Origin of the sequence: Isoptericola sp. S6320L (genome assembly GCF_023015685.1) — a bacterium.
In the GTDB taxonomy this organism is placed as follows: Bacteria; Actinomycetota; Actinomycetes; order Actinomycetales; family Cellulomonadaceae; genus Isoptericola; species Isoptericola halotolerans_A.
Genome location: NZ_JALKAT010000007.1, coordinates 1 through 55,870 on the forward strand (window position 1 = coordinate 1; position 55,870 = coordinate 55,870).

At 73.3% G+C, this 55,870-nt stretch carries 56 protein-coding genes (1 of these 56 cut by a window edge); 13 read left to right on the forward strand and 43 right to left on the reverse strand.

Going from position 1 to position 55,870, the window contains the following annotated elements; all coding sequences use genetic code 11:
- Positions 1 to 408: 408 nt before the first annotated feature.
- From tyrS to MWU57_RS05920, 12 genes are all read right to left on the reverse strand, one after another.
- On the reverse strand, positions 409 to 1,668 hold the full coding sequence (gene tyrS, locus MWU57_RS05865) for a tyrosine--tRNA ligase (protein WP_246907976.1): 1,260 nt from the start codon (positions 1,666 to 1,668) through the stop codon (positions 409 to 411).
- A gap of 85 nt (positions 1,669 to 1,753) precedes the next feature.
- A complete protein-coding gene (locus MWU57_RS05870) occupies positions 1,754 to 2,431 on the reverse strand; it encodes a DNA-3-methyladenine glycosylase (protein ID WP_246907978.1) in 678 nt (225 codons plus the stop codon).
- Entirely contained in the window at positions 2,428 to 3,051 is a 624-nt protein-coding gene (locus MWU57_RS05875; RefSeq protein WP_106267875.1) for a uridine kinase, read from the reverse strand. Before MWU57_RS05875 ends, MWU57_RS05870 begins: the two co-directional genes overlap by 4 nt.
- Positions 3,052 to 4,521 (reverse strand): argininosuccinate lyase, encoded by a 1,470-nt coding sequence (argH, locus tag MWU57_RS05880; RefSeq protein WP_246907979.1) that lies wholly within the window; start codon positions 4,519 to 4,521, stop codon positions 3,052 to 3,054. It lies immediately after the preceding gene.
- Between the two features lie 2 nt (positions 4,522 to 4,523).
- Positions 4,524 to 5,753, reverse strand: coding sequence for an argininosuccinate synthase (locus MWU57_RS05885; protein ID WP_106267879.1), 1,230 nt, complete (start codon positions 5,751 to 5,753; stop codon positions 4,524 to 4,526).
- A gap of 45 nt (positions 5,754 to 5,798) precedes the next feature.
- The gene (locus MWU57_RS05890; protein WP_106267881.1) at positions 5,799 to 6,335 is read right to left on the reverse strand and encodes an arginine repressor; all 537 of its coding nucleotides are present in this window, start codon (positions 6,333 to 6,335) and stop codon (positions 5,799 to 5,801) included.
- Positions 6,332 to 7,264, reverse strand: coding sequence for an ornithine carbamoyltransferase (gene argF, locus MWU57_RS05895; RefSeq protein WP_246907981.1), 933 nt, complete (start codon positions 7,262 to 7,264; stop codon positions 6,332 to 6,334). The genes MWU57_RS05890 and argF overlap by 4 nt, the downstream gene beginning before the upstream one ends.
- A complete protein-coding gene (locus MWU57_RS05900; protein WP_246907983.1) occupies positions 7,264 to 8,520 on the reverse strand; it encodes an acetylornithine transaminase in 1,257 nt (418 codons plus the stop codon). Before MWU57_RS05900 ends, argF begins: the two co-directional genes overlap by 1 nt.
- A complete protein-coding gene (gene argB, locus MWU57_RS05905; protein WP_246907985.1) occupies positions 8,517 to 9,479 on the reverse strand; it encodes an acetylglutamate kinase in 963 nt (320 codons plus the stop codon). The genes MWU57_RS05900 and argB overlap by 4 nt, the downstream gene beginning before the upstream one ends.
- Entirely contained in the window at positions 9,476 to 10,666 is a 1,191-nt protein-coding gene (gene argJ / locus MWU57_RS05910) for a bifunctional glutamate N-acetyltransferase/amino-acid acetyltransferase ArgJ (protein WP_246907988.1), read from the reverse strand. The genes argB and argJ overlap by 4 nt, the downstream gene beginning before the upstream one ends.
- Entirely contained in the window at positions 10,663 to 11,742 is a 1,080-nt protein-coding gene (argC, locus tag MWU57_RS05915; protein WP_246907991.1) for an N-acetyl-gamma-glutamyl-phosphate reductase, read from the reverse strand. Before argC ends, argJ begins: the two co-directional genes overlap by 4 nt.
- A 68-nt stretch (positions 11,743 to 11,810) precedes the next feature.
- On the reverse strand, positions 11,811 to 12,305 hold the full coding sequence (locus MWU57_RS05920; RefSeq protein ID WP_308221143.1) for a GNAT family N-acetyltransferase: 495 nt from the start codon (positions 12,303 to 12,305) through the stop codon (positions 11,811 to 11,813).
- Between the two features lie 34 nt (positions 12,306 to 12,339).
- Between MWU57_RS05920 and MWU57_RS05925 the strand changes: the two genes are divergently transcribed.
- The 3 genes from MWU57_RS05925 (at position 12,340) to MWU57_RS05935 (ending at position 15,056) form a co-directional block, all read left to right on the forward strand.
- Complete coding sequence (locus MWU57_RS05925) at positions 12,340 to 13,323, forward strand: quinone oxidoreductase (RefSeq protein ID WP_106267892.1); 984 nt, start codon at positions 12,340 to 12,342, stop codon at positions 13,321 to 13,323.
- A gap of 45 nt (positions 13,324 to 13,368) precedes the next feature.
- The gene (locus MWU57_RS05930) at positions 13,369 to 14,166 is read left to right on the forward strand and encodes a methyltransferase domain-containing protein (protein WP_246907994.1); all 798 of its coding nucleotides are present in this window, start codon (positions 13,369 to 13,371) and stop codon (positions 14,164 to 14,166) included.
- Between the two features lie 104 nt (positions 14,167 to 14,270).
- On the forward strand, positions 14,271 to 15,056 hold the full coding sequence (locus MWU57_RS05935; RefSeq protein ID WP_246907996.1) for an LLM class F420-dependent oxidoreductase: 786 nt from the start codon (positions 14,271 to 14,273) through the stop codon (positions 15,054 to 15,056).
- Positions 15,057 to 15,116: 60 nt separating this feature from the next.
- Here the strand turns inward: MWU57_RS05935 and MWU57_RS05940 are convergent, their stop codons facing one another.
- From MWU57_RS05940 to thpR, 4 genes are read right to left on the reverse strand one after another with little or no spacing between them, the layout of a single operon-like run.
- Positions 15,117 to 15,968 (reverse strand): SDR family NAD(P)-dependent oxidoreductase, encoded by an 852-nt coding sequence (locus MWU57_RS05940; RefSeq protein ID WP_246907998.1) that lies wholly within the window; start codon positions 15,966 to 15,968, stop codon positions 15,117 to 15,119.
- Complete coding sequence (gene pheT / locus MWU57_RS05945) at positions 15,961 to 18,525, reverse strand: phenylalanine--tRNA ligase subunit beta (protein ID WP_246908001.1); 2,565 nt, start codon at positions 18,523 to 18,525, stop codon at positions 15,961 to 15,963. The genes MWU57_RS05940 and pheT overlap by 8 nt, the downstream gene beginning before the upstream one ends.
- Complete coding sequence (gene pheS, locus MWU57_RS05950) at positions 18,525 to 19,598, reverse strand: phenylalanine--tRNA ligase subunit alpha (RefSeq protein WP_106267905.1); 1,074 nt, start codon at positions 19,596 to 19,598, stop codon at positions 18,525 to 18,527. The genes pheT and pheS overlap by 1 nt, the downstream gene beginning before the upstream one ends.
- Before the next feature lie 35 nt (positions 19,599 to 19,633).
- Positions 19,634 to 20,281, reverse strand: coding sequence for an RNA 2',3'-cyclic phosphodiesterase (gene thpR, locus MWU57_RS05955; protein WP_106267907.1), 648 nt, complete (start codon positions 20,279 to 20,281; stop codon positions 19,634 to 19,636).
- Between the two features lie 113 nt (positions 20,282 to 20,394).
- On the opposite strand from thpR, the gene MWU57_RS05960 reads away from it, so the two are divergent.
- Positions 20,395 to 20,754: a hypothetical protein gene (locus MWU57_RS05960; RefSeq protein ID WP_106267908.1), complete on the forward strand. Its 360-nt coding sequence runs from the start codon at positions 20,395 to 20,397 to the stop codon at positions 20,752 to 20,754.
- Positions 20,755 to 20,812: 58 nt separating this feature from the next.
- Here the strand turns inward: MWU57_RS05960 and MWU57_RS05965 are convergent, their stop codons facing one another.
- The 4 genes from MWU57_RS05965 to infC form a co-directional block, all read right to left on the reverse strand.
- Positions 20,813 to 21,676: an RNA methyltransferase gene (locus MWU57_RS05965; RefSeq protein ID WP_246908002.1), complete on the reverse strand. Its 864-nt coding sequence runs from the start codon at positions 21,674 to 21,676 to the stop codon at positions 20,813 to 20,815.
- A 44-nt stretch (positions 21,677 to 21,720) separates the two neighbouring features.
- Entirely contained in the window at positions 21,721 to 22,104 is a 384-nt protein-coding gene (gene rplT, locus MWU57_RS05970; RefSeq protein ID WP_106267912.1) for a 50S ribosomal protein L20, read from the reverse strand.
- Between the two features lie 61 nt (positions 22,105 to 22,165).
- Positions 22,166 to 22,360, reverse strand: a complete 195-nt coding sequence (gene rpmI, locus MWU57_RS05975; RefSeq protein WP_106267914.1) for a 50S ribosomal protein L35 — start codon at positions 22,358 to 22,360, stop codon at positions 22,166 to 22,168.
- 102 nt (positions 22,361 to 22,462) lie between these two features.
- On the reverse strand, positions 22,463 to 23,194 hold the full coding sequence (gene infC / locus MWU57_RS05980; RefSeq protein WP_243401025.1) for a translation initiation factor IF-3: 732 nt from the start codon (positions 23,192 to 23,194) through the stop codon (positions 22,463 to 22,465).
- A 356-nt stretch (positions 23,195 to 23,550) separates the two neighbouring features.
- Between infC and MWU57_RS05985 the strand changes: the two genes are divergently transcribed.
- The 5 genes from MWU57_RS05985 (at position 23,551) to MWU57_RS06005 (ending at position 27,424) form a co-directional block, all read left to right on the forward strand.
- Complete coding sequence (locus tag MWU57_RS05985) at positions 23,551 to 23,994, forward strand: Fur family transcriptional regulator (RefSeq protein ID WP_106267918.1); 444 nt, start codon at positions 23,551 to 23,553, stop codon at positions 23,992 to 23,994.
- Between the two features lie 80 nt (positions 23,995 to 24,074).
- The gene (locus tag MWU57_RS05990) at positions 24,075 to 25,526 is read left to right on the forward strand and encodes a catalase (RefSeq protein WP_246908004.1); all 1,452 of its coding nucleotides are present in this window, start codon (positions 24,075 to 24,077) and stop codon (positions 25,524 to 25,526) included.
- 179 nt (positions 25,527 to 25,705) lie between these two features.
- Positions 25,706 to 26,068: a DUF1844 domain-containing protein gene (locus MWU57_RS05995; protein ID WP_106268277.1), complete on the forward strand. Its 363-nt coding sequence runs from the start codon at positions 25,706 to 25,708 to the stop codon at positions 26,066 to 26,068.
- A 1-nt stretch (position 26,069) separates the two neighbouring features.
- Positions 26,070 to 26,678 carry a hypothetical protein gene (locus MWU57_RS06000; protein WP_106267922.1) on the forward strand — a complete coding sequence of 203 codons (609 nt, stop codon included), beginning with the start codon at positions 26,070 to 26,072 and terminating at the stop codon, positions 26,676 to 26,678.
- A complete protein-coding gene (locus MWU57_RS06005; RefSeq protein WP_374108527.1) occupies positions 26,675 to 27,424 on the forward strand; it encodes a S1C family serine protease in 750 nt (249 codons plus the stop codon). The genes MWU57_RS06000 and MWU57_RS06005 overlap by 4 nt, the downstream gene beginning before the upstream one ends.
- A 9-nt stretch (positions 27,425 to 27,433) precedes the next feature.
- Here the strand turns inward: MWU57_RS06005 and MWU57_RS06010 are convergent, their stop codons facing one another.
- The 7 genes from MWU57_RS06010 to MWU57_RS06040 are packed head-to-tail and all read right to left on the reverse strand — an operon-like array spanning position 27,434 to position 32,468.
- Positions 27,434 to 28,171, reverse strand: a complete 738-nt coding sequence (locus MWU57_RS06010; RefSeq protein WP_246908006.1) for an SseB family protein — start codon at positions 28,169 to 28,171, stop codon at positions 27,434 to 27,436.
- Positions 28,168 to 28,899, reverse strand: a complete 732-nt coding sequence (priA, locus tag MWU57_RS06015) for a bifunctional 1-(5-phosphoribosyl)-5-((5-phosphoribosylamino)methylideneamino)imidazole-4-carboxamide isomerase/phosphoribosylanthranilate isomerase PriA (RefSeq protein ID WP_246908009.1) — start codon at positions 28,897 to 28,899, stop codon at positions 28,168 to 28,170. Before priA ends, MWU57_RS06010 begins: the two co-directional genes overlap by 4 nt.
- Positions 28,900 to 28,942: 43 nt before the next feature.
- Complete coding sequence (hisH, locus tag MWU57_RS06020) at positions 28,943 to 29,683, reverse strand: imidazole glycerol phosphate synthase subunit HisH (RefSeq protein ID WP_106267927.1); 741 nt, start codon at positions 29,681 to 29,683, stop codon at positions 28,943 to 28,945.
- Complete coding sequence (locus tag MWU57_RS06025; RefSeq protein WP_246908011.1) at positions 29,680 to 30,225, reverse strand: hypothetical protein; 546 nt, start codon at positions 30,223 to 30,225, stop codon at positions 29,680 to 29,682. Before MWU57_RS06025 ends, hisH begins: the two co-directional genes overlap by 4 nt.
- Before the next feature lies 1 nt (position 30,226).
- Entirely contained in the window at positions 30,227 to 30,829 is a 603-nt protein-coding gene (hisB, locus tag MWU57_RS06030; protein WP_106267931.1) for an imidazoleglycerol-phosphate dehydratase HisB, read from the reverse strand.
- The gene (locus MWU57_RS06035; RefSeq protein ID WP_246908013.1) at positions 30,829 to 31,959 is read right to left on the reverse strand and encodes a histidinol-phosphate transaminase; all 1,131 of its coding nucleotides are present in this window, start codon (positions 31,957 to 31,959) and stop codon (positions 30,829 to 30,831) included. Before MWU57_RS06035 ends, hisB begins: the two co-directional genes overlap by 1 nt.
- 41 nt (positions 31,960 to 32,000) lie before the next feature.
- Complete coding sequence (locus MWU57_RS06040) at positions 32,001 to 32,468, reverse strand: ubiquinol-cytochrome c reductase iron-sulfur subunit (protein WP_106267935.1); 468 nt, start codon at positions 32,466 to 32,468, stop codon at positions 32,001 to 32,003.
- Between the two features lie 62 nt (positions 32,469 to 32,530).
- On the opposite strand from MWU57_RS06040, the gene MWU57_RS06045 reads away from it, so the two are divergent.
- Both MWU57_RS06045 and MWU57_RS06050 read left to right on the forward strand, forming a co-directional pair.
- Positions 32,531 to 32,944 carry a hypothetical protein gene (locus tag MWU57_RS06045; RefSeq protein WP_246908015.1) on the forward strand — a complete coding sequence of 138 codons (414 nt, stop codon included), beginning with the start codon at positions 32,531 to 32,533 and terminating at the stop codon, positions 32,942 to 32,944.
- 225 nt (positions 32,945 to 33,169) lie between these two features.
- The gene (locus MWU57_RS06050) at positions 33,170 to 35,437 is read left to right on the forward strand and encodes a RecQ family ATP-dependent DNA helicase (RefSeq protein WP_246908143.1); all 2,268 of its coding nucleotides are present in this window, start codon (positions 33,170 to 33,172) and stop codon (positions 35,435 to 35,437) included.
- On the opposite strand, the gene MWU57_RS06055 is transcribed toward MWU57_RS06050, so the two are convergent.
- Positions 35,434 to 38,730 (reverse strand): DEAD/DEAH box helicase, encoded by a 3,297-nt coding sequence (locus MWU57_RS06055; protein WP_246908017.1) that lies wholly within the window; start codon positions 38,728 to 38,730, stop codon positions 35,434 to 35,436. The genes MWU57_RS06050 and MWU57_RS06055 overlap by 4 nt on opposite strands.
- A gap of 36 nt (positions 38,731 to 38,766) precedes the next feature.
- Positions 38,767 to 40,089, reverse strand: coding sequence for a histidinol dehydrogenase (hisD, locus tag MWU57_RS06060; RefSeq protein WP_106268281.1), 1,323 nt, complete (start codon positions 40,087 to 40,089; stop codon positions 38,767 to 38,769).
- A gap of 74 nt (positions 40,090 to 40,163) precedes the next feature.
- Here hisD and MWU57_RS06065 point away from each other — a divergent pair, with 74 nt between their 5' ends.
- Entirely contained in the window at positions 40,164 to 40,403 is a 240-nt protein-coding gene (locus MWU57_RS06065) for an RNA-binding S4 domain-containing protein (RefSeq protein WP_246908019.1), read from the forward strand.
- On the opposite strand, the gene MWU57_RS06070 is transcribed toward MWU57_RS06065, so the two are convergent.
- The 3 genes from MWU57_RS06070 to dnaE are packed head-to-tail and all read right to left on the reverse strand — an operon-like array spanning position 40,388 to position 44,869.
- Positions 40,388 to 40,795, reverse strand: coding sequence for a pyridoxamine 5'-phosphate oxidase family protein (locus MWU57_RS06070; protein ID WP_246908022.1), 408 nt, complete (start codon positions 40,793 to 40,795; stop codon positions 40,388 to 40,390). The two genes, MWU57_RS06065 and MWU57_RS06070, sit on opposite strands and share 16 nt — an antisense overlap.
- A 16-nt stretch (positions 40,796 to 40,811) precedes the next feature.
- A complete protein-coding gene (locus MWU57_RS06075) occupies positions 40,812 to 41,315 on the reverse strand; it encodes an NUDIX domain-containing protein (protein ID WP_246908025.1) in 504 nt (167 codons plus the stop codon).
- Complete coding sequence (gene dnaE, locus MWU57_RS06080) at positions 41,312 to 44,869, reverse strand: DNA polymerase III subunit alpha (protein WP_106267947.1); 3,558 nt, start codon at positions 44,867 to 44,869, stop codon at positions 41,312 to 41,314. The genes MWU57_RS06075 and dnaE overlap by 4 nt, the downstream gene beginning before the upstream one ends.
- A gap of 115 nt (positions 44,870 to 44,984) precedes the next feature.
- On the opposite strand from dnaE, the gene MWU57_RS06085 reads away from it, so the two are divergent.
- Complete coding sequence (locus tag MWU57_RS06085) at positions 44,985 to 45,953, forward strand: LacI family DNA-binding transcriptional regulator (RefSeq protein ID WP_246908028.1); 969 nt, start codon at positions 44,985 to 44,987, stop codon at positions 45,951 to 45,953.
- A 42-nt stretch (positions 45,954 to 45,995) separates the two neighbouring features.
- Here MWU57_RS06085 and MWU57_RS06090 read toward each other — a convergent pair whose 3' ends face one another.
- The 11 genes from MWU57_RS06090 to murC all read right to left on the reverse strand — a co-directional run.
- The gene (locus tag MWU57_RS06090; RefSeq protein WP_246908031.1) at positions 45,996 to 47,921 is read right to left on the reverse strand and encodes a glycoside hydrolase family 55 protein; all 1,926 of its coding nucleotides are present in this window, start codon (positions 47,919 to 47,921) and stop codon (positions 45,996 to 45,998) included.
- Positions 47,922 to 48,007: 86 nt separating this feature from the next.
- Positions 48,008 to 48,937, reverse strand: coding sequence for an RluA family pseudouridine synthase (locus tag MWU57_RS06095; protein WP_246908033.1), 930 nt, complete (start codon positions 48,935 to 48,937; stop codon positions 48,008 to 48,010).
- Positions 48,937 to 49,530, reverse strand: coding sequence for a signal peptidase II (gene lspA, locus MWU57_RS06100; protein WP_246908036.1), 594 nt, complete (start codon positions 49,528 to 49,530; stop codon positions 48,937 to 48,939). Before lspA ends, MWU57_RS06095 begins: the two co-directional genes overlap by 1 nt.
- 17 nt (positions 49,531 to 49,547) lie before the next feature.
- Positions 49,548 to 50,009 (reverse strand): TraR/DksA C4-type zinc finger protein, encoded by a 462-nt coding sequence (locus tag MWU57_RS06105; protein WP_106267955.1) that lies wholly within the window; start codon positions 50,007 to 50,009, stop codon positions 49,548 to 49,550.
- A gap of 127 nt (positions 50,010 to 50,136) precedes the next feature.
- Positions 50,137 to 50,784 carry a DivIVA domain-containing protein gene (locus tag MWU57_RS06110; protein ID WP_106267957.1) on the reverse strand — a complete coding sequence of 216 codons (648 nt, stop codon included), beginning with the start codon at positions 50,782 to 50,784 and terminating at the stop codon, positions 50,137 to 50,139.
- A 210-nt stretch (positions 50,785 to 50,994) separates the two neighbouring features.
- Complete coding sequence (locus MWU57_RS06115) at positions 50,995 to 51,291, reverse strand: YggT family protein (RefSeq protein WP_106267959.1); 297 nt, start codon at positions 51,289 to 51,291, stop codon at positions 50,995 to 50,997.
- A gap of 69 nt (positions 51,292 to 51,360) precedes the next feature.
- Entirely contained in the window at positions 51,361 to 51,834 is a 474-nt protein-coding gene (locus tag MWU57_RS06120; RefSeq protein ID WP_106267961.1) for a cell division protein SepF, read from the reverse strand.
- A 92-nt stretch (positions 51,835 to 51,926) separates the two neighbouring features.
- On the reverse strand, positions 51,927 to 52,736 hold the full coding sequence (locus tag MWU57_RS06125; RefSeq protein ID WP_246908039.1) for a polyphenol oxidase family protein: 810 nt from the start codon (positions 52,734 to 52,736) through the stop codon (positions 51,927 to 51,929).
- Positions 52,733 to 54,034, reverse strand: a complete 1,302-nt coding sequence (gene ftsZ / locus MWU57_RS06130) for a cell division protein FtsZ (RefSeq protein ID WP_106267965.1) — start codon at positions 54,032 to 54,034, stop codon at positions 52,733 to 52,735. The genes MWU57_RS06125 and ftsZ overlap by 4 nt, the downstream gene beginning before the upstream one ends.
- Positions 54,035 to 54,198: 164 nt before the next feature.
- The gene (locus tag MWU57_RS06135; protein ID WP_246908042.1) at positions 54,199 to 55,158 is read right to left on the reverse strand and encodes a cell division protein FtsQ/DivIB; all 960 of its coding nucleotides are present in this window, start codon (positions 55,156 to 55,158) and stop codon (positions 54,199 to 54,201) included.
- On the reverse strand, positions 55,158 to 55,870 hold the 3' portion of the coding sequence (gene murC / locus MWU57_RS06140; protein ID WP_246908045.1) for a UDP-N-acetylmuramate--L-alanine ligase. Its footprint extends 805 nt past the window's final position; only the last 713 of its 1,518 coding nucleotides appear in the window; its start codon lies beyond the right edge, outside the window; its stop codon occupies positions 55,158 to 55,160. The genes MWU57_RS06135 and murC overlap by 1 nt, the downstream gene beginning before the upstream one ends.

Here is a 55,870-nt window from a genome sequence, read left to right on the forward strand (position 1 = left end):
TGGCATTGACTATCAAGCACACTGTTGAGTTCTCAAACAACCGACGCACACCATCCACGACCGGAACACCGTCCCGACCCCGTCCGGGGCAACCCTTCAACCTTACCCGATCCGATCTTCGTGGTCAACCTGCGCTCTGTCAGCGCCAGCCGGCCGAACATCGGTGGGTCCTCGATCGTCGGGCACATTACTGTACCCGATCTGAAGGTCGAGGTGAACACCCACGAGACCGGCCACCGGTACCCAGCCCGTGGGCTGTCTCCTCGGTGTCCGTGCCTCCCTCTCGGGCGAACGACCAGAACATTACACACGCTCTGGCGCGACGACCAAATCCGCAGGTCAGCGCACATCTTGAGCCTTCTCGAGCACGTTCGACGCGTGCTCGAGAAGGCCCCGCAGGCGCGGACGTCAGTCCGCGACGGCGACGGCGAGCGTCTTCTTGCCCCGCCGCAGCACGGCGTACCGGCCGTGCAGCAGGTCCTCCGCCCGCAGGACGGCGTCCTCCGACTCCACCTTGGTGTTGTTGACGTAGGCACCGCCGTCCGCCATGGCTCGCCGGCCCGCGGCGCGGGAGGCGACCAGCCCGCTGCCGACCAGGGCGTCCAGCACCGGTGTTCCGACGGCGACCTCGGCCCGCGGCAGCTCCGCCGTCGCCGCACCGAGCGTCTCGGCGTCGAGCGTGGCGAGCTCGCCCCGACCGAACAGCGCCTGGCTCGCCGCGACGACCGCCTCGGTCGCTGCGGCGCCGTGCACCAGCGTCGTGACGTCTGCGGCGAGGGTCTTCTGGGCCACGCGTGCGAAGGGGCGCTCCGCCACCTCGCGCTCCAGCTCGGCGATCTCCTCGCGCGAGCGGAAGGTGAAGATCTTCAGCCACGGCACGACGTCGGAGTCGGACGCGTTCAGCCAGTACTGGTAGAAGGCGTACGGGCTCATCAGGTCGGGCGCCAGCCAGACGGCACCGCCCTCGGTCTTGCCGAACTTGGTGCCGTCGGCCTTGGTGATCAGCGGGGTCGTCATGACGTGGACGGCCTCACCCTCGGTCCGCCGCACGAGCTCGACGCCGGAGAGCAGGTTGCCCCACTGGTCGTTGCCCCCGGTCTGCAGGGTCACCCCGTGGCGCCGGTAGAGCTCCAGGAAGTCGATGCCCTGCAGGATCTGGTAGCTGAACTCCGTGAAGCTGATGCCCTCGTCCGAGCTCAGCCGGCGCGCCACCGTGTCCTTCGCCAGCATGGTGCCGAGCCGGTAGTGCTTGCCGACGTCGCGCAGGAAGTCGATCGCCGACATCCCGGCGATCCAGTCGAGGTTGTTGACCAGGACGGCGGGGTTGTCCCCCTCGAAGTCGAGGAAGCGCGAGATCTGCGCCTTGAGCCGCTCGGACCAGTCGGCGACCGTCTCCTTCGTGTTGAGCACCCGCTCGCCGGACTGCCGAGGGTCGCCGATCATCCCTGTCGCGCCGCCCACCAGCGCGACGGCGCGATGGCCGGCACGCTGCAGGTGCCGCAGCAGGATGAGCTGGACGAGATGGCCGTGGTGCAGGCTCGGCGCCGTCGGGTCGAAGCCGCAGTAGTACGCGATCGGACCCTCCGAGAGCGCGTCGCGCAGCGCAGCCTCGTCGGTGGTCTGCGCCACCAGGCCCCGCCAGTGCAGCTCGTCGAGAACGTCGGTCACCGTGTGCTCCTTGAGGTGGTTCGTCGCGGCCCGGACGAGCCGCCCACCTAGTGTGCCCGATGCGGCCACCGCGTCACCGCACGTCTCAGCGCACGCGTCGTGCCACCGGCCGGTACGCCGACACGCTCGGCTCGTCGACGAGCCACGACCGCCAGCCGAACCGCGACGGGTCGGCGCCCTCGCCACCGACGCCGACGCGGGGCCCGGTCGCGATGGTGCGCGGCAGCGGGTCCACGGGCAGGTGCACGACGACGGCGCCGTCGGCGTCCGTGACGCCCACGCCGTCGTCCTCGCGATCGAGCGCGAGAGCCACCGTGAGCCGCGCGGGCCCGCGGGCGATCTGACGGTCCGAGTCGCAGCGCCCCGCGGCCGTGCGACGTGAGCGCGCGAGGTCGGTCCCGGCGACGACCTCTCCGGCGCGCAGCAGGACGGCCGAGGCGGTCCCGGCCGGCCCGCACACCACGTTCACGCAGTGGTGCAGGCCGAGGTGACGGTAGACGTAGAGACGACCGGGTGCGCCGAACATGGACCGGTTGCGCTCCGTGCGGCCCCGGTAGGCGTGCGACGCGGGGTCGACGGCCCCCGCGTACGCCTCGACCTCGGTCAGGCGGAGCGTGACGTCGCCCTCCGGCGTCCGCCGCGTGACGTAGGCACCGAGCAGGTCGCGGGCCACGGTGTGCACGTCCCGGTCGTACCAGGACGGCCCGGGAACCTGCCACGGCGCGGTGGGCACCTGCGCCGGACCCGCCGTCGTGCCTGTCATCCCGCCTCCCGAGGACCCGGTGCCGTGGCGCGCGGCCGGCCGAGGCCGTCGAGGTGGACGTCGGCCCTCGCGCACGTCTGCTCCGCAGCGTAGTGGGCCGCCTCGTCGGCCATCCACCGCTGCCAGTGCGCTCGTGCCGCCTCCCCGTCACGCACGAGACCGCGGTGCAGGCGCTCGGCGTCGTCGGCCTCGACCCAGATGCGCAGCGCGGCCCACGGGTCCACCTGCCGTGCGGCCGCACCGCACCCCTCGACGACGAGGAACGGCGCCGGCTCCACGGTGTGCGCCTCGGCGTAGGAACCGGTGACCCAGTCGAACCGTCGGTACTCCCCCGCCCTGCCGGCCACCAGCGGCTCCAGGACCCACGAACGCAGCCGCGCCGCCCCACCGCCGGGCCCCGCCTCCCAACCCTCGTAGAGGTCGTCCATGTGCACCACCTGGCACGCCAGCTCGACGGCGAGCTGCGTGGCGAGCGTCGTCTTGCCCGACCCGGCCGGGCCGTCGACGCAGACCAGCCGGGTGCGTCGCCAGGGAGCCGGCGCACCCGGTCCCGGCAGGCGCGGCGCGCCGTCGTGCACCCGCTGCACGACGGCGGCCAGCACCTCCGCGCCGACGCTCACTCAGCCCTCGGCCCAGAACCTGAACTCGGTGGCGCGCTCCTTGGCCGCCTCCAGCTGTTCCGCCACGCGCCGCGGCGACGTCCCGCCCACGCCGTCCCGGGAAGCGACGGAGCCCTCGACGGTCAGGACCTCGCGCACCGCCGGCGTGAGGTGCGCCGAGATGGCCGCGAGGTCCTCGTCCGAGAGGTCCCACAGCTCGATGTCGCGCTCCTCGCACACCCGGACGCAGGCGCCGGCGACCTCGTGCGCCACCCGGAACGGCACCCCGGAGCGCACCAGCCACTCCGCCACGTCGGTGGCCAAGGAGAACCCCTGCGGCGCGAGCTCCGCCATCCGGTCCGTGTCGAACGTCAGCGTGCGCACCATGCCGGCGAAGGCCGGCAGCAGCACGGTCAGCGTGTCGACCTGGTCGAAGACCGGCTCCTTGTCCTCCTGCAGGTCCCGGTTGTACGCGAGCGGGAGTCCCTTCAGTGTCGCCAGGAGGCCCGTGAGGTCACCGATCAGGCGCCCGGACTTGCCGCGTGCCAGCTCGGCGATGTCCGGGTTCTTCTTCTGCGGCATGATGCTCGACCCGGTCGACCAGGCGTCGTCGAGGCGGACGAACCCGAACTCCTTGGTGTTCCACGTGATGACCTCCTCGGAGAACCTGGAGAGGTCCACGCCGATCATCGCGGCGACGAACGCGAACTCCGCGACCACGTCCCGTGCGGCGGTGCCGTCGATGGAGTTCTCGACCGGGCCGTCGAAACCCAGCTCGGCGGCCACCGCGGCCGGGTCCAACCCCAACGACGAACCGGCGAGGGCCCCGGACCCGTACGGCGACCGGGCGGCCCGCACGTCCCAGTCGATGAGCCGGTCCACGTCGCGCAGCAGCGGCCACGCGTGGGCCAGCAGGTGGTGGGCCAGCAGCACCGGCTGGGCGTGCTGCAGGTGCGTGCGGCCCGGCATGACGGCGTCGCCGGCGGCCTCCGCCTGGGAGATGAGCTCGTCGACCACCGTGACGACCTGCTGGGCGATCAGGCGGGCGTTCTGGCGCAGGTACATCCGCACCTGCGTGGCGATCTGGTCGTTGCGCGACCGCCCGGCGCGGAGCTTGCCGCCCAGCTCGTCCCCTGCCCGCTCCAGGAGCCCTCGCTCGAGGGCCGTGTGCACGTCCTCGTCCCCGAGCCGGGGCAGGAAGGTGCCGTCCTCGACGTCGGCCCGCAGCCGGTCGAGCGCCTCGAGCATGGCCGTCAGCTCGTCGTCGGTGAGCAGGCCTGCCCGGTGCAGCACCCTGGCGTGGGCCCGCGACCCGGCGACGTCGTACGCGGCGAGCCGCCAGTCGAAGTGGGTCGACTGCGACAGCGCCTGGAGCTCCGGCGACGGGCCGCCGGCGAACCGGCCGCCCCAGAGGCTCACCGACGCGGGGCTGTCGAGGGTGCCGTACGTCGCGTGCGCGCCGTCGTCCGACCGCTTGTCGATCTCGCCCATGATCAGAGGTCCCCGGTGCCGAAGTCGACGCCGTTGCCGAAGCGCTCGTCGCGGGCGGCGGCCTGCTTGGCGGCGAGACCGTAGATCTCGATGAAGCCCTTGGCGTGCGACTGGTCGAACGAGTCACCCTCGTCGTAGGTCGCGAGGTTGAAGTCGTACAGCGCGGCGTCGGACCGCCGCCCGGTCACGGTGGCGCGGCCGCCGTGGAGCACCATGCGGATGTCGCCGGAGACGTACTTCTGGGTCTCGTCGACGAACACGTCGAGGTTCTTCTTCAGGGGGCTGAACCACATGCCGTCGTAGACCAGCTCCGACCAGCGCTGCTCGACGCCCTTCTTGAAGCGTGCCTGCTCGCGCTCCAGGGTCACGTTCTCGAGCTCCTGGTGCGCCGCGATGAGCGCCATGGCACCCGGCGCCTCGTACACCTCGCGGGACTTGATGCCCACGAGGCGGTCCTCGACGATGTCGATCCGGCCCACGCCCTGGGCGCCGGCCCGGCGGTTCATCTCCATGATCGCCTGGAGCGGCGAGACCGCGACGCCGTCGAGCGCGACGGGCACACCCCCGTCGAACGTGACGACGACCTCGTCGGCGACCGGCGGGAACGTCGGGTCGTCGGTGTAGGAGTAGACGTCCTTGGTGGGCTCGTTCCAGATGTCCTCGAGGAAGCCCGTCTCGACGGCGCGGCCCCACACGTTCTGGTCGATCGAGAACGGGTTCTTCTTCGTCGTCGCGATCGGCAGGTCGTGCTTCTCCGCGTAGTCGATCGCCTTCTCCCGCGTCAGGGCGAGGTCGCGCACCGGGGCGATGGTCTTGAGGTCCGGCGCCAGCGAGGTGGTGGCCACCTCGAACCGGACCTGGTCGTTGCCCTTGCCGGTGCAGCCGTGCGCCACGGTCTGCGCGCCGAACTGCCGGGCGGCGCGCACCATGTGCTTGACGATGACCGGCCGCGAGATCGCCGAGACGAGGGGGTAGCGGTCGAGGTAGAGACCGTTGGCCTTGAGCGCCGGCATGCAGTACTCGTCGGCGAACTCGTCGCGCGCGTCGGCCACGTAGGCCTCCACGGCGCCGCAGTCGAGGGCGCGCTGGCGGATCATCTCCATGTCCTCGCCGCCCTGGCCGACGTCGACGGCGACGGCGACGACCTCAGCACCGGTGGCCTCGGCGATCCAGCCGATCGCCACCGAGGTGTCCAGGCCGCCGGAGTAGGCGAGCACCACGCGTTCAGTCATGAAAGGTCATCCTTGCTGTGCGGTTGAGGGTCGAGTCTGACAGGCTCACGCGTCCGGTGACGCCGTGAGCTCGAGGAACCGGGCGGCGAGCTCGTCGCCGCCGGCCGGGTCCCGGGCGATCACGAGGATCGTGTCGTCCCCGGCGATGCAGCCGAGGACCCCGGGGAAGACGGAGTGGTCGATGGCGGAGGCCAGGTAGTTGGCCGCCCCCGGTGGTGTGCGCAGGACGACCTGGTTGCCGGACGCCTCGGCCGAGACCAGGAGGTCGGCGCAGAGCCGGGCCAGACGGGCCGCCAGGTAGCCGGTGTCGTGGCCGCCGACCCCGGCCGCCTGCACGCTGCGGTCGCCGCCCTCGCCGGGCACGGCGTAGACGAGCGAACCGCCGGCGCTGCGGACCTTCTCGGCCCGCAGCTCGATGAGGTCGCGGGAGAGCGTGCCCTGGGTGACGGACAGGCCTTCGTCGGCGAGCTCGCGGGCGAGCTCGGCCTGCGAGTGGATCGCGGTGCGGCGCACGATCTCCACGATGCGGGCGTGCCGTGCCGCCTTCGTGGTGAGCGGGCCGTGGGCAGGTGCGGTGCTCATCGCTGCTCCAGCAGGAACGTCAGGACGGCCTTCTGGGCGTGCAGGCGGTTCTCCGCCTCGTCCCAGACGACGGACCGGGGACCGTCGATCACCTCGGCGGCGACCTCCTTGCCGCGGTAGGCGGGCAGGCAGTGCAGGAAGATCGCGTCCTGCTTGGCCCGTGCCAGGAGGTCGGGCGTGACCTGGTACGGCAGCAGGTCGGCGACGCGCTCGGCGGCCTCGTCCTCGTCGCCCATCGACACCCAGGTGTCGGTCACCACGACGTCGGCGCCGACGACGGCGGCCTCGGCGTCCGTGGTGACCTCGACGGAGCCGCCGGTCGTCCCGGCGATCCCGGCCGCTCGGGCCACGACGTCGTCGTCCGGGAGGTACCCCGCGGGACCGCAGACGACGACGTGCAGGCCGGCGGTCGCCCCGGCGAGCAGGTACGACACCGCCATGTTGTTCGCCGCGTCCCCGACGTAGACGAGCCGCTGGCCCGGCAGGGCGGCGAGGCCACCGCGGTGCTGCGCGACGGTGAGCAGGTCGGCCAGGAGCTGGCACGGGTGGAAGTCGTCCGTGAGGGCGTTCACCACGGGTACCCGCGAGACGGCGGCCATCTCCTCGATCCGGTCCTGGCCGAACGTCCGCCAGACGATCGCGGACACCTGCCGGTCCAGCACCCGGGTGACGTCGGCCACGGACTCGCGCACCCCGACCTGGGCGAGCCGCCCGTCCACCATGACCGGGAAGCCGCCCATCTCGGCGATCCCCGTCGAGAAGGAGACCTGCGTGCGCAGGGTCGGCTTGTCGAACAGGAGGGCCACGCCCTGGGGCCCGGCCAGCGGCGTCCGGACGGTGCGGTCCTCGCGGAACGCCATGGCGAGCTCGAGCACCTCGCGCTGCTCGGCCGGCGTGAGGTCGTCGTCACGCAGGAAGTGGCGGGGCATCATGCCTCCTCCGGGTTCTCGGGGACGGTGACGCCGGCGAAGAAGCGCGCGGCGTCCAGGGCCTGGTCGGCGGTCAGGACGAGGGGCGGCGCCAGCCGGACGGCGTCCGGCGCGACGGCGTTGACGATGATCCCGGCGTCGAGGGCGGCGGCGGCGACCTGCGGTGCCACGGGACGCGAGAGCTCGACGGCGAGCAGCAGGCCGTGCCCGCGGACGCCCCGGACCAGCGGGTTGCCGCCGGCCATGATCGCCTGGCGCAGGACCTTGCCGACCTCCGGGGCGCGGGCCAGCAGGCGGTCGCGCTCGATCACGCCGATCGTGGCCAGGCCGGCCGCCGCGGCGACGGGGTTCCCACCGAACGTCGTGCCGTGCTGCCCGCGGCCCAGCAGCGTCGCCGCCCGCTCCCCCAGCGCCACGACCGCCCCCACGGGGAAGCCGCCCCCGAGCCCCTTGGCCAGCGTCACGACGTCGGGCACGACGCCCCCGCCGATCTCCGGCTGCTGGAAGGCGAACCAGGCGCCCGTGCGCCCCATGCCCGTCTGGACCTCGTCGAGCACGAGGAGCGCGCCGGCGGCGCTCGTGAGGCGCCGGCCCAGCGCCAGGTATCCCGCCGGCAGCGCCCGGACACCGGCCTCGCCCTGCACGGGCTCGACGACGAGTGCCGCGACCTCGCCCCGCTCGGCGACGGCGTCCGGGGAGAACGCGGCCTCCAGCGCGTCGGTGTCACCGAAGGGCAGGTGCTCGACGCCGCCGGGCAGCGGTTCGAAGGGTTCGCGGTAGGCCGGCTTGTGCGTGAGGGCCAGCGCACCCATCGTCCGCCCGTGGAACCCGCCCTCGAGAGCCAGCACCCGGGTCCGGCCCGTGCGTCGGGTCATCTTGAAGGCCGCCTCGTTGGCCTCCGTGCCGGAGTTCGTGAAGAAGACCTTCGAGCCCTCCGGGGCCCCGGCGAGTTGCAGCAGCCGCTCGGCCAGCGTGATCTGCGTGGGCGTGCCGAAGAAGTTCGACACGTGGCCGAGCGTGCCGAGCTGCGCGCTCACGGCGGCGGTGAGCGTGGGGTGGGCGTGGCCGAGGACGTTGACCGCGATGCCGGCGAGCAGGTCCAGGTACCGCTTGCCCTCCGCGTCCCACACGTACGCACCCTCGCCGCGCACCAGGATCCGCTGGGGCGGGCCGAAGGTGTCCATCACCGAGCGGGTGTACGCCTCGGTCCACCCGGCGGCGCTCAGGTCCCGGGCGGTGCTGATGAGCTCGCTCATGCGTCCACGCTCGCAGTCTCGGGGTCGGGGTCGGGGACGACCATCGTGCCGTTGCCGCGGGAGGTGAAGACCTCCAACAGCACGGAGTGGGGCTGGCGGCCGTCGATCACGGAGGCCCGCGGCACGCCGCCCTGGACGGCTCGCAGGCACGCCTCCATCTTCGGGACCATGCCGGAGGTCAGGCTGGGCAGCAGCGTCGCCAGCTCGCCGGCCGTGATCTGCTCCACCAAGGAGGTCGGGTCGGGCCAGCTCGTGTACAGGCCCTCGACGTCGGTGAGCACGATGAGCTTCTTCGCGCCGAGCGCCACCGCGAGCGCCGCCGCGGCGGTGTCCGCGTTGACGTTCAGCACCTGGGTGGGATCGTCGACGTCAGGGGCGACCGTGGAGACCACCGGGATGCGGCCCGCCTCGAGCAGGTCCTCCACCGCGGAGGGGTTCACCTGGACCACGTCGCCCACCAGACCGACGTCCACGGGCTCGCCGTCGACCGTGGCGTGGCGGCGCACCGCACCGAACAGTCCGCCGTCCTCCCCCGACAGCCCGACGGCGCGGGGCGCGTGGGCGTTGACCAGGCCGACGAGCTCCCGCGAGACCTGGCCGGTGAGGACCATCCGCACGACCTCCATCGCCTCCGGGGTGGTGACCCGCAGGCCACCTCGGAACTCGGAGGCGATGCCGACCCGGTCCAGCATCTTCGAGATCTGCGGACCGCCGCCGTGCACGACCACGGGGCGCAGGCCGACCTGGCGCAGGAAGACCATGTCCTGGGCGAACGCGGCCTTGAGGTCGTCGTCGATCATGGCGTTGCCGCCGTACTTGACCACGACGAGCGCTCCGGCGAACTCCTGCAGCCACGGCAGGGCCTCGATGAGGACCTCCGCCTTCTGGTCAGGACGCAGGCCCGTCCGGGTGTCGAACCCCGGCCCGGCGGCAGCACCGATCGTCTCGTGGTCGCTCATGAGGAGTACGCGCTGTTCTCGTGGACGTAGTCGTGCGTGAGGTCGTTGGTCCAGACGGTGACCTCGGCGTCGCCGGCGTGCAGGTCGACCTCCACGTGGACCTCGCGGTCGGCGGCCAGGTCGACGAGCTCCCGCGGCTCGCCGACACCTCCTGCCCGGCAGACCTGCACGCCGTTGACGGAGACGTCGAGCGTCAGCGGGTCGAAGGGCGCGACCTCGGGCGGCACCGTGCCGACGGCGGCGAGCACGCGGCCCCAGTTCGGGTCGTTGCCGAACACGGCGGCCTTGAAGAGGTTGGACCGGGTCACGGCGCGGGCGCACGCGAGCGCGGCGTCCTCGGTGGTCGCGTTCCGCACGGTGACCGCGATGTCGTGGCTCGCGCCCTCCGCGTCCGCGACGAGCTGGCGCGCCAGCGACGCGGTGACCTCGGTGATCGCTGCCGTCAGTTCCTCGAGACCGGTCTCGACGCCCGACGCCCCGCTCGCGAGCAGGATCACGGTGTCGTTGGTGGACATGCAGCCGTCGGAGTCGACGCGGTCGAACGTCGTGCGGGTGGCGGCGCGGAGCGCGGCGTCGGCGACGGCGGGGTCCACCACGGCGTCGGTGGTGATCACGGAGAGCATCGTGGCGAGCCCGGGCGCGAGCATGCCTGCGCCCTTCGCCATGCCGCCGACGGTCCAGCCGTCACGTTCGGCGACCGCGGTCTTGGCGACCGTGTCGGTGGTCATGATCGCGTGCGCGGCGTCCGTGCCGCCGTCGGCAGCCAAGGAACCCGCTGCGGCGTCCACGCCACCGAGCAGGGCTTCCAGGTCGAGACGGATGCCGATGAGGCCCGTGCTGCACACGAGGACGTCGCCCGCACCGACCTCGTCGTCGGGAGTCGAGGCGCCGGCCGACAGGACGGCCGCGACGTGCTCGGCCGTGCGGTGCGTGTCCGCGAACCCCTCGGGGCCGGTGCAGGCGTTGGCACCGCCGGAGTTGAGCACGACGGCGCGCGCGGCGCCGTCCGAGACCGCCTGCCGCGTCCAGACCACCGGCGCGGCCTGCACGCGGTTGGTCGTGAGCACCGCGGCGGCCGTGCGCCGGGGCCCGTCGTTGACGACGAGCGCGACGTCACGCCCGCCCGAGGCCTTGAGGCCGGCGGCGACGCCGGCGGCCCGGAAACCTGCCGGTGCGGTGATGCTCACGGTGCGACTCCTTCGGTGCCGAGGCCGGCCGTCTCCGGCAGGCCGAGGGCGAGGTTCATGGCCTGGACCGCCTGGCCGGCGGTGCCCTTGACCAGGTTGTCGAGGGCGGTCACCGTCACGACGCGGCCGGCGGCCTCGTCGAGAGCGACCTGGACGAGCGCCGTGTTGGCCCCGAGGGTCGCTGCCGTCGACGGCCACTGACCTTCGGGGAGCAGCTCGACGAACGGCTCGTCCGCGTAGGCGCCCGCCCAGGCCTCGCGCACCTGCGCGGACGTCGCGTCCTCGTGCCCCGGCGCCAGACGCGCCGTGACGGTGGCGAGGATCCCGCGCGACATCGGCACGAGCGTCGGGGTGAAGCTGATCGTCACCTCGGCCGCACCCGCGGTCCGCAGGTTCTGGGTGATCTCCGGGATGTGCCGGTGCGTGCCGCCGACGGCATAGGGTGCGGCAGCGCCGAGCCCCTCGGCGGCGAGCAGGTGCGGCTTGAGCGCCTTGCCCGCGCCGGAGTAGCCGTTGGCGAGCACCGCGACGAGGTCGGTCGGGTCGAGCAGTCCGGCGGCGATGCCCGGCTGCAGGCCGAGCGTCACGGCGGTCACGTTGCACCCGGGTACCGCGATCCGTCGGGCACCGGCCAGGTGGTCGCGCTGGCGGGTGCCGTCGGCGTGGGCCAGCTCGGGCAGCCCGTAGGGCCAGGTGCCGGCGTGGGACGAGCCGTAGAAGGCCTCCCAGTCCGCCGCCGACGCCAGCCGGTGGTCGGCGCCGAGATCGAGCACGAGGACGTCGTCGGGCAGCTGCGCCGCGATCTCTCCCGACGCGCCGTGCGGCAGCCCGAGCACGACGACGTCGTGCCCCGCGAGCACCTCGGCCGTGGTCGGCTCGAGCACCCGGTCGGCCAGCGAGCGCAGGTGCGGCTGCAGCTCACCCAGACGGCTGCCCGCGGTGGAGTGCGCGGTGAGGGCACCGATCTCCAGGTGCGGGTGCGCCACGGCGAGGCGCAGGAACTCTCCGCCGGCGTATCCCGACGCACCGGCGACGGCGACGCGCAGCGGGGTGGGGGTGTCCGGTGTGCTGACCATGCATCGCACTATACATACATATGCGCCACTCAGTGAAGATATTCCACGACGTGGTCAGAGCGAGGCGGTCATACCAGGCTGCGGTACATCACGTGCAGCCCGACCTCGCCGTGCGCGGGGCTGCGGAACGCCCCGGGCACCGTGCCGACGATCTCGAAGCCCAAAGACCGCCACAGCCGCACCGCGGCCGTGTTGGACTCGACCACCGCGTTGAACTGGATGCCGCGGTACCCCTCCGCGCGGAGCCGGTCGACGACGTGCACGGCCAGCGCCCGGCCGACGCCACGGCCGCGCGCGGCCTCGGCGACCATGAACGACGCCGTGCCGACGTGGTCGCCGTGGCCCAGGCGGTTGGGCCCCATCTTCGCAGTGCCGAGCACGACCCCGGCCTCCACGGCGACGACGGTGCGGCCGGGTGGCCGCTCCATCCAGAGCTCGCACGCCTGCCCGGACGTCAGGTCGAGAGGATAGGCGTAGGTCTCGCCGGCACGGACGACCGCCTCGACGACGGGCCACAGGAGCGGCCAGTCGGCGTCGGTCGCGGTGCGGATCTCCAGGCTCACGGCCACAGGCTACGGCGGGTCGTAGGCTCGGACCATGCGTGCAGTCGTGGCCCGTGCGGCGGGCGGTCCCGAGGTCCTGGAGCACATCGAGCGTCCCGACCCGGAGCCCGGGCCGGGCGAGCTGCTCGTGCGCGTGGCTGCGGCGGGGGTGAACTTCATCGACACCTACCGGCGCGCGGGCGTCTACCCGATGGACTACCCGCACGTGGTCGGCGTCGAGGGCTCCGGCACGGTCGAGGCGTGCGGTCCGCAGGTCCACGGGTTCGCCGTCGGCGACCGCGTCGCCTGGCACCAGGCACCCGGGTCGTACGCCGAGCTCGCCGTGGTCGGCGCCGACGTCGCGGTGCACGTGCCCGCCGGCCTCGACCTGAGAACGGCGGCGGCCCTCCCCCTGCAGGGCATGACGGCGCACTACCTGGTCGCCTCGACGTTCGAGGTCGGTCTGGGTCACGACGTCCTGCTCACCGCCGGCGCCGGCGGCGTCGGCCTCCTCGCGACACAGCTCGCCGCGGCGCGGGGCGGACGGGTGCTGACCACCGTCTCGACGCCGGAGAAGGCGGCACTGTCGTCCGCGGCGGGAGCGGCCCACACCATCGACTACGCGGCGATGGACGACCTCACGGCCGAGCTGCCCGCCGTCGTGCACGAGCTGACCGACGGAGCCGGCGTCCACGTGGTGTACGACGGCGTCGGCGCGGCGACCTTCGACGCCTCGCTGGCGTCGTTGCGTCCGCGAGGGACCCTGGTGCTGTTCGGCGGGGCGTCGGGACAGGTGCCACCGTTCGACCTGCAGCGGCTCAACGCGGGTGGATCGCTCTACGTCACCCGCCCCACGCTCGCGCACTACACCGCGACCCGCGCGGAGCTGGAGTGGCGGGCCGGCGAGGTGCTCGGCGCCGCGGCCGACGGCGACCTCGAGGTGCGCGTCGGGGCGACCTACCCGTTGGCGGAGGCCGCCGCAGCGCACACGGCCCTCGAGGGCCGGGCGACGACCGGCAAGGTGCTCCTGCTCCCCTAGCATTGTATCTTGACATCAAGATACTTGATGTCAAAGGAGCCTGCCGTGCCCGACTGGTCCCCCACCGCCTACCTGCGATACACCGACGAACGGTCGCGGCCGTTCGCGGAGCTCCTAGCGCGCGTTCCCGGCCGACCCGCCACCGTGGTCGACCTCGGCTGCGGGCCGGGCCACCTCACCAGGCGGCTGCGCGCCCGGTGGCCCGACGCCGACGTCCTGGGCATCGACGCCTCCCCCGCCATGATCGAGCGGGCGGCCGGGGACAACGCCGACCCCCACGTGCGGTACGAGGTCGCCGACCTGCGCGACCTCACCCGCGGCCGTGCGTCGGTGGCAGGCGCCGACCTCGTCCTCAGCAACGCTGCGCTGCAGTGGGTGCCCGACCACCGCCGGTACCTGGCACCGTTGGCCGCGACGGCCGCCCAGACCTTCGCCTTCCAGGTGCCCGGCAACCACGACGCCCCCAGCCACACCCTGCTCCGCGAGGTCGCGGCCCGCGCACCGTACGCCGACGTCGTCGGGGCGGTGCCCCGCCGCGCGACCGCCGACCCGGCCGAGTACCTCGACCTGCTCGCCGCGCCCGGCTGGGCCGTCGACGCGTGGGAGACCACCTATACCCATGTGCTGGACGGCCCGGACCCGGTGCTGCGGTGGATCGCCGCGACGGGGGCGCAGCCCACGCTCCAGGCCCTGGCGGCGCACGACGCCGCCCACGGCACCGCGCTGCACGCGGCCTTCGAGGCGGAGTACGGCGCGGCGCTCCGTGACGCCTACCCCGAGCGGTCCTGCGGGACACCGCTGGCGTTCCGGCGCGTCTTCGTCGTCGCGACGCGCGTCGGCTGACCGGCTCGTCCCCGCCGACCTGCTCGAAGACCGGGACGCGCAACCGTGTCGAGGTCGCCCGCTGGGCCATTGAGTCGGGTCTCGACGGGCGTTAGCGTGCCCGCATGACCTCACGCCCGCTCCGCATCGCCGTCCAGCTCCAGCCGCAGCACGCCGAGTACGCCGACCTGCGCGACGCCGTCCTGCGTGCCGAGGACGCCGGCGTCGACGTCGTGTTCAACTGGGACCACTTCTACCCGCTGACCGGCGACCTCGACGGCAAGCACTTCGAGTGCTGGACCATGCTCGGAGCCTGGGCGGAGCAGACCGAACGGGTCGAGATCGGCGCCCTCGTGACCGGCAACGGGTACCGCAACCCCGACCTGCTGGCCGACATGGCCCGCACGGTGGACCACATCAGCGGCGGGCGGCTCGTCCTCGGGATCGGTGCCGGCTGGAACCAGAAGGACTACGAGCAGTTCGGCTACGAGTTCGGCACGGCCGGCTCCCGCATCGCGCAGCTCAGCGCAGCGCTCCCCCGCATCCGCACACGGCTCGCCGCCGGGAACCCCGCACCGACGCGTGACGTCCCGCTGCTCATCGGCGGCGGGGGCGAGAAGAAGATGCTGCGGCTGGTCGCCGAGCACGCCGACATCTGGCACTCGTTCGGCGACGCCGAGGTCCTGCGCCGCAAGTCGGCGATCCTCGACGCCCACGGCGCCGACGTCGGACGGGACACGGCGCGGCTCGTCGAGCGGTCCGTCGGCGTCTCGCGGCCGCCGGCCGAGGTCGGTGACGCCGTCACCGCCGCCGGTGCGACGCTCCTGACCATCGGCGTCGACGGACCGGACTACGACCTGTCGCTCGTGGAGCAGTGGGTCGCCTGGCGCGACGAGCGCCGGCAGGACTGACGCTCAGGCGGCACCGGGCCGGCGCGCGCACGGTGGGCTCACGGTGAGCTCACGGTGGGCTCAGCGCCCCGTGAGGTCCGCACCCAACGGGTCCGCGCCGTTCGCCGGCAGCACGCGCAGGTGACGTGCCGTGGGCCCGGAGCCGCTCGCCACCATCTCCTGCAGCGAGGAGGGCGTGTCGTGGGTGACCCGGATGTACCAGCCCGCGCAGGCGTCCAGGGCACCGGTCGCGATCGCCGCGATCATCTCGACGGTCCGTTCCACCGGGGTCCACTCGGTCCGCTCGGCGTGCATCGGCATCGATCCCGTCATGTCGGTGGCCACCGTGCCCGGTGCCACCTCGAAGACCCGCAGGCCGCGCTCGGCACCGGCGGCGTCGAGGTGGTGGCCGAGACGCAGCAGCGCCGTCTTGCTGACGTTGTAGGCGCTCGCCGCCGTCATGTCGTGCGTGCCGGCCCCGCTGTTGAGGTCGACGACCCGCCCGCCGCCGCGGGACAGCATCCCGGGGACGAGGTGCCGGGCGAGGAGGAACGGTCCGCGGACGTTCGTCTCCACCACCGACCACCACTCGTCGGCGTCCGCCTCCCACAGCGGGACCTCCGTGTCGATGCGCCCGGCGTTGTTGACGAGCAGGTCGACACCGCCCAGGCCGCCCTCGGCGACCGGTGCGTCAGCACGCCCCACGGCCTCGGCGACCCCGTCCGGGTCGGTGACGTCGACCTCCAGCGCCAGCGCCGTCCGGCCGCGCTCGCGCACGAGGTCCGCGACCTCGGCGAGCAGCACGGCATCCCGGGCGAGGAGTGCTACGTCGAGTCCGGCGTCGGCCAGGCCGAGGGCGACCGCCCGGCCGATGCCCCGCGTGGCCCCGGTGACGAGCGCCGTCCGGGCGGCCGGGACGCTGTGCTCAGCCACGCAGGACCGCCCCCACCCGCTCGGCGGCGGCCACCACCACGCCGTCGCGCACGCTGCGCACGTCGTCGGCGCTCAGGGTGCGGTCGGCGGCGCGCAGGCGCAGCGAGTACGCGAGCGACTTCTTGCCCGCGCCGACCTGCTCGCCGGTGAAGACGTCGAAGAGGTTCACGTCCTCGAGGAGCTCCCCGGCCCCCGCCACGATCGCCGCACGGACGTCCTGCGCGGGGACTGCCGCGTCCACGACGAACGCGAAGTCCTCCTTGGCGGCGGGGAACGCCGAGACCGGGAAGGCCGCGACGGGCTCCCCGCTCGACGCCTCGACCAGCACCGACAGGTCGAGCTCGAAGGCCGACGTCCGGGCCGGCAGGCCGAGCCGCTCGACGACCTTGGGGTGCAGCTCGCCGGCGTGGCCGACGAGCGTCCCGTCCGGCAGCGAGAGGCGCGCGCACCGTCCGGGGTGCCACGGCTGGTGGTCCGGGTCGGCGGTCACGACCACGTCGACACCGACGACGTCGGCGACGAGGCGGGCCGCCTCGAGGGCGTCGGCCCAGTCCACCGACCGGCCCTCGCCCCACCATCCGGTGGGCACCGCGTGGCCCGCGAGCACACCGGCCACGCGACGCGGCTGCGGCGGGGTGGCGGCGGCGAGGGCCTCGAGCTGCTCCTCGCTCGGGCGGACGCCGACCGGGAGCTGTGGCGCGGCCGGGGCACCCGGCGTCGGGCGGGAGACCAGGCCGACCTCGAAGACGGCGACGTCGTCGAGACCCCGCGAGACGTTGCGGCGTGCGGCGTCCAGGAGCGTCACCAGGAGGTGCGTGCGCAGCAGCGGCTTGTCGTCCGCCAGCGGGTTCACGAGCCGCAGCGCCGCTCGGCGCGGGTCGTCGGCCGGCAGACCGAGGGCGTCCAGGTCGGCCTCGCCGACGAATGGGTAGGTAAGCACCTCCACGAGCCCGGCGTCCGCGAGCGCCCTGGCGACCGACCGGCGGGTGCGCTGCTCGGCGGTCAGACCGCGGCCGCCGCGCGCGGCCGGGAGGACCGACGGGATCTGGTCGTAGCCGGCGATCCGCACGACCTCCTCCACCAGCGTCGCCGGCTCGGTGAGGTCCGGTCGCCACGTGGGGGGCGTGACCTCCACCAGGTCGCCGGAGGCGTCGGCCACGGCGCAGCCGATCTGCGCGAGGATCCCGACGACCTGGCTACGGGTGTACGTGACGCCCGCCGTCCGCGAGGGCAGGGCCACGTCGAGGAGGATCGGCCGTGGCGGTGTCGTCGTGTCGAGGTCGCTCACGGCGGGGTCGGCCGTGCCGCCGGCCAGCTCGACCAGCAGGTCCACCACGCGCTGCGCCGCCACGGCGGGCAGGTGCGGGTCGACCCCGCGCTCGAACCGCTTGGCCGCCTCGGAGGGCAGCTTGTGCCGCCGGGCGGTCCGGGCGACGGAGACCTGGTCGAAGTGGGCGGCCTCGATCAGCACGTCGGTCGTGCTCCCCGTCACCTCCGAGGAGGCGCCTCCCATGACGCCGGCCAGACCGAGGATCCGCGAGCCGCGAGCGCCGTCCGGCGAGTCGGTGATCAGGAGGTCCTCGGTATCGAGGGCGCGGTCGACGTCGTCGAGCGTGGTCAGCCGCTCCGACGGTGCGGCCCGGCGCACCACGATCGGCTCGGCCACCTCGGTCAGGTCGTAGGCGTGCAGCGGCTGGCCCAGGTCGAGCATGACGTAGTTGGTCACGTCCACCGTCAGCGAGACGGACCGCATGCCCGAGCCCTCGAGCCGGCGCTTCATCCACGCCGGGGTCGGGGTCGACGGGTCGATGCCGCGCACGACGCGCGTCACGAACCGGTCGCAACCGACCCGGCCGTCGATCGGCGCGCCGTCCTCGACCGTGACGGCAAACCCGTCCGCGGTCGCGGCCGGCGGCGCCGTCGGCAAGGCGTCGGGCAGGCCGCGGTCCGTGAAGGCGGCCCCGGTGGAGTGCGCGTACTCCCGCGCCACACCGCGATAGCTGAAGGCGTACCCGCGGTCCGGCGTGACGTTGATCTCGAGGACCTCGTCACCCAGCCCGAGCAGTGCGATCGCGTCCTGGCCCGGGGCCAGGTCGGCGGCGTCGAAGCCGGCCTGCGTGAGCACGAGGATGCCGTCGTGGTCGTCGCCCAGCCCCAGCTCCTTCGTGGAGCAGATCATCCCGTCCGAGACGTGGCCGTAGGTCTTGCGCGCCGCGATCTCGAACCCGCCCGGCAGCACCGTGCCGGGCAACGAGACGACGACGAGGTCACCGACGCCGAAGTTGTGGGCACCGCAGACGATGCCGCGAGCGCCGTCGTCGTCGTTGTGCTCCGGGCCGACGTCGACGCGGCACCAGTTGATGGTCTTGCCGTTCTTCTGCGGCTCGCCCGTCAGCTCGAGGACACGTCCCACGACGAGGGGACCCGACACGGCGGCCGGGTGGATCTCCTCCTCCTCGAGACCGACCCGCACCAGGTCGGCGGCGAGCTGTTCCGTCGTCAGGTCCGACGGCAGCTCGACGTGGTCGGCGAGCCAGTCAGCAACGATGCGGGGCATCAGATCTCCGTCCCGAACTGGGTGGAGAAGCGCACGTCGCCCTCCACCATGTCGTGCATGTCAGCGATGGAGTGCCGCAGCATGAGGGTGCGCTCGATCCCCATGCCGAAGGCGAAGCCCGAGTACTCCTCGGGGTCCACGCCGGTGGCGCGCAGCACGTTGGGGTGCACCATGCCGCAGCCGCCCCACTCGATCCAGCCCGGGCCGCCCTTCTTCTGGGGGAACCACAGGTCCATCTCGGCACTGGGCTCGGTGAAGGGGAAGAAGCTCGGGCGCAGGCGCGTGCGGGCCTCGGGCCCGAACATCGCCCGGGCGAACGCGTCCAGCGTGCCGACCAGGTTGGCCATCGTCAGGCCCTTGTCGACGGCGAGGCCCTCGACCTGGTGGAAGACGGGCGTGTGCGTCGCGTCCAGGGCGTCGGTACGGAACGTCTTGCCGGGGCAGGCGATGTACAACGGCACACCACGCTCCAGCAGGGACCGGGCCTGCACCGGGGAGGTGTGCGTGCGCAGCACGAGGTTCGGGGCCGCGGCGTCCTGCGCTCCGTCGGTGCCCGCCACGTAGAACGTGTCCTGCATCTGACGGGCGGGATGGTCGGGCCCGAAGTTGAGGGCGTCGAAGTTGAACCACTCGGTCTCGACCTCGGGCCCGTCGGCGATCTCCCAGCCCAGGCCCACGAAGAAGTCGGCGATGCGCTCCTGGATCGACTCGATGGGGTGCCGGGCCCCTCGCGGCGCACGGCCCGTCGGCAGCGTGACGTCGACGGCCTCGTCGGCGAGGACCCGGGCGTCCCGCTCGGTCTCCAGCTCGCCCTGGCGGGCGGCCAGCGCCTGGTTGATGCGCCCGCGGCGAGGCCCGACGTTCTTCCCGGCGGCGGACTTGTCCGGCCCGGGCAGTCCCCCGATGGCGCGGTTGGCCAACGCCAGCGCGCTCCGGTCGCCGGTGTGACGCGTCCGGACGGCCTTCAGCGCGTCGAGGTCGGGAGCCGCGGCGATGTCGGCCAGCGCGGCCTCGACGGCCGTGTCGAGGGCGGCGACGTCCAGCGGATCGGGCAGCGGTTCGGGCGCAGACATGCGGGCCTTCCTGGAGATGAGCGTGGCGGCAGGGGTCAGTCTATGGGTCCGCCGAGCGGCACCACCGCGACCTCGCTGTGGGCCGGGCCGCCGGACCGACCGGCCCCGAGGACGGACTGCACGACGCGCACCTCGCGGACGGGCCAGGCGGGACCCCGGTAGACGGCCAGCGCACGCGCCCAGTGCGCGAACGGGGCGTCCTGGGGCGCCGCTCCCGCACCGCGGGATGGTGCGCCACCCCGGCGCCGGCTGCGCGCCGCTCCGACGCGGGCGGCCGACGCACGTGCGACCGTCAGGTGCGGACGGCCACCTGCCCGGTCCTGCCCACCCACGCCGGACACGTCTGCGGTCTCCGCCGCACCAGCGGCGAGCGCACGGAGGCCGTCGACGTCGCCGCCCACGCCGAGCCACAGGGTCCGGCCCCCGAACGTCCCGCTGCCGGCCAGGAACACGTCGAACGGGTCGACCTGACCCAGCGCCGCGGTGAGCGCCTCGACGTATCCGGGCACCGCGCCGTCGGGCACCTCGCCGTGGAACGCGAGCGTGACGTGCCGGTGCTCGCGAGGCACCCAGCGCAGCCCGCTGCCCGGCTGTGCCACGGCCGGACCGCCGACACCACCCAGGGCGAGGTCGAGGTGTGCCGCGGCCTGCGCGGACGGGTAGACCGCCGTGAAGAGTCGCACGCGTCGATGCTAGGCCCCTCGTGCGGCCGGACGACATCTCGCCCGGGTGCATCCGCACAGCACCTCGGGGCCGAAGGTTCCCTTGTACAGCCCCCGAAGGAGAGGACAGTCCCATGCACCGCACGATCATCACCGCAGCCTCGGCCGCCCTGGCGGCGCTCACCACCGTCGGTCTCGCCGCCGGCGCCGCCGCCGCGCCGCCCGAGGGCGCCGGGCAGGGCGGCAAGCCCGCGGGCGTCACCTGTCAGCAGTTCGGCCTCGGCGTGCTGCGCGACACCGGTGTGCTGACCGCGGTCGCGAAGGACGGCCTGGAGTACCCGATCGGCAGCGGGGAGACGATCCCGTTCAGCACCGTGCTGGCGATCCACCGCACGGACCCGGCCACCGCCAACGTCGTCCTCAAGGACTACGCCGCGGTGCTGCTCCCGGGTGTCGAGGTCGGGGCCGCGATCGACGCCGCCTGCCCGGCCTGAGTCCTGTCCGTCCCGGCGGGGACGTCGCGGTGCCGCGACCTTCCCGCCGGGACGGTGCTCAGCGCTGCGCGCGGCTCGAGGCGTACAGGCAGACGGTGGCGGCCGTCGCGAGGTTGAGGGACTCGGCCGCCCCGCGGATCGGCACGCGGACGACGGCGTCGGCGAGCTCGCGGTCGGCCTCGTCCAGTCCCCGGGCCTCGTTGCCGAAGACCCAGGCGGTCGACGCCGCCAGGTCGGGCACCGCTGCCGGACGGCCGGCCGCGCCCGCCACGTCCAGGAGCTCGTCCAGGTCGTGGTCGCCGGCGCCGTCGGCGGCGAGCACCGAGCACCCGCTCGAACGGACGGCTCGCACGACCTCGGCGAGCGGCACGCCCGAGACCACCGGCAGGTGGAAGAGCGAACCAGCCGTGGAGCGCACGACCTTCGGGTTGTGCACGTCGACGCTCTCGCCGGCGAGGACGACGAGGTCGGCACCGGCGGCATCGGCGGCCCGGACCACCGTGCCGGCGTTGCCGGGGTCGCGCACGGTCGCCAGCACGGCGACGAGCAGCGGCCGACGACGGCCCTCGGCGAGCGACCCGAGCGCTTCCGCCAGCGTCGGCCGCACCGCCCGCACGACCGCGAGGACGCCCTGCGCGTCCGGGCTCATGGCCGCCAGCACCTCGGGCGTGCCGACGTGGACGAACAGGCCCGCCTCCAGGGCGGCCTCGTAGATCTCTCGATAGCGCTGTGCCGCGGCCTCGGTGAGGTAGAGGTCGCGCACGGCGGACGGCGCGCACCGGACCGCCTCACGCACCCCCTGCGGTCCTTCGACGAGGAACTGGCCGTGCTGGGAACGCGCAGGACGCCCGGACAGCGCCCTGACCTGCTTGACGCGCGCCGCTCGCGGGTTGGCGAGGGTCACGTCGGGGATGCGGGGCATCGGCAGGTGGGCGGGTCCGGGCGTCCGGGTGGTGCGACGCAGGCTCAGGCGGCCTTGGGCGCGTTGACGTCCGTGGGGAGGGCGTCCTTGGCGACCTGGACCAGCGCGTTGAACGCTGCGATGTCGTTGACCGCGAGCTCGGCGAGCATGCGACGGTCGACCTCGACGCCCGCGGCCTTGAGGCCCTGGACGAAGCGGTTGTAGGTCATCCCCTGCGCGCGGGACGCAGCGTTGATGCGCTGGATCCACAGCTTGCGGAAGTCACCCTTCTTGGCCTTCCGGTCGCGGTACGAGTAGACGAAGGAGTGGGTGACCTGCTCCTTGGCCTTCCGGTACAGGCGCGAGCGCTGGCCGCGGTAGCCGCTGGCGCGCTCGAGGGTCGTACGGCGCTTCTTGTGGGCGTTGACCGCCCGCTTCACGCGTGCCACGTGATGCTCCTTGCAGTTCGGGTCGGAAGATGGCTACCGGCGGGATCGCCGCCGGCGAGGCTCACTTGCCGAGCAGCTTCTTGATTCGCTTGACGTCGGCGGGTGCGACGTCCTGGTCCACGGCGAGCCGACGCGTACGGCGGCTCGACTTGTGCTCGAGGTAGTGGCGAGCGTTGGTCTGCTCGCGCATGAGCTTGCCCTTGCCGGTCACCCGGAAGCGCTTCTTGGAGCCGGAGTGCGTCTTGTTCTTCGGCATGACTGCCGTCTCTCCTCGTGTCGGTCAACCGCCCGAGGGCGGATGACGTGATGCTGACCGCGGCCGGTGCGCCGGCCCGGTGTCAGGTGGTCTGTCGAGCCGTCAGCTGGGCCGCTGGCTCGGCTTGGGTGCGGGCCGCGGCGCCGACGTCGACTCGTCCTGCTCCGGAGCCGGGGCCTCGGCGGGCTGCTCGGCCGGTGCGGCCGCCTTCTCCTCCGAAGCGGCCTTGGCGCGAGCCTCGGCCTTGACCTCCGACTTGGTCTTGCGCTGGGCGTCCACCGCGGCGGAGCGCTTGCGCTGCTCGCTCTTGGCGTCGGCCTTCTTCTTGACCGGTCCGAGGACCATGGTCATGTTGCGCCCGTCCTGCTTCGGCATGGACTCGACGAAGCCGAGCTCGGCCACGTCGTCCGCGAGCCGCTGCAGCAGCCGCACGCCCATCTCGGGGCGGGACTGCTCACGACCACGGAACATGATCATGACCTTGACCTTGTCGCCGGCCGACAGGAAGCGCTCGACGTGGCCCTTCTTGGTGGCGTAGTCGTGCGGGTCGATCTTGAGGCGGAACCGGATCTCCTTGAGGAGAGTGTTCGCCTGCTTGCGGCGCGCCTCGCGCGCCTTCATGTCCGACTCGTACTTGAACTTGCCGAAGTCCATGAGCTTGGCCACGGGCGGCCGGGCTTCCGGCGCCACCTCGACGAGGTCGAGGTCGGCGTCCTGCGCCAGCTTGAGGGCGACCCCTGTGGCGACCACGCCGACCTGTTCCCCGCCCGGGCCGATGAGCCGGACCTCGGGGACGCGGATCCGGTCGTTGATGCGAGGCTCGCTGATGGTGATGCTCCTAGAAGTCGTCGTGAGACCGCCAGGAACGAGGGAAGGCCCCCGACCTGAGCGAGCAGGTGGAGGCCATCGGTCCGGTGACGTCGAGCGCGAACGCCGACGACCGGGGCAGGACGACCTGAGTCGCCCGACCGGACCCGGCCCCTGTCGGCGCTGCCTCGCGGCGGGCGCTCGTCGGTGCTCGGGTGGGATGTTCTCCACTTGCTGCACCCGGCCGTCTAGCGGTCGGGTCGGTCAGCACATGAGACTAGCACGGGACACCGCCGCCCGGGCCAGCCCGGCGACACCCGCCGTGTCACGTTCGTCACCCGACTATGTTGGAATCGTTCCAGAGAACGTCGTAGGCTGCGGACATGGCCCACACCACCCCCGCCGTCACGGCGACCGCGGAGCACGAGCTCCTGCGTGGCGCCGGCCTGCGGGTGACCGGTGTCCGGCTCGCCGTCCTGCGTGCGCTGGACGGGCACGAGCACTCGACGGCCGACGACGTCGTGCGTGCCGTGCGCGCGGACCTCGGCACCGCGTCGGTGCAGGCGGTCTACGACTCCCTCAACGCCCTCTCCACGGCCGGGCTCCTGCGCCGGATGGAACCGGCGGGCCACCCCGCCCGGTACGAGCGCCGCGTCGGGGACAACCACCACCACATCGTGTGCCGCGGCTGCGGCCTCGTCGCCGACGTCGACTGCACCGTCGGTCACTCCCCCTGCCTGGCACCGAGCGACACCCACGGGTTCCGCGTCGACCTCGCCGAGGTGACCTTCTGGGGCACGTGCCCCCGGTGTGCCGAGCACCGTTGACCGACCGCTGCCCCGGCCTCTCCCGACCGTCATCCCGAGTTCCCCCGAGTTCCCCTGAAAGCCCTGAGAAAGGACGTCATATGACGACCCCGTACACGACGACGCAGACCGGCACGCCGGTCGCCAGCGACCAGTACTCGCTGACCGTCGGGTCCGACGGCCCCACCGTGCTGCACGACCGCTACCTGGTCGAGAAGCTCGCGTCGTTCAACCGCGAGCGCGTCCCGGAGCGCAACCCGCACGCCAAGGGTGGCGGCGCCTTCGGCGAGTTCGAGGTCACGGAGGACGTATCGCGGTACACCAGCGCCGCCGTGTTCCAGCCGGGCGCCAAGGCCGAGACCCTCCTGCGGTTCTCGTCCGTCGCCGGTGAGCAGGGCTCGCCCGACACCTGGCGCGACGTGCGGGGCTTCGCCCTGCGCTTCTACACCACCGAGGGAAACCTCGACGTCGTGGGCAACAACACCCCGGTGTTCTTCCTGCGCGACGCGATGAAGTTCCCGGACTTCATCCACTCGCAGAAGCGGCTCGGCGCCTCCGGCCTGCGCAACGCCGACATGCAGTGGGACTTCTGGACCCGGTCGCCGGAGTCGGCGCACCAGGTCACCTATCTCATGGGCGACCGCGGCCTGTCGACGTCGTGGCGCCACCTCAACGGCTACGGCTCGCACACGTACCTGTGGGTCAACGCCGCAGGCGAGCGGTTCTGGGTCCAGTACCACTTCATCTCCCACCAGGGCGTGGAGAACATGTCCCCGGAGGACGCCGAGCGCATCGCCGGTGAGGACGCGGACTACTACCGCCGCGACCTGTACGAGGCGATCGAGCGCGGCGAGCACCCCTCGTGGGACGTCAAGGTCCAGGTCATGCCGTACGAGGACGCGAAGACCTACCGGTTCAACCCGTTCGACATGACGAAGGTCTGGCCGCACGCGGACTACCCGCTGATCAAGGTCGGCACGTTCACGCTGAACCGCAACCCGCGCAACTTCTTCGCGGAGATCGAGCAGGCCGCGTTCTCGCCGGGCAACCAGGTGCCGGGCACCGGCATCTCGCCCGACAAGATGCTCATGGCCCGCGTGTTCGCGTACAACGACGCGCACCGCCACCGCATCGGCGCGAACTTCAACCAGCTGCCGGTGAACCAGCCGCACGCGGCCTCGGTGAGCACCTACATGCACGAAGGCCCGATGCAGTACCACTTCAACGGCCCCGAGCACCCCGTCTACACGCCGAACTCGTTCGGTGGCCCCGCGGCCGACCCGGCGCGGGGCACCGAGGCGACGTGGGAGTCGGACGGCGAGCTCATGCGTTCTGCGTACTCCCTGCACGCCGAGGACGACGACTTCGGCCAGGCCGGCACCCTGTACCGCGAGGTCTTCGACGACGCCGCCCGCGCGCGGTTCCTGGAGAACCTCACCGGTCAGGGGAAGTCGATCACCGTCGACGAGATCCGTGAGCGGTTCTTCCAGTACTGGACGAGCGTCGACGCGGAGCTGGGCGCCAAGCTCCGCACCGAGGTCGCCGCCGGCTGAGCCGGAGCGCGCAGAGGGTGGGGGCCGAGGGACGAGGCACCCGCCCGCCGCGCAGCGCAGGCTCGGCCGGCATCGACACCGCCGGCTGAGCCGGAGCGCAGCACCCGAGGCCGGGTCCGCCACGTGCGGGCCCGGCCTCGGGCCTCTCTCCGCCTTCCGAAGGTGCCAAGATGGACCCCATGAGCCACACCCCCGAAACCGGTGCCACCCCGGACGCCGGCACGGCGACGCGCGACATCGCCGACGTCGCCGCCGTCGAGGTCATCACCACCGCCGCCGTCCATCTCATGAGTGCCGCCGCCGTCAAGTGCGGTCTCGCCGAGGAGGACCCGGCCGAGCACCTCGACCTCGACGAGGCGCGCAAGCTCATCACGGCGCTGGCCGCACTGGTGACGGCGTCGGCACCGGACATCGGCAACCAGCACGCCCGGTCCCTGCGCGACGGCCTGCGGTCCCTCCAGCTCGCCTTCCGCGAGGCCTCCGTCGTCCCGGACGAGCCGGGCGAGGGCCCGGGCGAGAAGTTCACGGGCTCCGTCGTCTGACATGTCGCAGCCCTCGGGTCCGTGGGAGCCGACGACGGCGCCGGCCGCCGCGGGCGTCCCCGCACCGGACGAGCCTGCGCCGGCGGATCCACCGCGCCGGCGAGGGCGGGCTGCCCGGGTCGCCGCCGTGGTCCTCGCGGTGCTACTCGTCGGTGCGCTCGTCGCGGCCGGCTACCTGTGGCGGACGACCGCGGCCTGGGAGGACCACGCCGCGCAGTGGGAGTCCGAGGCTCGCGGATACGCCGAGGAGGTGGCTGCGCTGCAGGCGGAGCTGGACGGCGTCACCGCCGAGCTGGTGGCGGCGCGTGAACAGCTCGACACGGCGACGGCCCGGATCACCGACCTGGCGGACGAGAAGGCGCAGCTCGGCGACGAGAACGTCGCGAGCCAGCAGTACCTCGACTACCAGCGGCGCGTGAGCGAGGCGGCCGGTGTGGTCGCCACGGCGCTGGGGCAGTGCACCGCTGCGCAGTCCCAGCTCATCGGCTACCTGGAGGACCGCGACGCCTACGACCCGGCCGACCTGGACCGGTTCGCCGCGGACGTCGAGGCCCTGTGCGACGAGGCCAACGACGCCAACGCCCAGCTGCAGCAGGAGCTCGCGCGGTGAGGGCCCCTACGCGCGACCCCCGGCGACCGAGCGGCCTCCTCGCCGTCCTGGTGACGACGCTCGTGGCCACGTCCTGCGCGGCGGTGCCCGAGCTGCCGCCGCCGGTGCCCCAGGACGTCGTCCCCTCGGTGGCCCCGCCGACGCTGTCGGCCGCAGGGTCCGACCAGCTCTCCCCCGACGGGTTCGACGCCGTCCAGCGCATGGCCGTGCGGATCCGGAACGTCGGCTGCGCCAGCCTGTCGACCGGGTCGGGGTTCGCCGTCGACGAGCACACGCTCATCACCAACCGCCACGTCGTCGCGGACTCCGAGTCCTTGCAGGTGAGCACCTACGACGGCCGCGACCTGGACGTGTCGGCGGCGAGCACGGCCGCGCTGGCCGACCTCGCCGTCGTGCGGACCGAGGACCCGCTGCCGTCCTTCCCGCAGATCGCCGACGACGACCCCGAGGAGGGCGACGACGTGACGGTCGTGGGCTACCCGGCGGGCGGGCGCCTGACCGTGACGGCCGGCCGGGTGATCGGCACGACGCGCGACCCCCTGCACGAGAACCTCGGCGAGGTGCTGGTCACCGACGCGCCGGTCGAGCCCGGGTCGTCCGGCTCGGCGGCGCTGGACGACGACGGCGACGTCATCGGCGTCGTCTACGCCAAGACCACGGACGGCCGGTCGCTGCTGGTCCCGCAGTCGACCTTGCGCGAGATGCTCGACGACACCTCGGCCTTCACCGAGCTCACGCCCTGCTGAGGACCGGCGTCAGCGCGCCGCGGCGATGCGCAGCTCGAGGGAGTCCACCCGGTCCGCCACCACCTTCGCTGCGGCCAACCGGGCGTTCACCTGGCCGAGCACCGTGTCGAGGCCGGCACGGTCCAGGCCCGGATCGAGCGCCAGGACGACGGCGACCTCGGCCGTGCGGCCCGGCTCGGCGGACGCGCGCACGACGTGCTGGACGGGCGCGGCCGCGTCGCCGACGGCGCGAGCCACCTCGGCGTCGACCACCATGCCGTCGGCCGTCGGCACGAGGGCGGGCCGCCACTCGACGCCCTGGGCAAGCGCCCAGACAGCGGGCCGGGGCACGAGCGCGGTCACGGGGCCCGCCGGGTCGACGACCAGCAGGGACCACTTCTCGTTGACGGCGGACAGCGCCGCGCGTGCTGCCTCGACCGGGACGGGGCGCGCGTCGGGACGCCAGGCCTGCATCGACGCCACGGAGGTGAAGACGGGCAGCGCCCGGCGTCCGTCGGGCGACTCGAGCGCCACGACGCCCGAGGAGGCCTCCTTGTCCACCGTGTGCTCGATGCCGTCGTGCTCGACCGTCCCGGTCGCCTCCAGCTCGGCGAGCACCGGCACGAGGACCCGGGTCTCCGCGAGCCGGGCGACGACGTCGCGCAACGGGGTGGTGCCGGCGCGCAGGCCCTCGAGCCGGCGCACGAGCTCGGCGTCGGCCGAGCCGTCGTCACCGGCGAACTGGCTGGTCGGCTGGATGGACCTCATGGGCGCCCCGCGACGTCGAGCGCCTCGGGGAGCGTGAACGCGCCCGCGTAGAGCGCCTTGCCCACGACGGCACCCTCGACGCCGTCACCGGTCAGGGCACGCAGCGCCGCCAGGTCGTCCAACGAGGAGATGCCACCGGAGGCCACGACCTTGGCCGGCGTCCTGGCGGCGACGTCGCGCAGCAGCTGGACGTTCGGGCCGCGGAGCGTGCCGTCCTTGGTGACGTCGGTGACCACGTACCTGGCGCAGCCGGCGTCGTCGAGACGTGCCAGGACCTCCCAGAGGTCCCCGCCGTCCTGCGTCCACCCGCGGGCGGCGAGCGTGGTGCCGCGCACGTCCAGGCCGACGGCGACCTTGTCCCCGTGCTCGGCGATCACCCGCGCGGTCCACTCGGGGTCCTCGAGGGCGGCGGTACCGATGTTGACACGGCGGGCGCCGGTGGAGAGGGCGCGCTCCAGCGACGCGTCGTCCCGGATGCCGCCGGAGAGCTCGACCTGCACGTCGACCTCCGCCACGACGCTCGCCAGCAGCTCCGCGTTGGAGCCGCGGCCGAAGGCGGCGTCGAGGTCCACCAGATGGATCCACTCCGCGCCGCCCGTCTGCCAGTCAAGCGCAGCGGCGCGGGGGTCGCCGTAGGAGGTCTCCGAGCCGGCCTCCCCCTGGACGAGGCGGACGGCCTGGCCGTCGGCGACGTCGACGGCGGGCAGCAGCACGAGGCGTTCGGTCATGCGTGAGTACTCCAGTCGTGGGGGATGGCGGGGCGACGGCGGCTCAGAGCGACCGCACCCAGTTCTCGAGCAGGGTGGCACCGGCGTCGCCGGACTTCTCGGGGTGGAACTGCGTCGCGGACAGCGGGCCGTCCTCGACCGCGGCGACGAACCGCGCGGCCGCTCCGGCGGGGCCGTGGGACGACCAGGTGACACGCGGCGGCGTGTACCGCGGGTCGGCGGAGTCGTCGTGCCCCTGCGTGAACTCCTGGGCCGCGTACGAGTGCACGAAGTAGAAGCGCTCCTGCTCCACCCCGGCGAACAGCGTCGACCCGGTCGCCGCCTCGACGCCGGACCAGCCCATGTGCGGCACGACGGGCGCCTCGAGCCGGTCGACGACGCCGCGCCACTCCCCCAGGCCGTCCGCCCGGACGCCGTGCTCGACGCCGGCGTCGAACATCACCTGCATGCCGACGCAGACGCCCAGCACGGGCCGACCTCCGGCGAGCCGGCGGTCGACGACCTGGTCGCCGCGGACCGCCCGGAGGCCCTCCATGCAGGCGGCGAACGCGCCGACACCCGGTACCACGAGACCGTCCGCCTCGGTCGCGGCGTGCCGGTCGGCCGTGAGCTCGACGTCGGCCCCGACGCGCTCGAGCGCTCGCACGGCTGACCGGACGTTGCCGAAGCCGTAGTCGAGGACCACCACGCGGGGCCGGGCCGCGGGGCCGCCGGGAGCCACGGGCCGGGCGTTGAGCTCCGCGGCGGCGCCGTCGTCGGGCAGCAGGCCGGGTGCGGGGGTCATCGCTTCTTCTTCCGTCCCTTGCGTGCCACCTGCGACAGCATCCGCACGGCCTTGAGCCGGCTGATGCCCGACGACGACACGACACCGGGCAGGTCGGCGAGCGTGAGGTGCCCGGTCAGGAGGTCCTCGAGGGCGTCGGGGGCACCGCCGAGCACGAGACCGGGCGGCAGCTCGCCGTCGTCCGCCCCGTCGGTGTAGCGCACGCAGGTGAGCTGCTCGCCGTGGCGGGTGACGAGGACGAGCGGGACGCCCGCCACGAGCTGGGAGACGGCGGCGGCAGCGCGGTTCGGCAGGTCGCCCGAGGTGTCGCGCAGCACGCCGAGCGCACCGACGGGCGTCGGGACGACGTCGACGTCGAGGCCGGCCAGCACGCACGCGGCCGCGAGCGGCTCGGCCTCGGCGACCTGGGTGATCAGCACGGCGAGCTCGGGGTCCTGCCGTGCGTCCGTGAGGCTCGACAGGTCGTCGGGGATCTCGATGTCACCGAGGACGTCGGACAGGTCCTCGTGCCCGGGCTGGTCAGGGGTCGAGGGACTGGGCACCCTACAGCGCTCCCTTGGTCGACGGGATGCCCTCGACGCGCGCGTCGCGGGCAACGGCGGCCCGCAGCGCGCGGGCGAGGGCCTTGAACTGGGCCTCCACGATGTGGTGCGGGTCCCGGCCGGCCAGGACCCGCACGTGGAGGCAGATGTCGGCGTGGTGGGCGATCGACTCCAGGACGTGCCGGGTCAGCGACCCGGTGAAGTGGCCGCCGATGAGGTGGTACTCCTGCCCGGCCGGCTCGCCGGAGTGCACGAGGTACGGCCGTCCCGACACGTCGACGACCGCCTGGGCGAGCGCCTCGTCGAGCGGGACGAGCGCGTCGCCGAACCGCGCGATGCCCGACTTGTCGCCGAGCGCCGCCTTGAGCGCCTCGCCGAGCACGATCGCGGTGTCCTCGACCGTGTGGTGGGCGTCGATGTGCGTGTCACCGGTCGCCCGGACGGTCAGGTCGACGAGGGAGTGCTTGCCCAGGGCGGTGAGCATGTGGTCGTAGAACGGCACGGTCGTGGAGATGTCGGTGCGCCCGGTGCCGTCGAGGTTCAGCTCGACGACGACGCTCGACTCGCTCGTGGTGCGCTCCACGCGCGCGGTGCGGTCTGCCATCACTGCTCCTTCTCGCCGATCACGGCGGTCAACGCGTCCTTGAACGCCTGGGTCTCGCCGGGCGTTCCCACCGACACCCGCAGCCATCCGTCGGGCCCCGTCTCACGGATGAGCACGCCGCGGTCGAGCAGTCCCTGCCACACGGCATGCCGGTCGTCGAGCACGCCGAACAGGACGAAGTTCGCGTCGCTCTCGGCCACCTGCAGGGGCCGGCCGCCGACGTGCTGCTGGCGCAACCATGCCACGAGCTCGTCGCGTCCCGCACGCAGGTCCGCCACCTGGGCGAGCAGCGACTCGCGGTGCTCGAGGGCCGCCCGGGCCGCGGCCTGCGTGACGGCGGACAGGTGGTACGGCAGCCGGACGACCCGGAGCGCGTCCACGAGCGCCGACGACGCCGCCAGGTAGCCGAGCCGCAGCCCCGCGGCCGCGAAGGCCTTGGACATGGTGCGCGTCACGGCCAGGTGCGGGTACCGGTCGAGGAGCGCGAGCGCCGAGGGCGTGCCTTCACGCCGGAACTCGGCGTAGGCCTCGTCGACCACGACGACGGCGGGCACCCGCGCCGCGGCGTCGAGCACCGCCTCGATCGTCCCGGGGTCCAGCGCGGTGCCGGTCGGGTTGTTGGGGCTGGCGAGCAGCACGACCGACGGCTGCTCGGCCTCGATGAGCGCGACCGCCGCGTCGGGGTCGATGGTGAAGTCCTCGGCCCGGCGACCGGTCACCCACCGGGTGTGCGTGTCCCGCGCGTACTCGGGGTACATCGAGTACGTCGGGGCGAACGACACCGCGGTCCGGCCCGGGCCGCCGAAGGCCTGCAGGAGGTGCAGCATGATCTCGTTCGACCCGTTGGCGGCCCACACCTGCGTGGGGTCGAGCCGGACGCCCGACTCCACGGCCAGGTAGTCCGCGAGGTCGGCCCGCAGGTCCGCGAAGTCACGGTCCGGGTAGCGGTTCAGGGTGTGCGCCGCCTGCGCGACCCGCTCGGCGACGGTCGCCACGACCTCGTCGGAGGGCGGGTAGGGGTTCTCGTTGACGTTGAGCCGCACGGGCACGTCGAGCTGCGGTGCGCCGTAGGGCACCTCGTCGGCGAGCTCGGGGCGCAGCGGCAGTGCCGGAGCGTCGGGGGTGGTCACCGCCCCAGTCTACGAGCGGGCGGAAGGTGCCCGGGCTGGCGTCAGGAGACGACGACGTCGGCCCCGGAGATCTCGACGGCGATCTCGCCGAGGGGCTCGGGCGCGGGACCGGACTGCACGGAGGCGTCCGTGAGGGAGAACACCGACCGGTGGCACGGGCACTCGAGCACACCGTCGCCGGGGGTGACGGTGCAGCCCTGATGGGTGCAGACCGCGCTGAAGGCGTGCACCTCGTCCTCGGCCGGCCTCGTGACCAGCACCGGGACGCCGGCGACCTCGGCGCTCACCGCACCCCCGACCGGTACGTCCTCGAGCGCCACCACGGCCTGGCCCGCCGCGGACGTGCTGACGTCGTCGGCCGACCGGTCCGGGTCCGTCCCCTCGGCGCACGCCGCGAGGACGCCGCCACCGACCACCACGCCCGCCAGGGCGCCCGCACCGTGCAGCACCTGACGGCGGGACCGGCACGCGGTGTCGGCGGGTCGTGGGACGGCGGTGGGCTCGCTCATGGGAGGGCTCCTCGGAGGGTCTCGTGGTGACGTCGGTCATACCGGGTGGCAGCATGTCCATCATGGACGCCCCCACCGGCAAGGTGCCAGCGCCGCGCGGCCGAGGCGACGTCGGCCCCTCGTGGCTGTGGCGCTCGCTCGCGGCGCTGGGCGTGCTCGTGTCGGCGGTGGTGCACCTGGTCCTCTGGACGCGCGGCTACGACGACATCGACCTCGTGGGGCCGCTGTTCCTGGTCAACGCCGCCGGCGGCGTCGTCCTGGCGACGCTGATGCTCACCTGGCGGCACTGGCTGCCGCTCGTGGGCGGCATCCTCTTCGGCGCCGTGACGCTGCTCGCGTTCATCACGTCCGCCACCTCGGACCTGCTCGGCATCTCGCCGGAGGTCATCGGGGTGAACGAGCTCGTCGCGGCGGCCGCAGAGCTGGTCGCCGTGGTGGCCTCCACCGTGGCCCTGGTCCGCGAGCAGGCGCGCTGACCCTGTGGACGGCGGCAGCGGTCTGTCGCCCGCTCCGCCTACGATCGCAGGGTGACCTCCTCGGACGACCCGTACGCCGACCTCGTGCCCTCCTGGACCGACGACGACGTCCCACCGGACGACGACGTCCCACCCCCGGACGACGAGCCCGCCCCGCCGGCGGACGCCGCGGCGGCGCGCCCGGTCACCGACCGCTCCGAGGCGGCCAAGCGGGCCAAGCTGGCCATGCTGCGAGGCCTGATGGACACCGCGGGCGGCGAGGGCGGGACCTTGCGCGAGCAGGCGACCGACGCCCTGCGCGCGCTCGTCGGGCGCGACGACGCCGAGCTCCGTGACGACCAGTGGAGCGCGATCGAGGCGCTCGTCGCGTTCCACCGGCGTGCGCTGGTCGTGCAGCGCACCGGGTGGGGCAAGTCGGCGGTGTACTTCGTGGCGACCAGCCTGCTGCGCGCCCGCGGCGCGGGGCCGACGGTGATCGTCTCCCCGCTGCTCGCCCTCATGCGCGACCAGATCTCGGCCGCGGCCCGCGCCGGGATCCACGCGGTGACGATCAACTCCTCCAACGTCACCGAGTGGGACCAGGTGCACGCCCAGATCGCCGCCGGTGAGGTCGACGTCCTGCTGTGCTCCCCGGAGCGGCTCAACAACCCGGCGTTCCGCGACGAGGTGCTGCCCCGGCTGGCGGCGGACGCCGGCCTGGTCGTCGTCGACGAGGCCCACTGCATCTCGGACTGGGGGCACGACTTCCGGCCGGACTACCGCCGGATCCGCACCCTGCTGACGGACCTTCCGCCCGGCATCCCCGTGCTCGCCACGACGGCCACGGCGAACGAGCGGGTGACCCGCGACGTCGCCGAGCAGATGGCGGTGCAGGCCGACGGGCGTACCGCGGGCGTGGCCGACGGCGACGGCCCGCTGGCGGCCACCGACGACGTGCTGGTGCTGCGCGGAGCCCTCGATCGCGAGTCCCTGCACCTGGCGGTGCTCGAGCTGGGCGACCAGCCGACGCGGGTCGCCTGGCTGGTGGAGGCCCTGCAGGAGATCGACGGCTCCGGCATCGTCTACTGCCTCACCGTCTCCGCCGCCGAGGAGGTGGCGACCCAGCTCCGTAGCGCCGGTCTCGCGGTGGCCGCCTACACCGGGCGGACCGATCCGACGCAGCGTGCGCAGCTCGAGGAGGACCTCAAGGACAACCGGGTCAAGGCCCTGGTCGCGACGTCCGCGCTGGGCATGGGGTTCGACAAGCCGGACCTCGCGTTCGTCGTGCACCTGGGCGCGCCCTCGTCGCCGATCGCCTACTACCAGCAGGTGGGCCGCGCCGGACGTGGCGTGGACGACGCGGTCGTCGTGCTCCTGCCCGGCCACGAGGACAAGGCCATCTGGGACTGGTTCGGTTCCCAGGCCTTTCCCGCCGAGCAGCAGGTCCGGGCCACCCTCGCGGCGCTCGCGCAGACAGGCGAGACGATGTCGACCGCGGCTCTCGAGACGCACGTCGACCTCAAGCGCTCGCGCCTCGAGTCGATGCTCAAGGTCCTGGACGTCGACGGAGCGGTCCGGCGGGTGAAGGGCGGCTGGGTCGCCACCGGGGCCGAGTGGGTCTACGACGCCGCCCGGTACGCACGGGTCGCCGAGACCCGCAGCACGGAGGCCCGGGCGATGCTCGACTACGTCGCCACGACCGGCTGCCGGATGCGATTCCTCCGCGCGCAGCTGGACGACCCGGCGCTGCCGGACGGCTGGACGTGCGGACGGTGCGACCGGTGCGGCGGTGTCGCCCTCCCGCCGCCGCCCTCCACCGAGTCGGTCGCCGAGGCCCGTGCCGAGATGGACCGTCCGGGCGTCGAGGTCGAGCCTCGCAAGATGTGGCCCTCCGGACTCGACACGCTCGGGCTCGACGTCAAGGGGAAGATCCCGGACACCGAGCGCGCCGAGCCGGGGCGCGCCGTGGCGCGGTTCGACGGGCTGGGCTGGGCCGGCCCCGTGCGTGAGCTGTTCGCACCGACGACGCCGGACGGCGAGACACCGACGGCGCTGCGCACGGCGGCGGCACGGGTGCTCGACGACTGGGACGCGATCCGGGCGGGCACGGGATCCGACGACGGGTCGTCGGACGCCACCGGCGCAGGACGCGACAGGACGCTGGTCGTCGAGGGCGTGGTCGCCGTACGCTCCGTGACGCGCCCGCAGCTCACGTACCACCTGGCCAACGGCCTGGCGTCCTACCTCGGCGTGCCGCTCATCGGCGCCGTGGGACCCGCCTCCGGCGCGGAGGAGCCGGGCCGCCACGACGTGAACTCCGCCATGCGCCTCGCCGGCGTCGCCCGGCGGCTCCGCCTCGAGCTCGGCGACGCGGCCCTGTCGGGACTCCCGGGTCGCACCGTCCTGCTGGTGGACGACTGGACCGAGTCGGGGTGGACGCTGACCGTCGCGGCGAGGCTCCTGCGCCAGGCCGGAGCAGCGGCGGTCCACCCCTTCGTGCTGGGCGTGCGCTAAGGATCCAGCAGGCCGCGGACGTCGTCGGCGGCGAGCGCCCCGGCGAAGGCTCCGGCGTCGTCGTCGAGCACCGCGTCGAACAGTGCCGCCTTGCGCTGCGCGAGCGCCATCACCTTCTCCTCGATGGTGTCGGCGGCGACCATCCGGGTGACGACGACGTGACGCGTCTGGCCGATGCGATGGGTGCGGTCGATCGCCTGCGCCTCGGCCGCCGGGTTCCACCAGGGGTCCAGCAGGTAGACGTAGTCCGCCTCGGTGAGGTTGAGGCCGACGCCGCCCGCCTTGAGGCTGATGAGGAACACCGGGGCGGTGCCCTGCTTGAAGCCGCGGATGACGCCCGCCCGGTCACGGGTGCTCCCGTCGAGGTAGGCGACGGGCAGGCCCGCCTCGGCGCACCGCTGCTCGACCCGTCGCAGGAACGAGGTGAACTGCGAGAACACGAGGGCACGGTGCCCCTCGGCGGCGACCTCGACGAGCTGGTCGACGACGGTGTCCAACTTGGTCGACGTGACCCCGGCGTAGGCGTCGTCGACCAGGGCGGCGTCCAGGGCGAGGCGACGCAGCGTCGTCAGGGAACGGAAGATGGCGGCCTTGTTGGCCTCGAAGTCGGTGAGCAGGCCCAGGAGGCGCTGTCGCTCGCGCTGCAGGTGGGTGTCGTAGACCTTGCGGTGGTCCGGCGCGAGCGGGACCCTCAGCACCTGCTCCTGCCGGGCAGGCAGCTCGGGAGCGACCTGCGCCTTGGTCCGCCGCAGCATCAGCACGCGGATACGTCGCTTGAGCCGTGCCAGCGCACGGTTGCCCGCCGCGACGACCGCGGCGTCGTCGTCCTGCGCGGCAGCGTCGACGGGCCGGATCGTCTCGGCCCGGAACCGGTGCAACGACGGGTACAGCCCCGGGGCCACGATGGCGAGCATCGCCCAGAGCTCGGTGAGGTTGTTCTCCAGCGGCGTGCCCGTGATCGCGAGCTTGAACGGGGTGTCGAGCCGGCGGGCGGTCTGGTTCGCCCGGGTGCGCGGGTTCTTCGCGAACTGTGCCTCGTCGAGGATGAGGCCGGACCACTCGAGCGCGGCGAACGCCTCGAACTCCAGCCGGTACACGGCGTACGACGTGACGACGACGTCGACATCCTTGACGAGCTCCGCCAGGCTGCGACCGAGCTTCTTGGTGGTGGCCGGCAGGGCCACCACGTCGAGGCCTGGGGTGAACCGGGTGGACTCGTCGACCCAGTTGCCGACGACGGACGCGGGGGCGACGACGACGAACGGCGGCGCGGCGCGCCCGTCGGCCGCTGCTTCCGCGCGGGCACGGGCGAGGAAGGCGAGCGTCTCGACGGTCTTCCCGAGCCCCATGTCGTCCGCGAGGATGCCGCCGAGCCCGTGCCGCCACAGGTAGGTGAGCCACTCGTACGCCTGGTGCTGGTACGGACGCAGGTCGGCCCGCAGCCCGTCGGGCACGTCGACGGGCACCGGCGTGCCCCCTCCGTCGGCGATCCGGCGCAGGTCCGCCACCGAGCGCCGCCACCGGTCGGAGACGCGCACCTCGTCCGCGGCGTCCTCCAGCTCGCCCCACAGCTGGGTGTCGTAGCGGCTCAGGCTGAGCCGTCCCGGCCGGTCGCTGAGCGCGGTGGCCTCCTCGATCAGCGAGCGCAGGCGTCCCAGCGAGGGCTGGTTCAGCCGCAGCCACGAGCCGTCGACGAGGAGCAGGCGCTTGCGCCCCTGGGCGAGCGCCGTGAAGAGCCGGGTGAACGGGACTTCCTTGCCCGCGACCGTCACCGAGATCCCGAGGTCGAGCCAGTCGGAACGGCCCGAGGGTGCGCCCTCCACGACCACCCGCGCGGGGCCGTCGAGGTGGTGGTAGTCGGGTGCCGGGTCACCCTCGATGCGCACCTCGGTCGCCGCGAGCGCCGGGAGGACGTCCTGCGCCAGGTCGAGGGCGTCGAGCCCGGTGAACCGCTGGTGGTCGGCGAGCTCGAACCGCTCGAACCCGACGATCCCGCGCACCACGGAGGTGGCCTTCTCCCGGATCTCCGCCTCGGCCTGCGGGTCGCGGGCCGGGTCCACCGCCCCACCCGCCAGCGGGACGGTGCGCGGGTCGCCGTCGCCCCGCGGGTAGTGCCACGACCAGGTCAGCTCGGCCTGCTCGGGAGAGCCGAACCGGGCGGCGGCCACGAGCACCGGCCGAGGGTTCTCGGGCAGGTCGACGCTGCCGTCCGAGACGACCTGGGCGGTGCGCCGCAGGGCGGGCAGGTGCTCGGTGAAGAACTCGTCCACGTCCGACGCCGGGACGTCCGTCGGGCCGAGCCCCACGAGCTCGCGGGCCCCCTCCCCCAGCCGCCGGGGGGTCGGGCCGATCCGGAGCACGGTCCGGCCGTCCTCGGCCTCGACGGCGTACAGGCCGGTGTCTCCGACAGCGCCGAGCTGCGCCCCACCGACGGCGTCGACCCCGTCGTGCGCGACCACCGGGGACAGGCGGACGCCGTCGACCGAGGCCGCCACCTCCAGCCGAAGCGTCGCGGTCCTCGCCAGGTGGACCTCGTCACGGGCACCGTGGCCGACGAACGGGATGTCGAGATCGGTCGCCTCGGCCAGGAGCGCCCACAGGCCGCGCCCGCCGGCGCCCAGCGGGCGCCACGCGTCGCGGGCGCGCACGGAGCCGTCGCCCAGGGTGGCGCCGAGGTCGGCGTACCAGCGCCGCACCTCGGGCGCCGGCGTGGCTCGGACGCCGGCGAACGCGTAGAGCCCGCGGGTCAGGGCGTCCCAGCTCGCCTCGGGGGCGGTCTTCCAACCCCCGTTCCGCGACGGGACGACCGGCCGGACGGACAGCCCCGGCGCGGCCTCACCCAGGGCGCCGTCGAGGCGGAAGCGCAGCGCCACGGGCAGCACACCGCCCGCCGATGCTGACGCCGTCGGGCCCTCGACGCCCGTGACGGCGGCCAGGCGGCCACGCCAGTCGCCGCCGTCGGTACCGCTGGTGCCCTCCTCGCCGTGCGGGCGGACGTGGAGCAGCGTGGCCGCGACGTGCTTGCAGTCGACGGCCACGGGGCAGGAGCAGGACGAGTCGTGGAACGCGTAGCGGCCCGCGTCGTCGACCACGAACCAGATGCGGCAGTCGTAGGGCTGCGGCCCGCTGCCCGCGACCCGCGCGCTGAGGACCAGGTCGTGACCGTCCCACCGCCACGAGGCGACCATGCCGGCGCGCTGGTACCCCTGGGCACGGCGGAACGTCGTCGTGCCCACGATCCCGCCGACGACGAGCGGGTCGAGCCGGGGCGGCCTGGAGGAGGGGGCGGGCATGGCCCCATGGTCCCACCCCACGCCGACACGACCGGCTCAGAAGCGGCCGCGCACCGCCTCGCCGTGCGCGGGAAGGTCCTCGTCGTTCGCGACGGCCACGATGCGGTCGGCCACCTTCGCCAGCGCCTCGCGGGAGTAGTCGACCACCTGCACCGACCGCAGGAAGGCGTGCACGCCCAGCCCACTCGCGAAGTGCGCCGTGCCCCCGGTGGGCAGCACGTGGTTGGAGCCCGCCATGTAGTCACCGAGGGAGACCGGCGAGTACGGACCGACGAAGATCGCTCCGGCCGACCGGACGCGCTGAGCGACCGCCGCGGCGTCCTCGGTCTGGATCTCCAGGTGCTCGGCGCCGTAGGCGTCGACCACGGCCAGCCCCTGCTCGACGTCGTCCACCAGGACCACCGCCGACTGCGGACCTGCGAGCGCCGTCGTGACCCGGGCGGTGTGCTTCGTGGCCTCCGCGAGGTCGACCAGCTTGGCCTCCACCGCACCGGCGAGCTCCACCGACGGCGTGACCAGCACCGACGCCGCCATCAGGTCGTGCTCCGCCTGGCTGACCAGGTCGAGAGCCACGTGCCCCGCGTCGGCCGTGTGGTCGGCGAGGACCGCGATCTCCGTGGGACCGGCCTCGGCGTCGATGCCGACGACGCCGCGTACGAGCCGCTTGGCGGCTGCGACGTAGACGTTGCCGGGCCCCGTGACGACGTCCACCGGCTCGCAGAGGACCTCGCCGTCGACGGGCTCGCTCCCGGCCGCACCGTAGGCGAACATCGCGACCGCCTGGGCGCCGCCGACCGCGTAGACCTCGTCGACGCCGAGCAGCGCGCACGCGGCCAGGATGGTCGGGTGCGGGAGCCCGCCGGAGGCCTTCTGCGGCGGCGAGGCGACGGCCAGGGCGGGCACGCCCGCCTCCTGGGCGGCGACCACGTTCATGATCACGGACGACGGGTAGACCGCCAGGCCTCCCGGCGCGTAAAGGCCCACGCGCTGGACTGGGATCCATCGCTGCCGCACCTCCGCGCCGTCCGCCAGGACGGTGGTGTGCTCGGTGGGCACCTGGTCGGCGTGCACGGCGCGCACCCGGGCGATCGCCTCCTCGAGCCCGTCGCGGACGACGGGGTCGAGGCCGGCCAGCGCCTCGTCGAGCGCGTGCCGGGGTACCCGCAGATGGCCCGGACGCACCCCGTCGAAACGCTCGCCCAGGTCGCGCAGCGCGGCGGCGCCACGGGCCCGGACGTCGGTCAGGATCGGGGCGACGGCGTCGACGGCCTGCTCCACGCCGATCTCGGGGCGCGGCAGCACCCGGAGCAGCTCGGTGCGGGACAGGACCTGTCCACGGAGGTCGATGCGTTGGATCACGCGCACCAGTCTAGGTCGTGCCGGAGCAGGCCGGCCGGTCGTCCCGGACGGTGGGCGCTGGGACAATACGGAGCATGGACACCCCCCTCGAGGTCCCCATCCGCGACGACGTCATCCGGCTCGGCCAGTTCCTCAAGCTGGCCGGGCTTGCCGAGTCGGGCAACCATGCCCGCGACCTCGTGGCCGACGGCGACGTGCGCGTCGACGGCGAGACGGAGACCCGGCGCGGCCGCCAGCTGCGCCCCGGAGCACGCGTGACCGTCGTCGGTCCCGAGGGCGAGGAGACCGCCGTCGTCGTTCAGGACGACATGTAGGCGGACGCCATCACCCGGTCGGCCGCGAGCTGCAGCACGATCCGGTCCGGGTCGTGCTGCAGCTGCCGGAACCGCTTCGCGTAGCGCCGCACGGCCTCGGCCACCTCGTCGGCGTCCTCGACGACGGTGATGGTGCCCTCGAGCGTCATCCACCGGCCACCGTCGACCTGGCAGACCGCTGCCCGTGGCGGCTCGCCGTCGGGCCCCCGACGGCGGGCGTTGCGTGCCTTCACCGACGTGCGCCGCGCGGTGATGCGCACGATGCCCTGGTCGGCGTCCCAGGTGAAGGCGACCGGGACCACGTGGGGCGTGCCGTCGGCGCGCAGGGTGGTCAGCGTCGCGAGGTGTCGTTCCGTGACGAAGACGAGCTGCTCGGGGTTGAGTCGGATCACGGACGCGAGCCTACGCTCAGGCGTCGGCGTCCGAGCCACCGAAGCCGCGGACCGTGATGCGCGGCACCGCGCCGTCGTGCAGGGCACGCAGCACCGCCAGCTCGTGGGGCACGACCGGCTCGGGCAGGTGCACGAACGGGAACCAGCGCAGGTCCGCCGCCTTGTCCGGCTCCTGCAGCACCGGGTCGCCCTGCCAGCGGCTCACCGCGAAGAAGAAGTCCACCCGCTGCTCCAGGGCCGGGCCGCCGGGCAGCCCGCGGTGCGAGACCGTCAGCGCCTCGAGGTCCGACGGCGCGACGGTCACCCCCAGCTCCTCGCGCGCCTCCCGCACGACGGCCTCGAGCACCGACTCGTCCGGCTCCACGTGGCCGGCCGCGCCGGCCGCCCAGTACCCGTCCATGAATCCCGTGCCGGCGCGCAGCTGCAGCAGCACCTGCCCCTCACGGCGCAGCAGCAGGTAGACGGCCGGCACCACGCGGAACCGGTGGTCCGCGCTGCCGTCGTCCCAGCCGGCGCTCACGAGAGGCAGCTCGGGCCGAGCAGGGCCTTGAGGTCGCCGAAGAGCGCCGGCGACTTCTCCACCCGGAGCCGGTCGGCCGCCCGGACCACGGTCTTCTTGCCGGGCTCGGCCACGTGCACGTGGACCTCGGCCGGCCCCGGGTGCGAGACCAGCACCTCGCGCAGCCGGACCATCACGGGCTCGACGCACCGGGTGTGCGGCACGGTCACCTGCACCGGCGAGTCCGCCACGGCCGAGGTGTCCGGGAGGGTGACCTCCTGCGCCTGCAGCTGCATCTGCTCGTCGCGCCGGCGGACCCGACCCTTGAGCGTGACCACCTGGTCCTCGGCGAGCACCGTCGAGTAGGCCAGGTAGGTCTCGCCGAAGAACATGACCTCGACGGAGCCCTCCAGGTCCTCGATGGTCACCGCCGCCCACGGGTTGCCGTTCTTGCTCATCTTGCGCTGCACGGAGGTCAGCAGCCCGGCGACGGTGACGGAGGAACCGTCCGGACGGCCCTCGTCGGCCATGAGCGACGCGATCGACGTGTCGGCCGCACGGGCCAGCACGTGCTCCATGCCGGACAAGGGGTGGTCCGAGACGTACAGCCCCAGCATCTCCCGCTCGAACGCGAGCAGCTGCTTCTTGTCCCAGTCGGGCAGGTCCGGCACGTCGACGCTGAAGCTCATCTTCTCGTCGGTCGCGGCCAGGTCGGCGAAGAGGTCGAACTGTCCCTTGGCCTCCTCCCGCTTGACCGAGATCACCGAGTCCACGGCCTGCTCGTGGACCACCAGCAGGGCGCGACGCGGGTGCCCGAGGGAGTCGAAGGCCCCGGCCTTGATCAGCGACTCGATGGTGCGCTTGTTGCAGACCACCGCCGGCACCTTGTCCAGGAAGTCGGTGAACGACGTGAAGTCGCCGTGCTCCTCGCGGGCCGCGATGATCGCCGAGACCACGTTCGCGCCGACGTTGCGGACGGCCGTCAGCCCGAAGCGGATGTCGTCGCCCACGGCCGTGAACTTCGCCGCCGACTCGTTGACGTCGGGCGGCAGGACGGTGATGCGCATCCGACGGCACTCGCCGAGGTACAGCGCCATCTTGTCCTTGTCGTCCCGCACGGACTGCAGGAGCCCCGCCATGTACTCGGTGGGGTACTTCGCCTTGAGGTAGGCCGTCCAGTAGGCGACCAGCCCGTACCCGGCCGAGTGGGCCTTGTTGAACGCGTAGCCGGCGAACGGCACGAGCACGTCCCAGACCGCCTTGATCGCGGCGTCCGAGTAGCCGCGCTCCTTGCAGCCGGCCTCGAAGTTGACGAACTCCTTGGCCAGCACCTCGGGCTTCTTCTTGCCCATGGCACGCCGCAGCAGGTCCGCCTGCCCGAGCGAGTAGCCCGCGAGGATCTGCGCGGCGCGCTGCACCTGCTCCTGGTAGACGATGAGACCGTAGGTCTCGTCCAGGACCTCGGACAGCGGCTCGGCCGTCTCGGGGTGGATCGGCTCGATCTTCTGCAGGCCGTTCTTGCGCAGCGCGTAGTTCACGTGCGAGTTCATGCCCATCGGGCCCGGGCGGTACAGCGCGATGACGGCGGAGAGGTCGTCGAACTTGTCCGGGCGCATCTGCCGCAGGAGCGAGCGCATCGGCCCGCCGTCGAGCTGGAAGACGCCCAGGGTCTCGCCGCGGGCCAGCAGCTCGTAGGTGGCGACGTCGTCGAGCGGGACGTGCTCGATCTCGACCGCGTCCTTGCCGTTCATGATGATGTTCTCGAGCGCGTCGTCGAGGATCGTCAGGTTCCGCAGCCCGAGGAAGTCCATCTTGATCAGGCCGAGGCCCTCGGACGTCGGGTAGTCGAACTGCGTGATGACCGCGCCGTCCTGCGGGCGCCGCATGATCGGGATGACGTCGATGAGCGGCTCGCTGGACATGATCACGCCCGCCGCGTGCACGCCCCACTGCCGCTTGAGCCCCTCGATCCCCCGCGCGGTCTCCACGACGCGCTGCGCCTCGGGGTCGGTGTCGTGGACCTGCCGGAACTCGGCGGCCTCGGAGTAGCGCTCGTGCGAGGGGTCGAAGATCCCGGACAGCGGGATGTCCTTGCCCATGACGGGCGGCGGCATCGCCTTGGTGAGCTTCTCCCCCATGGCGAACGGGAAGCCGAGGACCCGCGACGCGTCCTTGAGCGCCTGCTTGGCCTTGATCGAGCCGTAGGTGACGATCATCGCCACCCGGTCGTCGCCGTACTTGTCGCTCACGTAGCGGATGACCTCGGAGCGCCGGCGCTCGTCGAAGTCGACGTCGACGTCGGGCATGGAGACGCGCTCCGGGTTGAGGAACCGCTCGAAGATCAGACCGTGCTCGAGCGGGTCGAGCTCGGTGATGCCCATGACGTAGGAGACCATCGAGCCGGCCGCCGAGCCACGGCCCGGGCCGACGCGGATCCCCTGCTCCTTGGCCCAGTTGATGAAGTCGGCGACCACGAGGAAGTACCCGGGGAAGCCCATCTGGATGATGACCTCGGTCTCGTACTTCGCCTGCGCGCGGACCTCGTCCGGGACTCCCGCCGGGTAGCGGCGGTGCAGGCCGTGCTCGACCTCCTTGACGAACCAGGAGATCTCGTCCTCGCCCTCGGGCACCGGGAAGTTCGGCATGTAGTTCGCGCCGGTGTCGAACGAGACCTCGCACCGCTCGGCGATGAGCAGCGTGTTGTCGACCGCCTCCGGCATCTCCGCGAAGAGCCGCCGCATCTCCGCACCGGACTTGACGTAGAAGTTGTCGCCGCTGAACGCGAACCGGCTGCCACCCTGGTCGTAGGTCGGCTCGTCGAGGGTCGAGCCAGAGTTGACCGCGAGCAGCACCTCGTGCGCGTGGGAGTCCTCCTGCTTGGTGTAGTGCAGGTCGTTCGTCGCCACGAGCGGGGCCCCGATGTGCTCGGCCAGCCGCAGCAGGTCCTTGGACGTGCGGGACTCGATCTCGATCCCGTGGTCCATCAGCTCGACGAAGTAGTTCTCCTTGCCGAAGATGTCCTGGTACTCCCCGGCGGCCCGGACGGCCTCGTCCCACTGGCCGAGGCGCAGGCGCGTCTGGATCTCTCCCGACGGGCAGCCCGAGGTGGCCATCAGCCCTTCGGAATAGGTCTCCAGCAGCTCGCGGTCCATGCGCGGCCACTTGCCCATCTGGCCGTCCAGGGACGCCAGCGACGACGCCCGGAACAGGTTGTGCATGCCCGTGTTGTCCCGGGACCACAGGGTCATGTGGGTGTACGCGCCGCCCGCGGAGACGTCGTCGCGCCGTTGGCCCTGCTCCCCCCACAGGACCTTCGTGCGGTCGTGCCGGCTCGTGCCCGGCGTGACGTACGCCTCGACCCCGATGATCGGCTTGACCCCGAACTTCTGCGCCGTGCTCCAGAAGTCGAACGCCCCGAAGAGGTACCCGTGGTCGGTGATCGCGATGGCCTTCTGGCCCAGCCGAGCCACCTCGGTGAACAGGTCGTTCATCCGCGCCGCGCCGTCCAGCATCGAGTACTCGGTGTGGACGTGGAGGTGGACGAAGTCGTCGTTCTTCTCAGGTGCGTCCGGCATGGGGTCGAGTCTAGGAGGCACCACCGACCTTCGACGACGCCCCTCGCCGGATCGCCGTCACGGCCGGCCGTGCCCAGTACAGTGCTCCCAACGTCCGGCCGGAGAAGGAGGAGCGGTGGCCTCAGTGACGAGCGCCGACGTCGCCCGCGCCGCGGGGGTCTCCCGCACGACCGTCAGCTACGTGCTCAACGACACGCCCGGGGCGTCGGTCTCCGAGGCGACCCGCGAGCACGTCCGCAGCACGGCCGCGCGGCTCGGCTACGCGCCGTCGGCGGCCGCACGGACGCTGCGGCGCGGCCGCAGCGACCTGGTCGTCTGCGTGCTGCCCGACTGGCCGACCGGGCCCGTCGTGGACTCCCTCCTGGACCACCTCACCGACGTGCTCGCCGAGCGCGGGCTGTTCGTGCTCGTCCACCACCACCGCGACTCCCGCGCGCTGGCGGAGCTGTGGCGGGCCGTGACGCCGCGTGCCGTCGTCGGGCTGGCGCCGTTCGCCGCCGAGGACGTCCGGGCGATGGAGCAGGCCGGGATCGCCGTCGTGGGATCGGTGGAACCGGCCGACGGCGGCGCGTTCGACCGCTCGCAGCACGACCTGGCCGTGCTCCAGGTCGACCACCTGGCGTCCCGCGGGCACCGGTCCGTCGCGTTCGCCACGACGACCGACGACCGGCTGCGCCGGTTCGGGGACGCCCGGTTCGCGGGGGTCCGTGACGCCTGCGCGGCTCGTCGGCTCCCCGCACCGCGCCAGGCCGCCGTACCGGCCGACGAGCCGGCCACCGGCACGGTCCGCGCCTGGCACGCCGAAGGGGTCACCGCCGTCGCCGCGTACAACGACGAGGTCGCGCAGGCGGTGCTCGCCGGGGCACGGGACGCCGGTCTGACGGTCCCCGACGACCTCGCGGTGATCGGCGTCGACGACGCTCCCGCCGCCCGGGTGACGACGCCCCCGCTGACCACGGTGGCACAGCCCGTGACCCCGCAGTCGGAGCACCTGGCGGCCAGCGTGCTGGCGGTGCTGGACGGACAGGGACCGCCACCGTGGCCGGACGACCCGGCGCGCGTCGTCGTCCGCTCCTCGACGTGAGCCGGCCCCGCCCCACGGCCGTGGGGCGGGGCCGGGGCGAGGTCAGGGCGCCGGGTAGTCCACCACGTACTCCGGGGACCCCGAGGTCGACGGCGGGACCGCGTCACCCACGCCGTTGACGACGTGCTGGATGGTGCCGGCGCTGAGGTTGACCGTCATGACGTGGTGCAGCTGGACGCCCGGTACCTGCGGCACAGAGAACCCGTTCTCGGTGACGATCTCCGGGTTGTTCTGGTTGAACACGTACACGCCCGCACCGAAGAGCCGGTGCCGCTCGACGTCGTCGGCGACCTTGTAGCCCTCCCAGCCGAGGGTGCCGTCGGGCTGGGTCCAGTCCGCCTGGGTGGGCGGGTCGTAGGGCAGCTCGTTCTGGTAGAGCACCACGGTGCCGTCCTCGCCGTTCCAGATCGTGTTGTGCTCCTGGAAGTGCTCGACGAACAGCCCCGTCGCGGTGACCCGGTCGCCGTTCACCACGACGCCGTTGCGTCCGACGTTGGTGGCCCAGCGCTCCGTGTCGCCGTTGACGCCCGCCGACCCGTCCGTCGGGAAGCCCTCCACGCCGTGGTCGCCGCGCCACACCCAGGTGTGGTCGATGAGCACGTCGTGCGCGTTGACCTCCAGCGCGACGTCCGCCTTGCCGACGTGCGGCCCGCCGACGCGGAAGTACACGTCGGACAGCGTGATCGGGTCGACCGGGTCGGACCGGTGGTTCTTGCCGTGCTCCTTGCCCACCCGGAGCAGCGCCGGGGACTCCACGGTGCCGGCGTCGATGGAGACGCCCGCCACGACGACGCCGGAGGTGTCGGCGACCGTCAGCGGCACGGCGCCGTCGACGGCGGTGAGCGTGGCGTGGCCCATGCCGAGCACCACGGTGCCGGGGCGCTTGACGGCGATGCTCCGGTCGACGTCGTAGACCCCGGGCGTGAGCAGCAGGTGCTTGCCGCGTGCGAGATGGCTGTTGATGGTCGCCACCGAGTCGCCGGGCTTCGCGACGTAGAAGTCCGTGATCGGCACGGTGCGCCCCGGCGTGGCGCCGTCGGCCCACGAGACCCCGCGGGTCTCGGTCTGCGCGGCGGGGACGCGCACCTGGTAGCGGCCGGCGTCGTCGACGAACAGGTACGGCTTCTCGCGGCTCACCGGTGTGGTGTCGAGCGTCGTGTACGGCTCCGTCGGGAAGTTGTCCTCGCTCGGTGCGCCCTCGACCCCGGCGAAGACCTGGTTCCACACCGCGTTGGACCAGCCGCCGCCGAGCTCGCTGTTGCGGGTCAGCCACTGCTGCTGCGAGCCGTTGGTCACCTGGGTGTCGAAGCGGGAGTCGGCGATGAAGCCGCCGCTGGCGTACTGCGGTCCGGCCGTGCAGTAATCCATGAGCGACAGCGGACCGCGCACGTCGAGGCGTCGCATCGAGACGGCCTGGGAGACGGCCCAGAAGTTGGTCGTGGCCTCGCACCCGCCCTGGCCGGCGGTGTTCACGTCGAGAGCCAGGTTGGAGATCGTCCGCCAGAAGTTGACCAGCGCGATGCAGTTGGGGTTCTCGGGGTCGTCCGACAGGCAGCGGTTACGTACCTCGATGGCGCCCTCGACGGCCACGTCCTGCGGGGACTCGCCGAGACCGGCCACCTCGGTGTAGTACCCGACGCCGAACTGCAGCGGGTCCTCTGCCGAGCCGTAGGTGCCGGGCAGGAAGTAGACGGCGTGCCGGTCCGTGCCCATCTCGGCGTCGACCTGCTGGGCGTGCAGGGCGTCCATGGTCGCCTGGATCTCGTCCTGGGGCGTGTCCGGGCCGAACACGGTCACGTTCGGGCCGAAGTCCGGGGCGGTGGGGGCGGCCGCGTCGGGCGGGGCGGCCTGCGCGCCGGGGACGGTGGCGATGGCGGTCACGAGGGCTGCTCCTGCGGCGACGGTGGGTACGAGCCGGTGGTGCCGTCGTCGTGCGGTCGCCCGGGCCGGTGCGTGAGGTGATGACATGCGTCCTCCTCGTCGAGGTCGCGGGTGACTCGTGTCACCCGTCGTCGCGACTCTAACGGGCGAAAGGTCCCGCGGACAAGTACCCGTCAGGCGTAGGCGCCGCGGACGACCTCGAGCGCCGTCTCCAGGTCGTCGGGGTACTCGCTGGTGACCTCGACGCGACCACCGGTCAGCGGGTGCTCGAACCCGAGGCGCATCGCGTGCAGCCACTGCCGCGTGAGCCCGACCTTCGACGCCAGCACCGGGTCCGCGCCGTACGTGAGGTCGCCCACGAGCGGGTGCCGCAGCGCCGAGAAGTGCACGCGGATCTGGTGCGTGCGCCCCGTCTCCAGGTGCACCTCGGCCAACGAGGCCGCGGGCAGCATCTCCAGCACCTCGTAGTGCGTCACGGACGGCTTGCCCTCCGCCACCACCGCGAACCGGTAGTCGTGGTGCGGGTGCCGACCGAGCGGTGCGTCGATCGTCCCGGTGGTCGGTTCGGGGTGGCCCTGGACGAGCGCGTGGTAGACCTTGTCCACGGTGCGCTCCTTGAACGCACGCTTCAGCCCGGTGTACGCCGCCTCGCTCTTGGCCACCGCCATCAGCCCGGAGGTCCCGACGTCGAGCCGGTGCACGATGCCCTGCCGCTCGGCCGCCCCGGACGTGGAGATGCGGTAGCCCGCCGCCGCCAGCGCGCCGACCACCGTCGGCCCCGTCCACCCCGGCGACGGGTGCGCCGCCACGCCGACCGGCTTGTCGACCACCACGACGTCGTCGTCCTCGTAGGCGATCCGCATCCCCTCGACGGGCTCCGCGACGACCGCCGGTGCCGAGGTGGGTTCCGGCACGTCGACCTCCAGCCAGCCACCCGGGGTGAGACGGTCCGACTTGCCGACCTCGCGGCCGTCGAGCCGGACGGCACCCCCGGCGGCGAGCTCCGCCGCCTGGGTGCGCGAGAAACCCAGCATGCGCCCGAGGGCGACGTCCACCCGTTCGCCCACCAGGCCGTCCGGCACCGGCAGCGTCCGCGCCACCATCAGGCGGCGTCCCGGGCCTCGCGGCTGCCGTCGATGCCCACACCGCGGAAGGAGAGCACCACGATGAGGCCGGCCGCGACGACGATCGCGATGTCGGCGACGTTGCCGACGAAGAAGTCGGCGTAGGCGATCATGTCGACGACCTCGCCCCGGGCGAATCCTGGTTCGCGCAGCAGCCGGTCGACGAGGTTGCCCAGGGCGCCGCCGAGCAGCAGCCCGAGGGCGACGGTCCAGCCCACGGAGCCGAGCCGCCGCATCGCACGGAAGATCACCACGACGACCGCCACGACCACGATCGTCAGGACCCACGTGTAGCCGTTGGCCATGATGGACAGCGCGGCCCCGGGGTTGAAGACGAGGGTGAGCCCGAGCAGGTCGCCCAGCAGCGGGACCCGCACGCCCTCGGTGAGGGCTGTCAGCGCCCACCACTTCGTGAGCTGGTCGACCACGAGGACGGCGCCCGCCAGCAGGAGTGCCCACCGGCCCAGCCGCCCCCGGTGTGCGGACGGCTCGGAGGGAGGCGTCGAGGAGGCGGCCTCGGGCTCGTCGGGGATCTCAGGAACCGGCTGGGCACCGGTGGGCGTGGAGGACATCGCGCCCGATTCTACGGTCAGCGACGCTCCTCGCGCGCCTTCGCCTCGACCGACAGGGTCGCCCGGGGGAAGGCCTGCAGCCGCGCCTTGCCGATCGGGTGGTTCGTGATCTCGCACGTGGCGTAGGTGCCGCTGCGGATCCGGTCGAGCGCGTGCGTCGTCTGCGCCAGCAGGTCGCGCAGGTTGTTGACCAGCGTCAGCTCCTGCTCGCGCTCGAGTGCGCTCGAGCCGTAGTCGGCCTGGTCGTCGCCGGCGCCGTCGCCGGAGTTGCGCAGCAGGTCGCTCAGCTCGGCGTCGGCCGCGGCCAGCTCGCGGGTGAAGCGCTCGCGGTCCTCCAGCAGGAGCAGCGCGAGCTCGGACACCTCCTGGAGGGTCCAGGGGTCCTCCCCGTCACGGACGGGGAAGTTCTTGACGTCCCGCGCGAGGTTCGGGAACTCTTCCCGGACCGTGTCCCGCTGGGAGGTGGAGAGCTTGGCCATTCGCTGCCCTTCCGTTCGTGAGGTCACCGCAGCGTAAGTGCGCGGACCGGCCCGCACAACAGCACGCGCCGACGTGGCGTGTCCTGCGGTGGGGCCGGTCCGCGCAGGGACCGCTCCGGAGGTCCGCTCAGAGTTCCTGGGGACGTCCCGCGTTGGCGTTCTGCCGCTGGGGCGGGAGCGCCGAACCGCGCGCGTCCAGGTCGCCGAGCAGGTTCTGCAGGAAGCTCTTGAGCCGCGTGCGGTAGTCCCGCTCGAACAGCCGGAGCTCGTCGATCTTGCGCTCGAGGAGCGAGCGCTCCTGCTCGAGCTGCGAGAGCGTGCGGTGGCTCGTCTCCTCCGCCTCCCGCACGATGCGGCTGCCCTCGGACTTCGCCTCGGAGATCAGGCGGTCGCCCTCCTCCTGGCCCGAGCGCACGTAGTCGTCGTGCAGCTTCTGCGCCAGCTGGAGCATGCCGGTGGCCGACTCGGGCTCCGCGTGCGGCTTGTCGCCCGCCGGCGGTGCTGCCGCGGCGGCCGCGGCCGCCGCCTGGACCTGCGCCGCGACGTCAGGCTGCTCGGCGGACTGCTGCGCGGCATCGCTGCGGCTCAGCTCACCGACGCGGCGCTCGGCCGCGGCCAGCTTGGAGCGCAGGTCGTCGTTCTCCTCCTGCACGGACGTGAGCGTGCGGACGACCTCGTCGAGGAAGTCGTCGACTTCTTCGACGTCGTATCCCTCGCGGAACTTGGTCGCCGAGAACTTCTTGTTGAGGATGTCCTCTGCCGTCAGCAGTGCCATCGTGTCACCTCGTTGCCGTAGCGCGGTCCAGTGCACGGACCCGGAGCGTCCGTGGATGCCCACGGTAGCCGACGCCCGCGGCGACGGCCCCCCGGGCGGGTCGCGCTCACGGTGTCTTCACAGGTCCGACGGCAGTTGGTCCCGCGTGTCGCGGGACGCACGCCGGGTCGGCGCGCGTCGGCGCGCGCCGCCGCCGCCGCACGGGGATGCTCAGAAGCTCGCCGCGAGCGCGCCGGCGACGCGCAGCAGGATCGACGTGGCCAGGAACAGCACGAGGAACGCCAGGTCGAGGCGGATGCTGCCCAGGCTCAACGGCGGGATGACGCGGCGCAGCGCACGCAGCGGCGGGTCCGTGACCGTGTACACGGCCTCGGCGATCACCAGCACGATGCCGCGCGGACGCCACTCCCTGGCGAAGACCTGCACCCAGTCGAAGACGAGGCGGACGATCAGGCAGACGAGGAACAGGAACAGGGCGAAGTAGACGACGCCGAAGATCACACTCACGAGGGCAACCTACCGGACGCACGACGCGCGGCCCGGGGGGCGCTCCCGGGCCGCGCGTCGTGGTTGGTCTCAGCTCTGGTTGTAGAACGCGCCGGCACGGGGGTCGGGTCGCTCGGCGACCTGCTCCTCGCCCGTGATCTCGACGTGCTCGGGCGAGAGCAGGAAGACCTTGTTCGTCACCCGCTCGATCGACCCGTGCAGGCCGAAGATGAGCCCGGCCGAGAAGTCGACGAGACGCTTGGCGTCGGCGTCGTCCATGTCGGACAGGTTCATGATGACCGGGGTGCCACCGCGGAAGGCCTCCCCGATGAGCCGGGCGTCGTTGTACGACCGGGGGTGGATCGTCGTGATCCGCCGCAGGTCTCCCCCGGCGAACGCGTCCATCGGTGCTCCGTCCCGGTGCAGAGGCGTGACCTCGGCCTGGTAGTCGTCGTCACGCACCGGCTCCAGCTCCTCGTCGAACTCGTCGAGGTACTCCCCGTCAGGGCGCTGGTCGTCGGCCAGCCCCAGGTACAGCATGGTCTTGCGAAGCGCTCCGCCCATCGCCCTGCTCCGTTTCGTCGGTAGGTCTGTGACTTGACGGTAACCAGCACCGCGCGGTAAGCGGCGCACGACACGCCGGGTGCCGCACGGACTCAGGCGAGGACGATCACTCCCGCCTGGCGCCCGGTGACCTCGCCCGCGGCCGTGGCCTGACGGTGCGAGAAGAGATCCGGGTCGGTGCGCGTGCACCGTTCCACCCGGTCGGCCGGAACGCCCATCGCCGACAGGCGGGCCAGCACGCCGGCCGGCAGGTCGAGCGCGGGGGTGCCCGAGGCGGTCGTGGCCCACGCCTCCGGCACGACGGCGGTCACCTCGTCGCGCAGGGCCTCCGGCACCTCGTAGCACGCACCGCAGACGGCCGGGCCGACGGCGGCGCGCAGCCCGTCCCTGCTGGCTCCGCGCGCGACCATCGCGTCGACCGCACGGTCCACGACGCCGGCCACGAGCCCTCGCCGCCCGGCGTGGGCGACACCGGCGACGCGTGCGACGGGATCGACGAGGAGGACCGGGACGCAGTCGGCCACCAGGACCCCGAGCCCCAGCCCGGCCTCGGCCGTCACGAGGGCGTCGGCCTCGCCGGCGCTCAGCGGCGGCGTCACCGACTCCCACTCGGTGCGCTCCGCACCGCCGAGCGCCAGCACCGTGGCACCGTGCACCTGGGTGGCGAAGGCGACGGGCGCCCCGATCCATCCGGCCAGCTGCTCACGGTTGCGACGCACCCGGGCCTCCTCGTCGCCCGTCGACGTGGCGAGGTCGAGCGAGGACCAGGGCGCGGGAGACACGCCGCCGTGCCGCGTGGTGAAACCGGCCACGACGCCCGGACCGAGGTCCACACGCAGCAGTCCTGCTCCGAGGTCCGCGGGCAAGAGCGCCTCCTGGGCCCAGGTGGCCGACGACGTCACTTCAGGAAGTCGGGCACGTCGAGCTCGGGCTCCGGCCGGGACCTCTCGGCCACCCGCGGCACCTCGACCGGCCGCTCCACGGTCACGCCCTCGCCGTCCTCGACCACGGTGAAGGCGGGCCGCGCCTGACCGGAGCCCACCGGCTGCAGGCTCGCGGGGACGTCGTCGGGGTCAGCAGGGATGGGCCTCGGCCTGGCGTGCGCCGGCTCGGCGGCGGGCACCGGGGCGGTCGCCGGCGAGCCCCCCTGCGGCGAGGAGGCCGCGGGGGCCGTCCGGGCGCTGTCGGCGACGGCCGGCGAAGCGGCCCCGGCCACCTGACCCAGGGCGCGGGAGTCCTCCCGGGTCTTCGGCAGACCGCCGTCGAACCCCGCCGCGATGACCGTGACGCGCACCTCGTCACCGAGGGCGTCGTCGATGACCGTGCCGAAGATGATGTTCGCCTCCGGGTGGGCCGCCTCCTGCACCAGGCGCGCCGCCTCGTGCACCTCGAACAGCCCGAGGTCGCTGCCGCCCTGGATGGACAGCAGCACGCCGTGGGCGCCGTCGATCGAGGCCTCGAGCAGCGGCGAGGAGATCGCCAGCTCGGCGGCCTGCACCGCCCGATCCTCCCCGCGGGCAGAGCCGATGCCCATCAGGGCCGATCCCGCACCCTGCATCACCGACTTGACGTCGGCGAAGTCGAGGTTGATCAGTCCGGGGGTGGTGATGAGGTCCGTGATGCCCTGGACACCGGAGTGCAGGACCTGGTCCGCCGAGTGGAACGCGGCGATCGCCGAGACGCTCTTGTCGGACATGGACAGCAGGCGGTCGTTCGGGATCACGATGAGGGTGTCGACCTCCTCGCGGAGCGCCTCGATGCCCTGCTCTGCCTGGACCGAGCGGCGCCGACCCTCGAAGGTGAACGGCCGCGTCACGACGCCGACGGTCAGCGCCCCCAACGAGCGGGCGATGCGGGCCACGACGGGCGCGCCGCCGGTGCCCGTGCCGCCGCCCTCGCCGGCGGTGACGAAGACCATGTCCGCCCCGCGCAGGACGTCCTCGATCTCCTCCTCGTGGTCCTCGGCGGCCTTGCGCCCGACCTCGGGGTCGGCGCCGGCCCCCAGGCCGCGGGTGAGCTCGCGCCCGACGTCGAGCTTGACGTCGGCGTCCGACATCAGCAGCGCCTGGGCGTCGGTGTTGATGGCGATGAACTCGACGCCCTTGAGGCCGACCTCGATCATGCGGTTCACGGCGTTCACGCCGCCACCGCCGATGCCGACCACCTTGATCACTGCCAGGTAGTTCTGCGGAGTTGCCACGTCGTTGCCTCTCGGGTCGTTCCGGGTCCTGACCCCACCGCCGTCGTTCAACCTTCAGGTTGTAGTTGAAGGTGAGAGTTATGTCAGGTTGCTGCTGTGACGACGGTAGGTCGCCCGGAGCGGCGCCCGCCGGACGTGGCCCGGCGTGTCGCGACCGCTCGGGCTCACCGGGTGACCGGGAGCTCGGGCGACGACACGTCGATCACGCCCGCGTCCGCCGCCACCTCCCGCAAGGTCTGGACGACCTCCACCTTGAGGGGCAGGCTCGTCTCCCCGCCCCAGCGCACGCTCACGCCGTCGCGCAGGACGGTCTCGACGTCGTCCTGGGTCTGCGCGCTGACCTGCTCGACCTCGAGGGCCAGCTCCACCGGCAGGGCGGCGACCACGGCCAGCGCGGCCCGCAGGCTGTCCGCCGACTCCTCGTCCAGCGGCACCGAAACGACGGGGAGCTTCCGCGGCGCCTTCTGGCGCGATCCCACCCGCACGCCCTCCGCGTCGAGCAGGACGTACCGGTCCCCGTCGGGCACCGCCGCGACCGGCTCCCGGGCGGTCAGCAGCACCTGGATCCCCTGGGGCCACGACCGCTGGACGCTCACGTCCTTGACACCGCGGAGCCCGAGGATCTCGCGGCGCATCCCCCCGGTGTCGATCCGCAGCAAGGGCGTCCCGGCCGCGGCCTCGACCACCTCGCGGACCCTGTCCGCGTCGACCGTGGTGCCCGCGCCCGACACGCTCACCTCGCTGCGCTCGAGCGCGAGCAGCTCCGACCAGCCGGCGACCCACCCCGCCCCGCCCAGCAGGGCGAGCACGAGCACGACGGCGACCACGAGGCGCCACGAACGGTGGCGCCGCATGGCCGAGCGCTCCGCCAGCCGGTCGGCCATCGCCGAGGACACGCGCCCGGGCGAGCCGGTGCCGGCGGCGCCCGCGGCACTGCTCGTGGTTGCGGCGCTGCTCGGGCTCGCGGCGCTCGCCGCGCTGCTCGCCGAGCGCTCGACCGCCCGGCCGGCCGGCCTCGCCGGACGCTCCGCCGGCCGCGCCGGGCTCGCCGCGCTGCGCGCCGAGCCGGCACCCGACGCGGACGACGGGCGCTGGGGCGTGCGAGGACGAGGTGGCGGGCGCATCACCCCATGGTCGCGCCGTCGGCCCCGTCGCCGGGACCCGCCACGCCGTGCCCGGTGCGGAGCCGGGCCAGGATCACCCCGGCGAGCTCGGTCACGTCGCCCGCTCCGACCGTGATCACCAGGTCACCCGGGCGCGCGAGGTCGGCGACGGCGTCCGCGGCCTCGAGCCGGTCCTCGACCGCGCGGAGCCGCCCGCCCGACCGGGTGCCACGGGAGAGGTCCGCGATCGTGCGTGCGGTGACCGTCGGGTCGACGTCCTCCCGCGCACGGTAGACGCCGGTCACGACGACCTCGTCCGCCAGCTCCAGCGCTCGCGCGAAACGGTCCGCGAAGGCACGGGTCCGCGAGTACAGGTGGGGCTGGAAGAGCACCAGGACCCGCCCCTCCCCGGCCGCCGGGCGTGCGGCCGTCAACAGGGCCTCCACCTCTGTGGGGTGGTGGTCGTAGCTGTCGAAGACCCGGACGCCGGCCGCCTCCCCCTTGGGCTCGAACCGGCGCCCGGTGCCGACGAAACCCGCCGCGCCGCGCACGGCGTCGGCCGGGTCCACGCCGAGGAGCACGGCCGTCACGACGGCCGCGGTCGCGTTGAGGACGTTGTGCGCCCCCGGCACGGCGAGGTCCAGCACGTGGCCTCCCGGACCGAGCGGCCCGCCTCCCACCGTGGCTCGCGCCGTCCCCGCCCCGACCACGACGTCGCGCACGACGACGTCGG

Excerpts from the sequence above, each read along its gene's own strand:
- MWU57_RS05870 (WP_246907978.1), bottom strand. The coding sequence starts at position 2,431 with ATGACAGGCACGACGGCGGGTCCGGCGCAGGTGCCCACCGCGCCGTGG.
- argH (WP_246907979.1), bottom strand. The coding sequence starts at position 4,521 with ATGGGCGAGATCGACAAGCGGTCGGACGACGGCGCGCACGCGACGTAC.
- MWU57_RS05885 (WP_106267879.1), bottom strand. The coding sequence starts at position 5,753 with ATGACTGAACGCGTGGTGCTCGCCTACTCCGGCGGCCTGGACACCTCG.
- MWU57_RS05890 (WP_106267881.1), bottom strand. The coding sequence starts at position 6,335 with ATGAGCACCGCACCTGCCCACGGCCCGCTCACCACGAAGGCGGCACGG.
- argF (WP_246907981.1), bottom strand. The coding sequence starts at position 7,264 with ATGCCCCGCCACTTCCTGCGTGACGACGACCTCACGCCGGCCGAGCAG.
- MWU57_RS05900 (WP_246907983.1), bottom strand. The coding sequence starts at position 8,520 with ATGAGCGAGCTCATCAGCACCGCCCGGGACCTGAGCGCCGCCGGGTGG.
- argB (WP_246907985.1), bottom strand. The coding sequence starts at position 9,479 with ATGAGCGACCACGAGACGATCGGTGCTGCCGCCGGGCCGGGGTTCGAC.
- argC (WP_246907991.1), bottom strand. The coding sequence starts at position 11,742 with ATGGTCAGCACACCGGACACCCCCACCCCGCTGCGCGTCGCCGTCGCC.
- MWU57_RS05925 (WP_106267892.1), top strand. The coding sequence starts at position 12,340 with ATGCGTGCAGTCGTGGCCCGTGCGGCGGGCGGTCCCGAGGTCCTGGAG.
- MWU57_RS05935 (WP_246907996.1), top strand. The coding sequence starts at position 14,271 with ATGACCTCACGCCCGCTCCGCATCGCCGTCCAGCTCCAGCCGCAGCAC.
- pheT (WP_246908001.1), bottom strand. The coding sequence starts at position 18,525 with ATGCCCCGCATCGTTGCTGACTGGCTCGCCGACCACGTCGAGCTGCCG.
- pheS (WP_106267905.1), bottom strand. The coding sequence starts at position 19,598 with ATGTCTGCGCCCGAACCGCTGCCCGATCCGCTGGACGTCGCCGCCCTC.
- MWU57_RS05960 (WP_106267908.1), top strand. The coding sequence starts at position 20,395 with ATGCACCGCACGATCATCACCGCAGCCTCGGCCGCCCTGGCGGCGCTC.
- MWU57_RS05965 (WP_246908002.1), bottom strand. The coding sequence starts at position 21,676 with ATGCCCCGCATCCCCGACGTGACCCTCGCCAACCCGCGAGCGGCGCGC.
- rpmI (WP_106267914.1), bottom strand. The coding sequence starts at position 22,360 with ATGCCGAAGAACAAGACGCACTCCGGCTCCAAGAAGCGCTTCCGGGTG.
- MWU57_RS05985 (WP_106267918.1), top strand. The coding sequence starts at position 23,551 with ATGGCCCACACCACCCCCGCCGTCACGGCGACCGCGGAGCACGAGCTC.
- MWU57_RS05990 (WP_246908004.1), top strand. The coding sequence starts at position 24,075 with ATGACGACCCCGTACACGACGACGCAGACCGGCACGCCGGTCGCCAGC.
- MWU57_RS05995 (WP_106268277.1), top strand. The coding sequence starts at position 25,706 with ATGAGCCACACCCCCGAAACCGGTGCCACCCCGGACGCCGGCACGGCG.
- MWU57_RS06000 (WP_106267922.1), top strand. The coding sequence starts at position 26,070 with ATGTCGCAGCCCTCGGGTCCGTGGGAGCCGACGACGGCGCCGGCCGCC.
- MWU57_RS06010 (WP_246908006.1), bottom strand. The coding sequence starts at position 28,171 with ATGAGGTCCATCCAGCCGACCAGCCAGTTCGCCGGTGACGACGGCTCG.
- priA (WP_246908009.1), bottom strand. The coding sequence starts at position 28,899 with ATGACCGAACGCCTCGTGCTGCTGCCCGCCGTCGACGTCGCCGACGGC.
- hisH (WP_106267927.1), bottom strand. The coding sequence starts at position 29,683 with ATGACCCCCGCACCCGGCCTGCTGCCCGACGACGGCGCCGCCGCGGAG.
- hisB (WP_106267931.1), bottom strand. The coding sequence starts at position 30,829 with ATGGCAGACCGCACCGCGCGCGTGGAGCGCACCACGAGCGAGTCGAGC.
- MWU57_RS06040 (WP_106267935.1), bottom strand. The coding sequence starts at position 32,468 with ATGAGCGAGCCCACCGCCGTCCCACGACCCGCCGACACCGCGTGCCGG.
- MWU57_RS06045 (WP_246908015.1), top strand. The coding sequence starts at position 32,531 with ATGGACGCCCCCACCGGCAAGGTGCCAGCGCCGCGCGGCCGAGGCGAC.
- MWU57_RS06050 (WP_246908143.1), top strand. The coding sequence starts at position 33,170 with ATGCTGCGAGGCCTGATGGACACCGCGGGCGGCGAGGGCGGGACCTTG.
- MWU57_RS06055 (WP_246908017.1), bottom strand. The coding sequence starts at position 38,730 with ATGCCCGCCCCCTCCTCCAGGCCGCCCCGGCTCGACCCGCTCGTCGTC.
- MWU57_RS06065 (WP_246908019.1), top strand. The coding sequence starts at position 40,164 with ATGGACACCCCCCTCGAGGTCCCCATCCGCGACGACGTCATCCGGCTC.
- dnaE (WP_106267947.1), bottom strand. The coding sequence starts at position 44,869 with ATGCCGGACGCACCTGAGAAGAACGACGACTTCGTCCACCTCCACGTC.
- MWU57_RS06090 (WP_246908031.1), bottom strand. The coding sequence starts at position 47,921 with ATGTCATCACCTCACGCACCGGCCCGGGCGACCGCACGACGACGGCAC.
- MWU57_RS06095 (WP_246908033.1), bottom strand. The coding sequence starts at position 48,937 with ATGGTGGCGCGGACGCTGCCGGTGCCGGACGGCCTGGTGGGCGAACGG.
- lspA (WP_246908036.1), bottom strand. The coding sequence starts at position 49,530 with ATGTCCTCCACGCCCACCGGTGCCCAGCCGGTTCCTGAGATCCCCGAC.
- MWU57_RS06105 (WP_106267955.1), bottom strand. The coding sequence starts at position 50,009 with ATGGCCAAGCTCTCCACCTCCCAGCGGGACACGGTCCGGGAAGAGTTC.
- MWU57_RS06110 (WP_106267957.1), bottom strand. The coding sequence starts at position 50,784 with ATGGCACTGCTGACGGCAGAGGACATCCTCAACAAGAAGTTCTCGGCG.
- MWU57_RS06120 (WP_106267961.1), bottom strand. The coding sequence starts at position 51,834 with ATGGGCGGAGCGCTTCGCAAGACCATGCTGTACCTGGGGCTGGCCGAC.
- MWU57_RS06135 (WP_246908042.1), bottom strand. The coding sequence starts at position 55,158 with ATGCGCCCGCCACCTCGTCCTCGCACGCCCCAGCGCCCGTCGTCCGCG.